We start from the raw sequence: 57,132 nt of genomic DNA, 5'->3' as shown, positions 1-57,132 counted from the left end.
CCTCCTCGATCATCGCCGCGTAGTTCGAGGTCTTGAACTCCCGCGCCGCCACCAACAGCGAGATCCCCGCCTGCCTGAGCACATACTCCAACTCGTGCGTCCGATACGACGGGTTGATGTTCACCAGGATCGCACCGAGCTTCGCCGTCGCGTACTGCAACAACGTCCACTCCGCCATGTTCGGCGCCCAAATCCCCACCCGGTCGCCCTTGACGACCCCTGCGTCGAGCAGGCCCAGGGCCAGCGCGTCGACGTCGGCGCGGAACTCTCCGTAGGTCCACCGGCGGCCGCTCGGCACGTCGACGAGCGCTTCGCGATCGGGGTCCGCCGCGACGGTCCGGTCGAGGTTGTCGCCGATCGTGTCGCCCAGCAGCGGGACGTCCGAGGTCCCGGAGGCGTACGACGGCAGCGCGGGGATGGCGGGGGTCATGTGGGCTCCTCGTGGCAACGGCGCCAGGGCGATGACGCAACTTAACTGACCGCCCGTACGGTCAGCAATAGGGCTCACGGCCCGACCTGTCCCTATAGTGGGCGGATGCCAGGACGGAGCCCGCGGGCGAGCTCCCGGGACGCGATCCTGCGCGTCTTCGCCGAGCACGTCGCCGACCGCGGCTACGCGGACACCAGCCTCGGCGACGTCGCCGCGGAGCTGAACCTGAGCAAGGGCACGATCGTCCACCACTTCGGCAACAAGGAAGCCCTGCTGCGCGAGGTGCACGTCGCCTACTTCTCGCGGCGCTTCGCCGAGGCGGACTTCGTCCATGCCCACCTCGAGGACCCGGTGAGCCGGCTCGTCGCGATGATCTACGCGCTGCTCGCGGCGCACCGGGACGACCGCGCCGCCAGCCTGGCCTGCCTGCGCGAGCTCGTGCGCTACTTCGACGGCGACCTCACCGACTACGTCCGCAAGCAGCGGGTGCGCTACACCGAGATCGTGGTCGACATCCTGCGGGCCGGGGCGGAGCGGGGACTCCTGCACACCCCGGACCCGCAGATGACGGCCCTGCAGGTCTTCGGTATGTGCAACTACGCCTGGACCTGGTACCGGCCGGACGGACCGCGGACCGTCGAGGACATCGCCCGGCTCTTCGCGCACAACGTCCTCGCCGGGCTGGTGCCGCGGTCCGAGGCCGACCGGGAGCTCGACGAGCTGATCACCGCGGCGATCCGGACCGTGCGGGAGGCCCCCGGCCGCAGCGCCGCCGACGGACCGGCCGAGCCCGCCGACGGGGACCTCGCCGAGCCCGTGCCGACCGTGCCCTGACGGGCGCTCCCCGGGGCCGGCACGGGCCCGACGTGGTCAGGCCGTCGCCGCGGCCTGGGTGCCGCCGACCTCGTCCACGTGGCCGAGGTCGCGGCGGCTGGTCTCCCGGAGGGCGTAGGTGCAGGCGAGGCTGAGCACCGCGGTCACCGCCAGCATCACGCCGATCGCGATGCTGCCGAACGACGCCGCGAGCCCCGGCGCCAGCAGCGGAGGCACCGCACCACCCAGCACGCCGGCCAGGTTGTAGCCCAGCCCGGCGCCCGTGTAGCGGTGCCTGGTCACGAACAGTTCGGGCACGAAGGAGCCGGCCGGGCCGTACGACACCGCGAAGACGACCAGCGTGACGGTCAGCCCGATCGCGAACGCCACCGCGGTCCCGGTGTCCAGCAGCGGGAACAGCACCAGCGCCCAGACCACGCCCGCGGCGCACGACGTCATGATCACCCGCCGGCGGCCGAACCGGTCCGACACGATCCCGGACACCGCGATCGCGACGGCGAAGAACACCGACGCCCCGATCCCGATGCCGAGGACCACGGGCCGGCTCAGCCCCGCGCCCTGCGGGTTGGTGCCGTAGCTGGTCAGGTAGGCCGTGCCCATGTAGAAGAACGCGAACAGCATGGTCAGCGACCCGGCCGCCAGGAGTACCTCACGCGGCTGCGCGCGCAGCACCTCGAAGAACGGCACCCGCGAGCTCGACGTCGCCGGGGCGTCCTGCACCGCCCGGAAGGCCGGGGTCTCCTCGATCGTCGACCGGATGTAGAAGCCGATGGCCACCAGGACGATGCTGACCAGGAACGGGATCCGCCAGCCGTAGTTCAGGAACGCCTCGTCGCCGTCGCCCAGGACCAGGCCGGTCACCAGGAAGGTCGCGCTCGACAGCGCGAAGGCGAAGGCCGGGCCGAGCTGCGGGAAGATGCCGTAGAGCCCGCGCTTGTTCGGCGGCGCGTACTCCGCCGTCAACAGCGCCGCGCCCGCCCACTCGCCGCCGACCGCCAGGCCCTGCGCGAACCGCAGCACCACGAGCAGGATCGGCGCGACGACCCCGATGGTCGACGCGTCGGGCAGCAGCCCGATGAGCATGGTCGAGATGCCCATGAGCAGCAGCGTGCTGATCAGGGTGCGCTTGCGGCCGATGCGGTCCCCGTAGTGCCCGAAGAGGACCGCGCCGAGCGGGCGGGCGACGAACGCGACCGCGAAGGTGGCGAAGGACGCGACCGTGCCGGCCGTCGCCCCGAGCGCCGGGAAGAACACCTTCGGAAAGACCAGCGCCGCGGCCGTGCCGTAGATGAAGAAGTCGTAGAACTCGATCGTCGTTCCGACACAGCTCGCGGTCGCGACCCGCCACATGGGGGTCTGCCGGCGAGGGTGCGGTGCGGACGTGGACATCGTCGTCCTCCTGCGGATCCGGTTCGGGAGATTCCGCACAGGGTGTCCGGCTCGAATGTGATCGGCTACTCACGAAAGGGGGTAGCGCGGGACGGACCGCCCGTCAGAACAGGCCCGCCGCGCGTCCCACGTGGACGGCGGCGGTCCGGTTGCGCACCTTCAGCTTCCGCATCGCCGACCGCAGGTAGGCCTTCACCGTCTGCACGCTCAGGGTGAGCTGGTCGGCGATCTCGGAGTTGCTGGCCCCGACCGCCACGAGCCGGAGGACGTCGGTCTCCCGGCGGGTGAGCTTCTCGGGGCCCTCGGCCGTCGGGTCGCCCGCCGGTTCGGGTGCGGCGGGGGCACCGCTGAACTCGCGGTGGATGCGGGCCAGGCGTTCGCGGAGCCGGGCGTCGGAGGTGGCGGCGATGATGTCGGCCAGCTCGACGAGCGCCCGGCGGGTGCCGTCGCCGGCCCCGTCGTCGACGGGCGGGAGGCCGGCCGTCGGCGTGCCCCGGAGATCCACCTGCAGCTGCGAGGCGACGAGGCCGGCCTGCCGCAGCGTGCGGTCGCCGATCGGGTCGCCGGAGCGGACCGCGCCGTAGAGGACGCTGCGGACCTCGCCGTCGACCCGGACGGGGAAGGCGAAGATCGACGTCAGCTTCTCCTCGGCGACCATCGTGTCGTAGTCGTGGGTGATCGCGCGGGCCGCGGCGTAGTCGTCCACCCGGCACGGCACCCCGCGCTCGAGGGCGGTCCCGCCCAGCCCGCGCCCGCGCCGGATGACGAGCCCGGACAGGGCGTCGCTGATCGTCCCGACCTGGGCGGTGATGGCGAACCGCCCGTCGCGCCCGCCGCCGGGGACCGTGCCCCCGAAGACCACGGGGAGCCCGGTGGCGCGCTGCAGTTCGAGCAGGCGCGTGCGGACGGCACGCTCGGCGGAGCGGTGGGCGGTGTCGACGCTGACCACGGCCTGGTCCTCTCGGATCGGGTCGGGCGGCGGAGCCCCGGCCGGGTGGCCGTCGCTCCCCGAACACGACGGAGACGGCGGCGAAGTGTCCACAGATCGTGTCCGGTTCGTCAACTCTGCGTGGCACGACCGACGGCCGGGGGTGCGGCGAACCCCCTGCTCTACCCACTTTCGGCGGTGGCCGACGCGCCGGTTGCCGGGGTTGACCGGAACGAGTGACCACGTCCGGTTCCCCACGGGTGGAGGGGCCTCCCCGTCGCTCGCTGTCGAGCACGGCGTCCACTCGACTGGCCCGGTCGAGTGACACCCGTCCGGATCCGCAGAGGCGAGGTCACGGACCGCACCGGACCCGAGCCGTCCCTCCCCTGCCGGATGCGACCGAAGTCCCCGGTTGGTCGTTGCTGCGGCAAGTCCCCCGGACGGCGTCTTCCCGCGCCCGACGGGGCAGGCCCCCGATGAAGAGGACCACCATGGCCAACCACCGCTTCGCTCCCCCGAAGGCCAAGGAACCGGGTACCGGACTGCGCGCCCCCGTCGGGCGCCGCAAGTTCCTCGGCTACCTCGTCGCCGCGCCGACCCTGGTGGTCGCCGCCGAGTTCACCCGCCAGACCGTGTTCGACGGGCCGTCGGCCTCCGCGGCGCCCATCCCCTCCGTGCCGCAGACCCCCGAGGCCTACGACCTGCTCGACCTGCTGCGCGACGCCTCCCGGCCGACCGCGAACCTCATCCGCATCGAGGTCAACAAGGACGGCACCGTCTCGTTCGCGCTCCCCCGCTCGGACAACGGGCAGGGGATCGTCACCTCGACGCAGATGATCATCGCCGAGGAGATGGGCCTCGAGGTCGACCAGGTCCACGTCACGCTGGCCGACGCCCGCCCGGAGCTGCTGTTCAACCAGATCACCGGCGGCTCGAGCACCACCTTCACGACCTACACGCCGATCCGTGTGGCGGCCGCCCTGGCCCAGATGCGGCTGCTCGACGCGGCCGCGCAGGTGCTGCAGCAGGACGTGCGCACGCTGACCGCGCGCAGCGGCCTCATCACCGGTGCCGCCGGTCGCGTGCTGTCCTACGGCGACCTGACCGAGGCCGCGGCCAGCCCGGTGAACGAGCAGGTCGAGGTGGTCCTGAAGCCCCGCGAGGACTTCCGGATCATCGGGAAGCCGCACAACAAGACCGACGCCCGGGACATCGTCACCGGCAAGAAGTGCTTCGCCACCGACCTGCAGATCCCCGACGCGCTGCCGACGGTCATCTGCCGGGCGCCCGACCTCAACGGCACCCCGGACGACGTCGAGAACATCGACGAGGTCCGGAACATGCCGGGCGTCACGGACGTCGAGGTGGTCTCCACCGGCGTCGCGGTGCGCGCGAAGACCTTCGGGCAGGCCATCGACGGCGTCCGCGCCCTGCGCGTGCAGTGGAACGACGGCACCGTCCACGGCGAGAGCGACGAGACCATCCTCGCGAAGCTGAAGGCCGCCGAGCTGCCGCTGGCCGTGCCGGCCGGGGTCGGCGAGACCGTCGAGCACTCGTTCACGTTCTACTTCAAGTCCAACAGCTCCCTGGAGACCAACTCCGCGATCGCCGACGTCCGCTCGGACAGCGCGGAGATCTGGGGCGCGATGAAGAACCCGGTCACGGCGCAGGCCGCGATCGCGAAGAAGCTGGGGCTGCCGCAGAGCGCGGTGACCGTGCACGTCACCCAGGGCGGCGGGTCCTTCGGCCGCAAGCTGTTCTGGGACGCCGCGCTGGAGGCCGCCGAGGTCTCGCAGACGATGGGCAAGCCCGTCAAGCTGATGTGGACCCGGGCCGACGACTCCCGTCAGGGCCGCGTGCACCCGATGGCGACCTCGCGGATCCGCGCCTCGGTCACCAAGGACTCGGTGCTCAGCTACGAGCAGCGGCACACCAGCGTGTCCACCGACTTCACGCACGGCCTCGGCGACGCGATCACCGCCACCGGCGCCCGGGCCCCGCTCGGCAACCTCACCTTCGCCGAGTCGATCTTCGAGCTGACCCAGGTGACGCCGTACGACTACGGCGTGTCCACCCGGCTGCTCAACGAGGTCGAGATGGGCTTCAACACGTCGTCGATGCGCAACGTGTACTCGCCCGACGTGGCCACCGCCCGTGAGCTCGTCACCGACCAGCTCGCCGCGAAGGTCGGCCAGGACCCCTACGAGTTCCGCCGCCAGTTCCTGCGCAACGACCGGATGCGCGCCGTGCTCGACGCCGTGGCCAAGGAAGGCCGCTGGGGCCGGTCGATGAAGGACGGCACCGCCCAGGGCATCGGCTTCCACACCGAGTACAAGGGCGTGTCCGCGGCCCTCGTCGAGATCGACACCCGCCCCGACACGGTCAACCGGAAGATCCGCGAGGGCGTCACCGGTCCCCGCGTCACCCGGGTGACCTTCGCGGTGGAGATCGGCCTCGTGATCAACCCGCGCGGGCTCGAGGCGCAGATCATGGGCGGGATCAACGACGCCATCGCCCTGATCCTCAGCTCCAGCCTGCACCTGACCGACGGGCACTTCGTCGAGGCCAGTTGGGACAACTACTTCTACACCCGGCAGTGGAACACCCCGCCCGAGATGAACATCATCATCCTGGACTCGCCGGGCGACGAGCCGGGCGGCGCCGGGGAGTTCGGGCTCGCCGCGACCTGCGGCGCCATCGCCTGCGCCTACGCCCGGGCGACCGGGAAGGTGCCGGAGTACTTCCCGATCAACCACAAGGACCCGTTCCCCTTCGAGCCCAAGCCGCTCGTGCCCCCGATCCCCGAGTCGCCGACCGACGGCCTCCGCTACACCTACTGAGGAGACCCGCATGCCCACGCACACGTTCACGCTCAACGGCGAGAAGGTCACCGTGGACGTCGAGGACGACGTCCGCCTGCTCTGGGTGATCCGCGACATGCTCGGCGTCACCGGTCCCAAGTACGGCTGCGGGATCAACGTCTGCAAGGCCTGCACCTGCCACATCAACGGCAAGGCCTTCAACCCCTGCTCGGTCCCGGTCGGCGCGATCGACGAGAAGGACGAGATCACGACGATCGAGGGCCTGGCCAAGGGCGACGAGCTGCACCCGATGCAGCAGGCCTGGATCGACCGCGACGTCCCGCAGTGCGGCTACTGCCAGCCCGGCCAGATCATGGCCGCCGTCGCCAAGGTCCGCCAGTGCCAGCGCGAGGGCCGCGACGTCGACGACGAGGCCATCGAGGAGATCCGCAACATCTGCCGTTGCGGCACCTACAACCGCATCCGCGAGGCCATCAAGGCCGGCGCGGACAACATGTGAGGCCGGTAATGAAGAAGCGCATCATCTGCACCCTCGCCCTCGGCGGCGCCCTCCTGCCGATCGGCACCGCCGGCACCGCCTTCGCGGCCGAGGCCCCGGCCGGTGACCTCGCCCAGGGCGCCAGCGCCACCCAGGCCACCGCCGAGACCGCCGCCACCTCGTTCCTCGACGCCGCGAACGGCAACGGCCCCACCGGCGCCGACGGCCTGGAGACCGAGTTCCCCGACCCCAGCTTCAACTACCTCGACGGCCCCGCCGGCGGCCTGCTCAACGGCCCCTTCGACTGACCCACCCGCGTACGCGTCTGCCCCGAGGCCCTGCCATCCGGCCTCGGGGCACTCGCATGTCGGGGCCCGCCCGTCGCGACTCGACCGTCAGCGCGCCTCGACGGCGCCGGCGAGCTTCTCGAGGGTGCCGGCGAGCTGCTCCGGGCTCACCATCGGGCAGAACGCCTCGAACTTCGGGTCGGTCACGCCGGACCAGTCGTAGGTCTCGGTGACCTCGGTGTCGTCGCCGGCCTCGCGGAGGCGGTAGGTGTACGTGTGTCCGCCGGTCGTGATCCCCGCGAGCTTCTCGGCCACCTCGCCGCAGTCGGGGTCCAGCCGGGGCGCCCAGCCCACGACCGCGTCCGGTTCGAACTCGGTGACCGTGTTGAGGGAGCGGTAGTCGCCGAGGCCGTCGATGTGCATGTTCATCGCGAACACCTGCCCGGTCGCCGTGATCGGGCCGCTCTCGGTGCCGCGCAGCATCCCGGAGCCGTCGATCGCGCTGTGCCGGCCCGGGTCCGCGAGGACCGCGAAGACGCGCGCGGCCGGGGCGTGGACCACCCTCCTGGCCTCCATCTGCGTGACGTCACTCATGCCGCACCTCCCTGTGCCTGCGGGGCCCCGCAAGGTACTCGCGCCGACGGCCGCCGCCCCGGCATCCGGGCTACGTACAAGACGACCCTTGCCAAGCCCGTCAGGCCAGCAGCGGCGCCAGGCGGGCGGCGTGGTCGCGCAGGAGCTTGATGATCTCCTCGTTGGGTTCGGCGATGCGGGCGGTGGGTCCGGCGAGGGCGATCCCCGCGACGAGCCGGCCGTCCCGCGGCCCGCGGATCGGCACGGCGATGCAGCCTCGGTCCTCCCGGAACTCCCCGCACTGCCGGGCCAGGCCGTCCCGCGCCACCGCCTTCAACGTCCGGTCGAGCTCCGACTCCGAGGTCACCGTGCGGGCGGTGAACGGCCGGACGTCCCGGACCAACGCGCGCCAGTCCGCCTGCTCGGCAAGCAGCAACCGGCCCAGCGCGAACGCGTAGGGGAAGCGCGCCAGCTGGCTCGCGTCCGGGGCGGGGTGGTCGGGATCGGGGTCGATCAGCGAGATCTGCCCGGCCGCGAACCAGGCGACGTGCACCGCCCACCGGGTCTGCGCCCGCATGTGGTCGACGACGGCCCGGGCCGCCGTGTTGAGGACGGTCGTCGCGGGCAGCGCGAGCCGGGCCGCGCGACGGCCGAGCGCGAACCCGCTCAGGTCGGGCAACCGGACCAGGTACTCCTCGGCGACCAGCAGGTTGAGGATCCGGTAGGTCGTGGCCTGCGGCATGGCGAGCGACTCGGAGATCTCCTTGGCCGTGACGCCGGGGCCGGCGGCGACGACCTCCTCGAGCACGTGCAACGCGCTCCGGACGGCCTTCGGCTGCCGTCCCGACAGCGGGATGGGTCCGGTCATGCCGCGCCGCGGTCAGGGATGAGGACGTCCGCGGTGGTGGTCTCGTCGTACACCCCGATGCCGGCGAGCGCCGCCGGCCGCTTCAGGCGGACGACCAGGTAGCCGGCCGCGCCGAGCACCGCGAGCCCGGCGAGCAGGAGGCCCGACAGCGGCCGCGTGGCCACGAACGCCACGAGCACGACCAGCAGGATCGGCACGATCACCGCGCTGACCGCGACCGCGGGCCAGGTCAGCTCGCCGATCCGGTGCAGGAACACCGGGGCCGCCGCGCACACCAGCAGGTAGGCGAGCAGGAATCCGCAGGCCGCGAGGGTCAGCACCGTGACCAGCACCGTCGGGAGGGGGACACCGACGGCGAGCAGCACCACCGGTACCCCGGTCGTCACGGGCACGGACGCGAGGACCGCGAGGTGCGGGGTCCGGAACCGGCGATGGGTGCGGCCGAACGCCTGCGGGGCCACCCCGTCCCGGGAGAGCGAGAACAGCACCCGGGCCAGCGCCGTCGCCGTCGCCAGGCCGCAGGCCACGAAGGACATGACCAGCCCGAGGTCGAGCAGCACCGGCAGCCATCCCCAGCCCTTGGCCGCGGCGAGCGCGACGACCGGCTCGGCCTGGCCCGCCAGGCCGCCGGGGGTGGCGGAGAAGCCGAAGACCTGGACCTGGGCGGCGAAGACGTAGAGCACCCCGGCGACCGCGGCGGTCAGCCCGACGGCCCGCGGCACGCTGCGGAAGGGCTTGCGCACCTCCGTGCCGAGCGAGGTCGCGATCTCGAACCCGATGAAGGCGGCCAGGGCCGGCAGCACCCCGGCGACGATCCCGCCGAACCCCGGCGGTGGCATCGCCGTGGCCTCGGCGGGCCCCGCGCCGCCCGCCGCCCCGCCGGCCGGTCCGCCGGCGAGCAGCAGCGAGAACACGATCAGCATCAGGGTGATCGAGATGCTCTCGGCCAGCAGCACGACCCGTGCGGAGAGCCGGGCGCCGCGCAGCACCAGCACTCCGGTGCCGAGCCCGATCACGGCCATCACGACCGCGGCGCCGAGGCGACCGCCGCCCACGCCCCACAGGTCGAGCAGCGCCTGGAGGTAGAGGGTGGCGCCGACGAGGGCGCCGGCGGCCAGCAGCCCGTACCCGAGCAGCGAGGCGAGCGCGCTGGCGTAGGCGGCGGCGGGGGTCAGCCCCTTCGCCGTCAGGCTGTACAGCCCCCCGGACGCGGCCATGCGCCGGGTGAACCGGGCGATGCAGCCCGCGACCAGCAGCGCGAGCACCGTCGCGATGGCGAACGACCACACCGTGCCGTGCCCGGCGGAGACGGCGACGATCGCCGGCGTCGCGGCCATCGCGGCCGACGGCGCGGCCCCCGAGACCGACTGGGCGAACACCTCGAGCGGCCCCAGCCGGCGTCGCTCCAGCCCCTCGACCGGTGACCGGCTGCGCAACCGCAAGCGCGCCTCATCGCGCATCCGACGCCCCTCTCCCACGCACGGCCCCGAGCGTAGGTGGGGAATGTTAGCCACAGCCTGCACCGCCATGACCAGCATCGACCCCTCGAATGAGAACCGCGGCTGCGTCCCCGGGTTCGAATGAGAACGTGCTTTGACTCACGCCGCGCCTCCGCCCACGGTGGTCGACATCACTCTTCCGAGTCACCCTGGAGAGCCGCTGATGAGCGTCACGGGTTCGGATCGACCGCACACCCTCACCGGCAGGCTCGGTGTGGGGTCGATCGTGTTCATGGTCGTCGCCGCCGCCGCGCCGCTGACCGTCATCGCCGGCACCGTCCCGCTCGGCCTGGCCGCGGGCAACGGTGCCGCCTTCCCCACCACCTTCGCCCTGTGCTGCGGGATCCTGCTGCTGTTCGCGGTCGGGTTCTGCGCGATGAGCAAGCACGTGCCGAACGCCGGCGCCTTCTACGCCTACGTGCAGAAGGGGCTCGGCAAGCGGCTGGGTCTCGGCTCCGCCTTTCTCGCGCTGGTCACCTACGCGGCCGTGCAGCTGGCGGTCTTCGGCTACATCGGCGCGGTGATCGACGCCCTGGTCCAGCACTGGGGTGGCCCCGCGCTGCCGTGGTGGGTGTGGTCGCTGGTCGTCGCCGCGGTCGTCGGGGTGCTCGGGTACCGGCACATCGAGCTGTCCGGCAAGGTGCTCGGCGCCCTGCTGATCGCGGAGGTCGCGATCGTCCTCGTGTTCGACGCCGTGGTGATCGGCAGCGGTGAGCACCTCTCGACCGCGTTCGTGAAGCCCCCGGAGTTCGTGTCCGGCTCGCTCGGCATCGCGATCATGTTCGCCATCGCGTCGTTCATCGGGTTCGAGGCCACCGCGGTGTTCCGCGACGAGGCCCGGGACCCGCAGCGCACCATTCCGCGGGCGACCTACACCGCGCTGCTGCTGATCGGCGTCTTCTACACCCTGTCCAGCTGGGCCGTCGTGTCCGCGTGGGGCGACGCCGCCGCGGTCGAGGCCGCGGGCACCGACCCCGGCAACATGATCATCACGACGATCACGAACGTCCTCGGGCCCGTCGGCGGCGACGTCGCCCAGGTCCTGCTGATGACCAGCCTCTTCGCCGCGGCGCTGTCCTTCCACAACGTGCTGGCGCGGTACTACTTCTCGCTCGGCAACGCCGGCGCACTGCACCCGGCGGTGGGGCGCAGCCACCCGCGGCACTCCTCGCCGCACGTCGCCTCGCTGACCCAGACCGTCGTCGCCGTCGCGTTCCTGGTGATCTTCGCGATCGCCGGGATGGACCCGGTGACCCAGGTCTTCGCCTGGATGGCCGGCACCGCGACCCTCGGCGTGCTCGGGCTGATGACCCTGACCTGCGCCGCCGTGCTCGTCTACTTCCGCCGCAGCCGCGTCGACACCCGGGTCTGGCACACCGTCATCGCCCCGGCCCTCGGGCTGATCGGCCTGCTCGCCTGCCTCGTCCTGACCGTCTCGAACTTCCCGACGCTGATCGGCGGCTCGGGCGCGCTGGCCTTCGGCATCGGCGCGATCCTCGTCCTGGCGTTCGTCTTCGGCGTCGTCTGGTCCCGCCTGCGCACCGTGTCCGGCTCCGTCCCGGCCACCACCGTCCCCGCCGCCGACGCGGCCTGAAAGGAGAACCTCCGATGACCACCCTCGAGAACCGCACCCACGCGCTCGCCATGACGAGCGAGGCGGAGGTCCGCGCCGTCCGCGAGGTGCTGCTCGACGCCGGACTGCTGGGCGAGACCGTCCGCTACACCTTCTTCACGCCCGAGGAGCCCGCCAAGGGCGAGGTCCTGAGCGGTGCGGAGACCGACCGCCGCTTCCGCGTGATCCTGCTCGACATCGCCAGCGGCCGCTCCTGGGACGTCGTGGTGTCCACCGACTCCCGCTCGGTCGTGTCCAACCGCGAGCTCGACCCGCCCCGCGACGGCCAGCCGCCGATCATCGACACCGAGTTCGAGATGATCGAGGACATCCTCAACGCGGCCGCCGAGTGGCGCGAGGCCCTCGAGCGCCGCGGCATCGACCCCGCGCAGGTGCGCGCGGTCCCGCTGTCCGCCGGCGCCTTCGACGACTACCCCGAGCACCCGGGCCACCGCGTGGTGCGCGCCTTCGGCTTCCGCCAGGACCACGAGAAGGACCACCCGTGGGCGCACCCGATCGACGGGCTCGTCGCCTACGTCGACCTCACCGCCCGCACCGTGGACCGCGTCGTCGACCACGCCGAGCACCCCGTGCCCGAGACGACCGGCAACTTCGACGACCCCGAGGTCCAGGGCCCGCCGCTCGACCTCAAGCCGATCGAGATCACCCAGCCGCAGGGCCGCTCGTTCACCGTCGAGGACGGGCACGTCCGCTGGGGCAAGTGGGACCTGCGCATCGGGTTCAACGAGCGCGAGGGCCTGACCCTGCACCAGATCGCCTTCGACGGCCGCCCCATCTGCTACCGCGCCTCGGTGGCCGAGATGGTGGTCCCCTACGCCGACCCGTCGCCGGTCCGCTTCTGGCAGAACTACTTCGACTGCGGCGAGTACATGTTCGCCCGCTACGCCGACTCGCTGCAGCTGGGCTGCGACTGCCTCGGCGACATCCTCTACACGGACGCCGTGATCGCCGACGACCTCGGCAACCCGCGCACCATCGAGAACGCGATCTGCATGCACGAGGAGGACTACGGCGTCCTCTGGAAGCACTCGGACATGTTCACCGGGTCCCGCGAGACCCGCCGCCAGCGCCGCCTGGTGATCTCGTTCTTCACGCCGATCGGCAACTACGACTACGGCTTCTACTGGTACCTCTACCTCGACGGCACCATCGAGCTGGAGTGCAAGGCCACCGGCATCGTGTTCACCTCGGGCACGCCCGGCGAGTACGCCACCGAGATCGCGCCCGGCCTCGGCGCCCCGTTCCACCAGCACCTGTTCTCCGCCCGGCTGGACATGACCGTCGACGGCGGGCCCAACGCCGTCGAGGAGATCGAGGCCGCCCGGGTCCCGATGGGCGAGGGCAACCCGTACGGCAACGCGTTCCGCCGCAGCGTGACGCGCCTGTCCCGGGAGTCCGACGCCCAGCGCGACGCCAACGCCTCCACCGGCCGGGTCTGGCACATCATCAACACCGAGAAGACCAACGCCCTGGGCCAGCCCGTCGGGTACACCCTGCACCCGGAGGGCCAGCCGACCCTGCTGGCCGACGACGCGTCCGTGATCCGGTCCCGCGCCACGTTCGCCGCCAAGGCGCTGTGGGTCACGCAGTACGACGCGGACGAGCGCTACCCCGCCGGTGACTTCGTGAACCAGAACCCGGGCGGCGCGGGGCTGCCGGCCTGGGTGCAGGCGGACCGGCCGGTCGACGGCGAGGACATCGTCGTGTGGCACACCTTCGGGCTCACGCACTTCCCGCGCCCGGAGGACTGGCCGATCATGCCGGTCGACTACACCGGCTTCGTGCTCAAGCCGTCGGGCTTCTTCGACCGCAACCCCGCGCTCGACATCCCGGCCTCCACCAACGGCCACTGCCACGGCGGCAAGGAGAACGGCGAGGTGCACGGCCCGGGCAAGGACCGCGGGGCCGAGTGATGCACGGCGCGGGCTGGTGGGAGGCCGTCGTCGGCGTGGCGTGCCTGCTCGCCGCGGCGGTCTTCCTCGCCCGCGCACGCCGTGCCCCGGCGCACCGCTTCACCGCGCTGGGGCACGGCGGCATGGCGCTCGCGATGTGCGCCATGGCGGCCGGCGGGCTCGTCCTGTCGGCCGCCCTCGCCGTGGTGTCCTGCCTGTTCACCCTGGCCGGACGACGGCGGGGCGAGGGCACCGAGAACGGCGCAGTGGTCCACAGCTGTCTGGCCGCGTGCGCGATGGTGGCGATGCCCTTCGTCGCGGGGGACCACGGCGGTCTCACGGTCGCGGCCGTCTGCCTGGCCCTGACCGGCTACTTCGCCGTGCGGAGCGGGCGCTGGCTGGAGGCGCTGCGCGGACGGTTCCGCGCGGAACCCGTCGCCCACCTCGTGATGAGCGGCGCGATGGCCACCACCTTCCTCACGATGATCTGACGTGATCTGACGGCCCGGAGGGGGCTCGGATGTCCGGACCGGTCGACGAGGCGGAGGCCTACCGGGTCGCGTTCGGGCTCGCGGCGGCGGCGCAGCAACCCTCCTGGAGTGCGGCCGCCGCGACGGTGCTCGAGGAGCTGGGCACCCACCTCCCCACCGCGGCCGCGGCGCTGGTGGCCCTGGCCGGTGCGGCCGATCTGTCCCGCCGGTTGCTGACCCTGCTGGAGTGCGGCGGCGTCGAGGGACCCGCCGCCGTCGTCGGGCCCGACGCCACGGTGGTGCCGGTGCCCGGCCGCCCCGGGCCGCCCGGGCTCGACGACGAGCTCGCGGCCCGGATCGTCCGCTGGCGCCGCACCCGTCCGGACCCGCCGCAGGCGCGGTTCCTCGCCCCGGCGCCCGCGGGCTGGGTTCCGCTGCAGCTCGTCGCGGTCGAGGACGGCACGCTCGTCGCCACCCGACCCTCGGACGCCGCCCACGGACTGTCCTACCGGGAGGCCGAGGTGCTGACGCTGCTGGCCGACGGGCTGGCCAACGCGACCATCGCCCGCCGGCTCGGGATCAGCGCCCGCACCACGGCCCACCACGTCGAGCACGTCCTCGGGAAGCTGCAGGTGGACTGCCGGGTGTCCGCAGCCCGGCTCGCCGTCGAGCAGGGGCTGCGGCTGCTTCCCGAGGCGTGACCTCACACGTCGAGCGGCTCCAGCGGCTCGGGGTCGGCGAAGCGCTCCAGCACGTTGCGGGTGAGGCGGGAGACGTCGTTGTCGTAGCCGTTGGTCGCGAGGCTGCCGGCCCAGGCGATGGAGCCGGTGGAGAACACGCCCCCGCCGTTGGCCGTCGTCAGGTAGACGACGTCGGCGCGGACCTGGAAGTTGTCCGTGCCGCCCAGGCCGTCGAAGGGGAAGTAGATGTCCTCCGCGACCAGCGGGTAGTTGTCCGAGTGCCGGCCCGCGCTGGTGGCGAGGAGCAGCGCGTTCGGCGGGGTGCCGAGGGTGAGGTCGTACCGGTCGCACTCGTGCCCGGCGGCGCCGCTGCCGACGAGCCCGTGGTCGCCGAGCACCGTGGTCCCGTCCAGGCCCGCGGTGAGGAAACCGGCCCGCGGGTCGGCGAAGTCCTGCAGGGTGTCGTAGGCCGAGGAGTGGTCCATGCCCTCGGTGGTGAACCCGACGCCGAAGAGCTTCTGCGGGCTGCGGCCGCGATTGCGCCAGATCCCGCCGCGCTCCGGGCTGAAGGCCATGTGCAGCTCGCCCGGCCGGGCCTGCCAGGCGCGGCACCCGGCCTCGCCCTTGCGCACCTCCATCAGGTGCGGCTTGTCCGGGTGGAACGTGCTGACCCAGTAGAACCCGTTGCCGCCCATGTACATCCCGCGGCCGCCGGCGCCGAGGTAGGTCTCCCAGGCGTCGAGCATCCGCGCGGAGTAGTACTCGGGGTGGGTGCCGGTGAGGACCACGGCGTAGCGGCCGAGCAGCTCGGCGCCCTCGCGGTCGAGGTCCTCGTCGGTGGCCACGTCGAACTCCGCTCCCACGCCGTGCAGCCAGTCGACGAGGTGCAGGTCGGCGGGGAACTGCCACAGCGAGCCGGTGCTGTGCCGGTGGCCGGGACGCATCGTGAGGATCGGCCGGAGCCGGCTGGTGTGCCCGACGCCGCTGCCGTCCGAGTGGTGGTCGTAGGTCGACAGGCCGTACTCGGGGTGCTCGAGGAGCTTGAGGTCGGGCGCGGCGAAGACCGAGGTGTGGCCGAGGATCGACTGGGCCACCGGGACCTCGGGGACGATGTGGTCATTGGCGTAGGCCAGGTAGCTCGCGGTCGGGAAGAGCAGCAGGACCTTCGCCGTGGCCGTGCCCCGCGGGGGCAGCACCCAGAACGGGATGTGGTCCACGGTGTCGCCGAGCGTGATCCGCAGCGCATAGACGGCGCTGGGCAGGTCGTCCGGGACCGCGAGGCGGACGTCGGTCTCCCAGCCGGCGTCGTCCAGGGCGTCGTCGGTGAAGTGGACGGCGCCGTACTGCTCGGGCGCGTGCCGGTAGTTCTCCTCCTCGCCGGTCCAGTTCCAGCCGGTCATGGCGCGGTACGGGGCGTTGTGGCCGTGGCCGTGGCCGTGCAGGCCGTGCGGGCCGCGGTCGGTGTAGGTGTCCGAGGGGACGCCCGAGCGGCCGATCTCGGCGGCGAAGTCCCAGTGCGCCAGCAGGTCCGCGCTCGGCCGCTCACCACGGGCCAGGGCCGCGCGGTCCTCGTCGCTGAGGGCGTGCGCGTAGACGGCCGGGGAGTCGAGCTTGCCGTTGTAGTGGTCGGTGAGGCCTGCTGCCCCACTCGACGCGGCCAGCACCGTGTCGGCGTCGGGCTGCGCGGGGACCGGGGCGCCCGCGTCGGCGCCGGTGGTCGGGGCGGCCAGCCCGACCGCCGGGCTCCACAGGCTGTTCGCCGAGGTCAGCGTGGGGGTGGCGGTGACGACGGTGGCGCCGTCGCTCCAGCTCGCCGTGACCGAGTACCAGATCCAGGGGGCGAGCGGGGCGTCCGCGACGGTCTCGTGGACGGTCGTCCCGTCGCCGAGGCGCAGGGTCACCCGGCCGTCGACGAGCCCGAGCCACCATCCGCCCGTCCCGTCCCAGCGGGAGACGAAGGCCTGCGGCCCCTTCGCGGGCGTGGTCGGCTGGACGAACACGTGCACGGCGCCGGTGCCGCCGAGCGCCAGCCGCCCGCCGTCCGGCACGACGACCGCGGAGCCCGTCCGGATCTCCTGATGGCGGGCGGGGTAGCTGCCCGTGGCGGGCGTGTCGACCACCGACTCCCGGAAGCCCGGGCCGGCCGGGTTGGTGTCGCCGTTGCGCAGCCGCACGACCTCGGCACGGAACTCGCCGGGCTCGTCGCAGCTGACCTTGAACTCGATCGTCTCGCCGGGCGCGACCGAGAAGCGGTCGGCGTAGCCGGTCACGGTGGGCCGGGGCACGTGCACCATCACGCCACCTCCGCCCGCAGGTCGGCGACCCGCCGCAGGAACACGGCGTGCATCGCCTCCTCCTCGGTGGCGTAGGGCCCGTCGTCGAGCACCTCGGGGGCCTCGCCGGGCACGCCGGTGAGCGCCGCCAGCCGGTACTCCTCCCACGGCCGCACCGCGACGATGACGAGCTTCCCGGGGATCGGCGCCCGCCGCATGTGCCGCAGCACCCGCTGCAGCGCGTCGCTGTGCGGCCCCGCGGGGTTCGCCTCGTGCTCGGCGATCACCTCGTCGCTGAGCAGCGACAACGTCCGCTCGGTCGCCCGCCGTTCGAAGAGGCCGTAGACCTCCAGCTGCCTGTCCCGCATCCGGATCCGCCTTCCCGTGGTGGTGGTGGGTCAGCGAACCGGAGCCCGGCTGCGGGGCTCAATGGGCAGAAGTGCCCATTGAGCCGACCGTCCGGAACCAGCGGCAGGCGTACGGCTCGAGCAGGACGGACGCCCGCCCCTCGTCGTCGAGCCGGAGTGGCTTCGCCCCCGGGTCCAGCACATCAACCAGCTCGGCACCGGGCAGGCCGGTCAGCACCGGTTCGGCCCGGACCTCCGCGTCCGCGAAGTTGTGCAGGGCCACGACCGTGGTGCCGTCGGCGTCGCAGCGGTGCGCGAACACCGGGCGCGCCTCCGGCCCGGGGTCGAGCACGGTGTAGCTCCCCCAGGCCAGCTCCGGGCAGGCACGGTAGCTGTCGACGAGCAGCCGCATCCAGGACAGCAGCGACCCCGGGTCCCGCGTCTGCTCCCGGGCCGCGGCCCAGTCCATGTCGGAGCGCACGGCGAACCGGCCGGGCAGGCTCAGGTCCTCGACCATGCCGATCTCCTCGCCGTAGAACAGCACCGGGGTGCCGGGCAGGGAGAACAGCAGGCTGTAGACCATCCGGATCCGGCGCTCGTCGCCGCCGAGCATGGAGGGCAGCCGCCGCCGCAGCCCGCGGCCGTAGAGCTGCATGTCCTCGTCCGGGCCGAACGCGGCGAAGACCTCCGCGCGCTGGGCGTCGGTGAGCTTGTCCAGGGTGAGCTCGTCGTGGTTGCGCACGAACGTCGCCCAGTGCCCGTCCTCGGGCGGGTCCGGCCGTTGCCGCAGCGCGTTCGCCAGCGGCTCGGCGTCGGCGCGGGCCAGGGACAGGTACATCTGCTGCATGCCGACGAAGTCGAAGCACATCGTCAGCTCGTCGGTAGTGCCCGCGCCGTCCCGGGCGCCGAAGAAGGGCATCGTGTCCGGGTACGGGAGGTTCACCTCGCCCAGCAGGACCGCCTCGCCGTTGCGCCGGCGCAGGAAGGCGGCGAGGTCGGCGAGGTAGTCGTGCGGGTCGGGCAGGGCGCCGGCGTCGTCCTGGCCGGCGGTCTCCAGCAGGAACGGCACCGCGTCGACGCGGAACCCGGACAGCCCCACCTGCATCCAGAAGCCCATGATGCGGGCGATCTCGTCGCGGACCTCGGGGTTCGCGACGTCGAGGTCAGGTTGGTGCTTGTAGAAGCGGTGCAGGTAGTACTGCCCGGCCTTCTCGTCGTACTGCCACAGGGAGGTCTCCTGGTCGGGGAACACCACCCCCTGCGGGCCGTCGGCCGGCGGCTCGTCCTGCCAGACGTACCAGTCGCGGTACGGGGAGTCCGGCGAGCTCCGCGCGTCCTGGAACCAGGGGTGCTGCGCGGAGGTGTGGTTGACGACGAGGTCGGCGATCACCCGCATGCCGCGGTCGTTCGCCGTGCGGATCAGCTCCACGAGGTCGCCGTGCGTCCCGAGCCGCGGATCGACGCCGTAGAAGTCGACGATGTCGTAGCCGTCGTCGCGGTCCGGGGTCGGGTAGAAGGGCATCAGCCACAGGCACGTGTCGCCGAGCCGGTCCAGGTGGTCGATGTTCTGGATCAGGCCGCGGAAGTCCCCGCAGCCGTCGCCGTTCCCGTCGGCGAAGGTCTCGACGTCCAGGCAGTAGACGACGGCGTTCTTCCACCACAGGTCCGAGGTCCGGGTGAGCTTCACGCCGCGCCCCTCAGCTGGGGCAGGACCTTGTCGCCGAACGCGTCGAGGAACGCGTCCTGCTCCTGTCCGACGTGGTGGATCGCGATCTCGTCGAAGCCCAGGTCGGCGAACTCCGCGAGAAGCGCGGCGTGCCGGGCGAGGTCGCCGGACACCTGAACCGTCTGTCGGACCTGCTCGATCGGCACGTGCGTGGACACGGCGTCGAAGGTCTCCGCGGTGTCGATGTCCCAGCAGGCCGGCGGCGGGAAGACGTTGCCGCGCCACTGGTCGAGCGCGATCGCCTCGGCCGTCTCCTCGTCCGGGGCCCAGCTGACGTGCACCTGCAGGTGCAGCTTCCCGCGCCCGCCGGCCTCCCGGTAGGCGTCGATCATCTCGCGCAGGTGCGGGATCGGGGCGTTGACGGTGATCAGGCCGTCCGCCCACTCCGCGCACCAGCGCGCGGTCGCCACGCTCACCGCGGCGCCGACGAGCGGGGGCGGCTCGGGCGGGCGGGTCCACACCCGCGCCCGGTCGACGCGGACGAGCCCGTCGTGGCTGACCTCCTCGCCGCGCAGCAGCGCCCGGATGACGTCGACGCACTCCCGCAGCCGGGCGTTGCGAACCTCCTTACGAGGCCAGTCGTCCCCGGTGATGTGCTCGTTGCTCGCCTCGCCGGTGCCCAGGGCGGCCCAGAACCGCCCCGGGAACATGGCCCCGAGCGTGCCGATGGCCTGCGCGACGATCGCGGGGTGGTAGCGCTGGCCGGGGGCGTTGACCACGCCGAACGGCAGCGACGTCGCCTGCATCGCCGCCCCCAGCCACGCCCAGGCGAACGCGGACTGGCCCTGGCGCTCGCTCCACGGGGAGAAGTGGTCCGACGACATCGCGGCGTCGAACCCGACCTGCTCCGCGCGGACGGCGGCGTCCAGGAGTGCGGTCGGGGCGATCTGCTCGTGCGACGCGTGCCAGCCGAAAGCGGTCATTCCCGCCAGTACCCGGCAGGGTTCCGGCCGACACGCCGGACTCCGCGGGCCCGGGCCGCTGGTGGCCGCGTCCCGGGCCGGTCATCCTGGTCGCGTGGCCTACCGCTTCCTCGCCGACGCGGTGATGCTGGTCCACTTCGCGTTCCTGGCCTTCGTCGCGCTCGGCGGCTTCCTCGCCTGGCGCTGGCCGCGGGTCCTCGTGCTGCACGCCGTCGCGGTCGGGTGGGGCCTGGTCAGCGTGCTCGCCCACGTCGAGTGCCCGTTGACGGCGTGGGAGGACCGGTTCCGCCGGCTCGCCGGGGAGCAGGGGCTGGCGCGGGGCTTCATCGACACCTACCTGACCGGTGTGCTCTACCCCCGCGAGTACCTGCTGGCCATCCAGCTCGCGATCGGCTGCCTCGTCGTCGTGTCGTGGGTGGGGTTCGCGCTCCGCCGGCGCCGCGTGGTCCGGCGCTGACGCCGCACGTCGATCAGGCGCGCGCCCCGTCGTCGTGCCATTCTGTCGCCCGGGCGGGACGACCGGAGCCGGGAGCACGCATGAACCTCGAGAAGGTCGTGTTCGGCTTCTTCGTGCTGCTCGCCGCGACCCTCAACTTCGGCTTCTTCATCGGCGACATCTCGAACCCGGCGCTGCACAACATCTACGAGCTGTTCGCCGCCATCGTCGTCAGCCTCATCGCGACCGTGCTGAAGTTCGGCGACCGCACCCAGATCGGCGCGGTGCACCTCGCCACCAGCCTGGTCGCCGACCTGCAGCTCGTGGCGGCGGCGCTGGCCTGGACCTACTCGGCCCACATCGCCGACACCGGCCTGACCCCGGCGGCGATGGCGAGCGTCGTGTCGCTGTCCGGCGGCGCGCTGTTCGCCAACGTGGTCTCGGTGGTGCTGCTCGTGGTCGAGACCGTGTCGTACCACCGCCGGTAGGCGCTCATGGGCAACCCGCTGCTCTCCTTCTGGATGCGGCTGCTGGGGCAGGACGAGGAGCCGGGCCCCCGCGGTCCCTCCCGGCGGCTGCGCCGGCGGATCCCGATGGCGTCCGCCGTCGAGGCCGAGGCCACGATCTTCCTGATCCTGCGCCGTATGCGCGCCCCGTTGATCGTGCTGATCACGATCTTCGCGGTGAGCGTGCTCGGCCTGACCCTCGTCCCCGGCCAGGACGCCACCGGCGCGCCCTACCGGATGAGCTTCTTCGACGCCTTCTACTTCATGAGCTACACGGCGTCGACGATCGGCTTCGGCGAGCTGCCGAACACCTTCACCCCCGCCCAACGGCTGTGGGTCACCGCGACGATCTACCTCACGGTCATCGGCTGGGCCTACGCGGTCGGCACGCTGCTGGCGCTGCTGCAGGACCGCGCGTTCCGCCGGGCAATCGCCCTGCAGCACTTCACCCGCAAGGTCAAGCGGCTGCGCGAGCCGTTCCTGCTGATCGTCGGCCACGGCCGCACCGGGGAGCTGCTGTGCCGCGCGTTCGACGCGCTCGGCAAGCGGGTCGTCGTGATCGACGTCGCCGAGGACCGCATCGACGCCCTCGAGCTCGGCTCGTACCACGGGGACGTCCCCGGGCTGGTCGCCGACGCCCGCGACCCGGGGCACCTCGGCGTGGCCGGGCTGCGCAACCTGCGGTGCGAGGCCGTCGTCGCGCTGACCAACGACGACGAGGCCAACCTCGCCGTCGCGATGACCGCCGCCCTGCTGCGGCCGGACCTGCCGGTGGTCGCGCGCACCGTCTCCCCCGCGATCGCCGAGCGCATGCAGGCCTTCGGCAGCCCGACCGTCGTCAACCCCTTCAACCGCTTCGGCGACCACCTGCGGATCGCCATGCGCTCGCCCGCCTCTTACCAGCTCATGACGTGGTTGGAGAGCGGCCCGGGCGCCGAGCTGCCCAAGCGGGGTCGGCCGCCCGCCGAGGGGCACTGGGTGGTGTGCGGCTACGGCCGCTTCGGCCGGGAGGTCACCGCGGACCTGCGCGCCGAGGGGCTCGACGTGACCGTGGTCGAGCCGCGCGCCACGGCCCCCGAGGCGGGCGACGGCATCACGACCGTCGAGGGCTCCGGCGTGGACCCGGCGGTCCTGGTGCGCGCCGGCGTCGCCGGCGCCGTGGGGTTCGTGGCCGGCACGGACAACGACACCACCAACCTCTCGATGGTCTCCGACGCCCGCCGGCTGAACCGCTCGATCTTCGTGGCGGCCCGGCAGAACCGGGCCGCGAGCGCGCCGCTGTTCGCCGCCATGGAGATCAACTCGCTGCTCGTGCCGGCCGAGGTCGTGGCGCACGAGGTGTTCGCGCAGCTCAGCACCCCGTTGCTCTGGCGCTTCCTGCAGGGGGTGCCGCAGCAGGGCGACGCCTGGGCGGCGGACCTGATCCGGCGCGTGACCTCGGACTGCGGGCGGCGGATGCCGGCCCTGTGGAAGATCCGGCTCAACCGCAGCGAGACGCCGACCCTGCTCGGGTGGCTCGCGTCCGGCGAGGCCCGGCTCGGCGACGTCCTGCGCGACCCGGAGCGCCGCGAGAACCGGCTCGGCATCACCGTGCTGATGGTCCTGCGACGGGATGCGGACGGCACCGAGGAGTGCGTGATGGGGCCGGACGACGGGTTCGTCCTCGCCCCGGACGACGAGCTGCTCCTGCTCGGCGCCACCCCCGCCCGCCGCGGCCTCGACGTCACGCTGCTGGTCGACGCCGCCCGCGAGTACGTGCAGACGGGGCGGCGGGTGCCGGCGGGCTGGGTCTGGCGCAAGCTCACCCGGGCGGGCCGGGACTGACGCCGACCCCGCACCGTGGCCTTGGTCCCTTCCCGGACTGCGGCAGGTGCCGCAGGGTGCAGGCCGTGGTGACGAGGTTGCGGCTCGACGAGCTGATGTCCGCGTGGGTCGCCGGTCCCGACACCCCGATGCAGATCGGGCTGCTGGGCGTGTTCGACGCCGGACCGTTCCGGCAGGCCGACGGCGTCGTCGACCTCGCCCGGGTCCGCGCCGAACTCGCGCAGCGCGCCACCCGGGTCGCGGGGCTGCGCACCCGGGTGGTGTGGACCCGGCTCGGCGAGGGCCGGCCGTTCTGGGCCGAGGACCCGGCCTTCGTCCCGCTGGACCACGTCGACGTGACGACCCTGCCGACCGGGGCGGACCTGGCGAGCTGGGCGGTGACCCGGTCGGCGACACCCCTGCCACCTGACCGCCCCCTGTGGCGTGCCGACGTCGTCGGCGGACTGCCCGGGGAGCGGTTCGCGGTGCTCCTGGTGGTGTCGCACGTCCTGGCGGACGGGGCCGCCGGCATCGCGCTGCTCGGCTCGCTGCTCGATCACCGGCCCGAGACGGCGGCCCCGGTCGTCCCGCCGAGGACCGTGGCGCCGCTGCCGTCGCACCGTCAGTTGCGGCGGGTACGGCGGCACGAGATCGCCGAGGCCGTACGACGACGCCGTCGGCGAGGCGCCGCAGGAGTCCGCCGTCGGCGAGGCGGTGGCAGGCAGGGACTCGCGCAGGTCCGGGCCGCTCTCGCGGAGTTCGCCGGACCGGAGCCGGTCACCTCGCTCCCCCGGCACATCGGGCCGGGCCGCAGTCTGGGGGTCGTCCCCGTCCCGCTGCCGGAGCTGCTGCGCACCGGGCACGCGCTCGGCGTCACGGTGAACGACCTGCTCCTCGCCGCCGTCGCCACGGGGCTGCGCGAGTACCTGACCGCGCGCGGCGAGGCCGTCACGGGGCTGGTGCTGCGCGCGACCGTGCCCGCGACGACCGGGCACACGGACCGGCAGGTGGGCAGCATGCTCGTCGTCGGCCTGCCGGTGGGCGAGCCGGACGCGGCGCGGCGGCTCGCCCTGATCCACGAGGTGACGACCCGGGACAAGGCCCGGCTGCGGGCAGCCAGCACGGACGTCGCGGATCTCCGCCTGCCCGCTCCGGTCGCGCGCCCGTTCCTGCGGTGGGCGCGACGGTTCGGCAGCCGGCGGCTCACCCTCGCCGTGACCGACGTGACCGGACCCCCGACGCCGCTGTGGCTGGCCGGCGCCCGGCTGCTGGCGGCGGCACCGATCGCGCCCATGAGCGCCGGTGTGCCGCTGTCCGTCGCGGCGCTGTCCTATGCGGGCGAGCTGCTGGTGACGCTCAACGCCGACGCCGGCCTCACCGACCTCGACGTGCTGACCGAGGGGACGGCCCGCGGCTTCACCGCCCTGCGGGAGCAGGCGGGCCTCGCCACCGGGCCGACCACCGGGCCGACCGCCGGGCCGACCAGCGAGCCGACCCCGGCCTGGTGACCGCGCCGGCAGCCCGGGCCGGCGTGCGGCCGGCCCGGGCCCCGGGCGTCACGGTCGGGCGAGGTCGAAGCGGTCCAGGTTCATGACCTTGTCCCACGCCGCCACGAAGTCCTGCACGAACTTCTCCTGCGCGTCCTGGCACGAGTAGAACTCGGCGACGGCGCGCAGCTGCGCGTTCGCGCCGAAGACGAGGTCCACGGGGGTGGCGGTCCACCTGACCTCGCCCGTGGCGCGGTCCCGGCCCTCGTAGACGTTCTCCGTCGACTCGGACGTCCGCCACTCCGTGCCCATGTCGAGCAGGTTGACGAAGAAGTCGTTGGTCAACGTCCCCGGGCGGCCGGTGAGGACGCCGTGCGGGGCGTGCCCGGCGTTGGCGTCGAGGGCCCGCATGCCGCCGACCAGCGCCGTCATCTCCGGGACGGTCAGGTTCAGCATGTACGCCCGGTCCACCAGCCGTTGCTCCGGCGGCACCTTGTCGCCGGGCCGGACGTGGTTGCGGAACCCGTCCGCGGCCGGCTCGAGCACGGCGAACGAGTCCACGTCGGTCTGCTCCTGCGAGGCGTCCGTGCGCCCCGGCGCGAAGGGGACCGTGACCTCGTGGCCGCCGTCGCGCGCCGCCTTCTCGACGGCCGCGCAGCCGCCCAGCACGATCAGGTCGGCGAGCGAGATCCTCTTCCCCTCGGACTCGAACTCCTGCTGGAGCCGTTCGAGGGTCTCCAGCACCCGCGCCAGCTCCGCCGGCTCGTTGATCTCCCAGCTGCGCTGCGGTTCGAGCCGGATCCGCGCCCCGTTCGCCCCGCCGCGCTTGTCCGTGCCGCGGAAGGAGGCGGCCGAGGCCCACGCGGTCGCCACCAGCTGCGGGACGGACAGGCCCGAGTCGAGGATCCGCGCCTTCAGAGCGGTGACGTCGTCGTCGCTCACCAGCTCGTGGTCGACGGCGGGGACGGGATCCTGCCACAGCTGCGGCTGGGGCACCCACGGGCCGAGGAACCGCGAGACCGGGCCCATGTCGCGGTGCAGCAGCTTGTACCAGGCCTTGGCGAACGCGTCGGCGAGCTCGTCCGGGTTCTCGTGGAACCGCTTCGTGATCGGCCCGTAGACCGGGTCGAACCGCAGGGCGAGGTCCGAGGTCAGCATCATCGGCGCGTGGCGCTTCGACGGGTCGTGGGCGTCGGGCACGGTGTCCTGCGCCTCGGGGTTCTTCGGCGTCCACTGCTTCGCGCCGGCCGGGCTCTCGGTGAGCTCCCAGTCGTAGCGGTACAGGTTGTCGAGGTAGCCGTTGTCCCAGCGCGTCGGCTCGTTGGTCCAGGCGCCCTCGAGTCCGCTGGTGAGCGCGTCGGCGCCCACCCCGCTGCCGCAGGTGTTCCGCCAGCCCAGGCCCTGCTGCTCGATCGGGGCGCCCTCGGGTTCGGGCCCGAGGCAGTCGGGGCTGACCGCGCCGTGGCACTTGCCGACGGTGTGGCCGCCGACGATGAGGGCGACCGTCTCCTCGTCGTTCATCGCCATCCGGCTGAACGTCTCGCGGATGTCCCGGGCGGACGCCAACGGGTCCGGGTTGCCGTTGGGTCCCTCCGGGTTCACGTAGATCAGGCCCATCTGCACCGCGGCGAACGGTCCGGCGAGCTCCCGGTCACCGCTGTAGCGCTCGTCGCCGAGCCAGGTGTCCTCCGGTCCCCAGAAGATCTCCTCGGGCTCCCAGATGTCCTCCCGTCCGAAGGCGAAACCGAAGGTCGTGAGCCCGAAGGACTCGTAGGCGCAGTTGCCGGCGAAGATGATCAGGTCGGCCCAGGAGATCTTCCGGCCGTACTTCTGCTTGACGGGCAGGAGCAGCCGGCGCGCCTTGTCCAGGCTGACGTTGTCCGGCCAGCTGTTCAGCGGCGCGAAGCGCTGGGCGCCGCTGCCGCCGCCGCCGCGGCCGTCGGCGATGCGGTAGGTGCCCGCGGCGTGCCAGCTCATCCGGATGAAGAGCCCGCCGTAGTGGCCGTAGTCGGCCGGCCACCAGTCCTGCGAGGTCGTCATCACCTCCATGACGTCGCGCTTCAGCGCTTCGACGTCGAGCGCCGCGAACTCCTTCGCGTAGTCGGAGGCCCCGCCCATCGGGTCGGCCTGGGGCGCGTGCGCGCGCAGCACCGACAGGTCCGGCTGGTTGGGCCACCAGTCCCGGTTCGTGAGGGGCCGGTGGGGCTCGGGGGTCGGGGACGGGATCCGCGGGTTCTCGCTCTCGCTGACGCTCTCGGTCACGTCGATCCTTCTTCCTGTCTCGCTCTCGTCCTTTCAGCCGAGATCGCCGCGTACCGCGGTGAGGACCGGGCCCGGATCAGCGAGCGTCGTCGTGCACCGCGGCGGGCACCGCCCATCCCGGGGCGTGTGCTCGAGGTCCGACGTCGTCGGCGCGCCGGCAAGTCTGGTCCCGTTCCTTGAACCACTCAACGCACAGGTGCAAGGTCGGTCAGGTCGGGTTCGGCGCCCGCTGCCCGGTGTCGTCGGCGCCCTCCTCCTGCTCCTCGGGGGTCTCCGAGCCCACGATGCCGGCGACGTCCTCCTCCTCGTCCTCCTCCTCGTCGGCCTCGGCCTCGGGCCGGGGTCGCTTCGAGGCGGCGAACTGCTCGAGCCGCTGGGCGAGCCGCTCGAGGCCCTGGAGCGCCAGCAGGGCGAGCCGCTTGATCAGCTGCAGCAGGATCGCGGCCTTGGCCATCAGGAAGCTGAAGCTCGCCCCCAGGACCGGCTTGACCACCGAGCCCACGGTCCCGACCACACCCTTCAGCGTGCCGGTCGCCGTCGACGCCACCCCGCTGACGGCGGTCTCACCGGTCTTCGCCACGCCCGACGCGACGTCGCCGCCGGCCTTCGCCAACCCGGATGCGGCCGCTCCGCCGGTGCTTGCGGCGGTGCGGCCCGTGCTGCCGACGGCCTGCGCGGCGCCGGACGCCGCGGCCCGTCCGGTCTGGGCGACGGTTCGTGCGGTCTTCCCGGCACCCGGCGCCGCCGCCTGACCCGCGGCGCCCGCCGTCCGACCGGCTCGACCCGCGGCCCGGCCCGCCTGGTCCACGGTCCGACGGGCCGCCGACCGGCCGGCCTCGGACGCGGCCCGGCCGGCCGCCGTCACCCGGCGGACACCACCGGTGACGTTCCTGGCGGGCGGCTTCGTCCCTCCGTCGGGCGCGCTCATCCCGGGCGCACGACGCCGGACCTTCCGCGTGGCGTCGGACGCGTCCTGCTCACCTGCGCGGGCCTCCCCGCGCTTCTCCTGGGGCTGGTCGGATTCCGTCATCGGTCCGCTCCTCTGCTCGGCTCGCAGTGCTACCACTTCTCGAGGGACGGCTACCCGAATCCGAGCCATGACCAGGCAATTTGCGCTGAATGGACGCGTGCCCAGGCCCGCGTCCCGCATCGCCCGGAGGGCCAGATGCGCGCTAGGAGTCCCTGCGTCCGCCGAGCAGCCGCACGGCTTCGGCGACCAGGGCGGGGCGTCGGGCGGCGCCCGTCTTCGCCAGCAGCCGTTCGACGTGCTTCTCCACGGTCCGCACGGACAGCACGAGCCGCGCCGCGATCTCCCGGTTGTCCAGGCCCTCGGCGACCAGCACGAGGACCTCGCTCTCCCTCGAGGTCAGACCCTTCTCGCGCAGAACCGCGGGAACGACGGTGGTGGTCCGCCGCGGCACGGCCACTCCGGCCCTGCGCAACTGCCCGCGCAGGGCCGCGGCCCAGCGCTCGCGGCCCCGCGCCTCGACCTTGGGAAGATCCGCGGCCAGCCAGCGGGCGGGCTCGCCCCAGCCGTCAACGAGCGCCGCCCCGGCCACCAGTCGTCGGGCCTGCAGGCGGTGCCAGCCGATGTCCACGGGACTGCGCAAGGTGTCCTCGGCCTCGTCGAACGCCGTGAGCGCACCGGCCCGGTCGCCGCGGCGGCCCCGTGCGATGGCCTCCGCGAACCGTGCCATGCCCCGGTTCCACCGGTTGGTGAGCGGATCGGGCGGCTCGGGAGGGGCGATCCGCCCTGCATCGCAGGCCACGGTGGTCATGAGCCAGAGTCCGACGCCAGGTGAGCCGGTGACCTCGTCCGGCCTGCGCGCGAACTGCGTCATCGCCTCCTCGAGGTGCGCGTGGGCGGCGGTGTCGTCGCCCCGGTCGAGGGCCCACATCGCCCGCACCTGCGCGATCTCCCCGCGCAGGTGGGTGTCGTCCGGCGCGAGGGCCTGCGCCTCGGCGAGCTGCGCCTCGGCCTGCTCACCGAGGTAGGCCCGAGCCGCGGCGTCGAGGACGAGGGCCTTGGGCAGCGTCGCGAGGTGCAACCGGCGAGAGGCCGTGATGCAGCGGGTCGCCGCCGCGACCGCCTCCTCGGCTTCCCACCGGGCGTTGCGGATGGCGGTCTCCTGCAGGTCGAGCACGGCGACCCCGGCGAGATCGCCGAGCGCGGCCACCCGCGCCCGGGCCTCGGCGAGCAGGTCGACGCGGAGGGTCTCCTGCACCCCGGCGATGGCCCGCTCGTAGGCGGCACGCGCCGCCGCGTGCGCCAACCCGTGCTGCTCGGCGAGGGTCCGGGCACGCAGCGCCAGCGCCTCGGCCTCGTCGAGGTCGGAGCGGCGGGCGAGGCGGCTCAGCAGCAGGAGGGCCTCGACCCGCACGTCGACCGGGCCGCGCTCGTGTGCCGCGGCCGCCAGGTGAGCGGCGTCGTCCGGGCGGGCGTCCTCCAGCGCGACGGTCGCGCGCACCACCATCGCCCGCAGCCCGTCGGCGCCGTCGGTGGGAACTTGCCGAAGCTCTGCCTCGGCGGCGGCCCACCGGCCGGCGCGGACGTGGACGCGGGCGAGCCGGACACGGGCCGCGGCCGCGTGCGGCGCGGCGTCGAGCAGGCGACGGCTGATCGCGGCGGCCTCCTCGGTCTTGCCAGCGGACGTCAGGACCTCGGCGAGGAGCTCGTCGACGGCGGTGGGGTCGTCCGACACCTCACGGGCCCGGCGGAGGGTCGTCTCGGCGGACAGCAGGGCGCCGCGGGCGAGGTTGCGCCGACCCGCCTCGAGCAGCACCTCGGCCGCCGCGGCCCGGTCTCCCGCGGTCAGGGCGAGGTCGGCGGCGACGTCGCACCACGGCCCGTCGAGTTCGGGCTGCCGGTGCCGGACGGCGGCGAGCGCCCTCGCGGCCCAGGCCGCGCGCTCGGGCGGGAGGAGGTCGGCGAGGACCGCGTCGCGGACGAGGGCGTGGCGGAACCGGAACTCGTCCTGCTCCGCGGGTTCGATCATCCCGGACCGGATGGTCTCGCGGAGGACGGCGAGCGCCGCGGTCTCGTCGAGGCCGACGGTGTCCGCCAGGACGCGCCAGTCGAACCGCTCGCCGAGCACGGCGGCGGCCTGGAGGGCCGCGCGGCCGTCGTCGGGGAACGCGGCGAGCCGCGTCCGGACGGACTCGGCCACGGACCGGGGGACGACGCCGGGCTCGGCGCCGAGCAGTTCCTCGACCAGGAGCGGGAGACCGGCGCTACGACGGCGCAGCGCCTGTCGGTCCGCCGTGTCGACCAGGGTGTCGATCCCGCAGGCGTCGATCATGGCGTCGATCTCGGGTGCGGTGAGCGGTGCGAGTATGCGGACGGTGCAGGCGCCGCGCCGGGCCAGGGCGTCGGTCAGCTGGGCCACGGCGTCCGGCTCGTCGCGGGCGGTGAGGAGCAGGGCGACGCGCTCGGTGTTGTCGGCGAGGAACTCGACCACGGACAGTGTCTCGGGATCGGCCCAGTGCAGGTCTTCGAGGACGAGCAGCAGCCCGTCGGGCGCGAGGTCCTGGAGGAGGCGGAGGACGGCTTCGGCGAGGACGAGTACGGAGCCTTCCGGCCGGTCGTCGACACGCCAGCGGGGAACGAGCCGACCGAGCTCGGGTCGGGCGTCGAACCCCTCATGCCGACGCAGCCCGGCGAGCAGGGCCTCGGCGATGGGTCGGAACGCGGTCGCGTCCCCGTGCGGCACCGCCCGTCCGGTCAGCGCGGGGATGCCCCATGCCTCCGCCGCCACGACCGCCTCCCGCGCGAGACGCGACTTGCCGATCCCGGCGGGGCCGAGGAGCGCCGTCGTCGAGCCCCGTCCGAGCCGGGTGGCGGCCAGCGCGGACCGCACCGCGGCCAGCTCCCCCGTCCGTCCGACGACGACGGGGCAGCGCGGCGCGGGCACCCACCGGACAGTAGGCGACCGCACAGACGTACGTGCAGCGTTTGCGCCGGATACGTACACACCCCGATGTCGGTGGGCGCGCGACGCGTCAGTGTCGAGGTCATGACGATCCCCACCACTCGCCCGTACCACCTCGCCGCCGGTGAGGGCCCCGCTCTGTGGCACCTCGGCGCCCTGCTGACCTTCAAGGCGACCAGCGACAACACGAACGAGCGCCTCTGGGTGCAGGAGGCGTACGGCGCCCGTGGCTACGCCAGCCCGCTGCACCGCCACACCCGCGAGGACGAGGCCTTCTACGTGCTCGACGGCCGCCTCGCGGTCTGCGTCGGCGACGACGTGATCACCGCCGAGACCGGCAGCTTCGTGTGGGCCCCGCGGGACCTCGCCCACGCCTTCTGCGTGGAGTCCGACGAGGCCCGCTTCCTCGCCTTCTCCACCGGCGGCCGGATGGACCACTTCTTCTTCGCGACCGGCGAGCCCGCGCCGTCGGCGACCCTGCCCCCACCGCCGGACGGTCCCCCGGACGTCGAGGCACTGGTCCGGGCGATGACGGAGTACGGCGTGGAGATGGTCGGCCCGCCGCCGCAGCCACGGGGGTGAGCGAGGCCCTGGCCGGAGGGGTGCCAGGGCCTCACGAACGCCGCGGCAGCGCCACGAGGTCGTCCAGGCTCACCTGCTCGACGGGTCGGCTGGGCGCGGGGACCCGACCGAGGAGGTCCGGACGATGGACGACGTTGCGGCCCGGTGGCCCGCCCGTCCACCACGGCGGATGGAACGAGGGGATCCCCCGGTCGACCGTGACCGTCCACTCGCCTCGGTGGATCAGCCGGTGGTGGCGCGCGCACAGCAGCACCGTGTTGCCCAGCGAGGTCTCCCCGCCGTCGACCCAGTGCCGCACGTGATGGCCCTCGCACCACTGCGCGGGCATTCCACAGCCGGGGAACGCGCATCCACCGTCGCGGACCGCCAGGGCCCGCCGCAGTGCGTGCGGTACGACCCGGTGCTTGCGCCCGACGTCGAACGGCTGCCCGTCCGACCCCAGGAGCACGGGGACCACCCCGGCGTCGCACGCCAGGCGCCGCGCGTCCTCGGCGCGGATCACCCCACGCGCGAGCCCGTCCCCAAACTCCAGCAGTCCCGCCCCGTCGTGGCGGAGGTCCTGCAGCGAGATCGTGACGGTGATGTGCGGCCGGGTCCCGCCCTCGACGGGCAACGCCCCGGAGTTCAGCATCCGCCGGCACAGCTCGACCAGCGCGTCCCCGTCCCGCTCGGCCATCGACCGGGGATCCGGTCGCGGCTCACCCGGGCCGTGCTCGCACCCGGACTCCGTGCACTGCCCGGCCTCGTGCTCACCGGTCGGCGCGGCCAACGGGGACAACGCGGTCCGGATGATCGCCGCCGACTCCCGGTCGAACCAGCCCCGCGCCTCGAACCCCTCACCGCGGGGCAGGAACCGCAGCCGCGTCCGCGTGGGGTCGTTGTGCCGAGGCCGCGGCCCGTCCGGATCGAGCATCGCCAGCGCGTGCTTGCCCACCCTCCGCAACGCGTCGGGGTCGAGGAGCCGGGCCTGCTCGGCCAGATCCTGTTCGAGGGGTTCCCGGTGCTCGGCGACCAGGTGTGGCGGGAGCGCGGCGAGCGTCCGCTCGATCACCACCACGTGGTCCAGCGAGATCTCTGCGGCTGCCACCGCCTGCGCGGTCTCCGGCAGGGCTGCGGGAAGCGACTCGCCTTGCAGGGAGCGCCGCGGAGCGGCGGCCCGCGCCGCCCGCACCCGCGCCTTCGCCGCGCCCGCCCCGACCTTCTGCACCGTGCGCAACAGGTCCGCGGCGTCCTTGAACCCACGCTCGGCGGCGATCCCCCGCGCCTCCAGCTCCCCGACGACGGCGAGCATCCGGGCCTCGACGGCATTGCGCGCGCGCTGGACGTCGGCGACCGCGGCGAGGAGGTCCTCGTCCGCCACGTCGCCCCAGCCGGCCATACGTGAACTGTATCGAACATATGGTCGAGTAAAGCCTTCTGAACTGCGTTGATGCGGCGAGCGGGCGCCTCACGCGGACGACTGGTTCAGCACTTCTCCACGAGGCCAGCCGTCTCGATAGCAGTGGTGCCGCCCAACGGCAGATGTGGGCTTCTCGGCGCAACCGACAGAGGGATGCTGATGGGTGCGCGAGATCCTCGTCCGCTCCCGCCCCGCACCCCGGTGCTCGACCAGCGCCAGCTTGGCGCCCTCTCCCGCAATTGGAGTCGGGTTGGAGCCGGCGGGTGGACGGTTCCCGCGACCGGGCCGATGAGGCGGCCCGTGCTCGGGAGGGAGCGCCATGTCCGACGGATTCGCTGCACTCGACCGCGCCCTCGCCGGCCGGGTCCACCGGCCCGACACGCCCGGCTTCGACGCGGCGTGCGCCGGCTTCGACCTGGCGGCGATCCCGACGCCCGACGTCGCAGTCTCCGTGACCTCCGAGTCCGACGTGACGGCCGCGGTGCGCTTCGCGGCGGAGCACGGGCTCCCCGTCGCGGTCCGGGCGACCGGGCACGGGCCGATCCCCGGCGTCGACCACGGTTTGTTGATCGACACCCGCACGCTCTCGAGCGTCTCCGTCGACTCCTCAGGCGGCATGGCGACGATCGGCGCCGGCGCCACGTGGGCCCCCGTGCTGGCGGCGTGCGCTCCGCTGGGGTTGGCGCCGCCGTGCGGGTCCGCGCCCGACGTCGGCGCCGTCGCCTACACCCTCGGCGGCGGCCTCGGCCCGTTCGGCCGCAGCCACGGCTGGGCCGCCGACCGGGTCCGCCGGCTCCGGCTGGTCACCGCCACCGGTTCACTCCGCGAGGTCACTGCGGAGTCGGATCCCGAGCTGTTCTGGGCCTGCCGGGGCGGCGGCGGCAACTTCGGGGTCGTGACGGAGCTGGAGATCGACCTCGTGCCTGTCGCGGGCCTGTACGGCGGTGGACTGTTCCTGCCCGGCGAGGCCGCACCCGAGCTGCTCGCCGCCTTCGGCCGGTGCACGGCAGACGCCCCCGACGAGCTCACCCTCTCGGTCGCCTTCGTGACCTTCCCCGACGTCGAGCCGGTCCCGCCGGCGGTCCGCGGCCGGTTCGTCGGGCACGTCCGCGTCGCCTACCTCGGTGCACCGACCGAGGCGGAGGACCTGATCAAGCCACTCCGCGCGGTGGCGACGCCGCTGCTGGACACCGTGCGGCCCCTGACCGTGACCGAGATCGGCACGATCCACGCCGACCCGGTCCTCCCTCAACCCGTCGCCTGCGGCGGCGCGATCCTGCCCCGCTGGGACGACGCCGCGATCGACGTCCTCCTCGACGAGGTCAGTGTCTCGACGCCGCACATGCTGGAGCTGCGGCACCTGGGCGGCGCCCTCGCCCGTCCCCCCGCCGTCGCGAACGCGGTCGGCCATCGCGACGTCCACTACAACCTCTTCACCTCGGCCTACCCCGGCCCGGCCTTCGCCGACGCCGTCGGCCTCCAGACCGCGCTGTACGAGCAATTGCTGCCCTGGACCGGCGGCCGGGCGCTCTACAACTTCGCCGCCTCCCCCGGCGGGCGTCCGGTCGATGCCCGGACCGCCTTCGACGAGCCCACCTACTCGCGGCTACGAGGCGTCAAGACGGCGTGGGACCCGGACAACCTGTTCCGCTTCTGCATCGACATCCCACCCTTCGCGCCCTCTGGCGGCGGCTCGCTCCGGGAGCGGATGCAGGAGATGTTCACGCGGATGGTCGAGGCGAAGGACGCCTCCCTCGTCGACACCTACTACGACCCGGAGTTCGTCCTCACCACGAACGGCCAGACCCAGGACCTCGCCGCCTTCCGCGCCGGCCACGAGCGCGTCTACGCCACCCCCATCACGTACCGGGTGGAGTACGACGACGACTCCTGGGTCGAGTCCGGCCCCCGCCTCGCCGCGAGGGTGTGGATCACGACCCAGCGGCCGGGCGAGGAGGCGCACCGCATCGAGGTGGTGCTCGTCGCGGAGTACCGAGAGGGCCGCCTCCTCCGGGTCCACGAACTCACCTGGCCGGACTGGTCGCAGCTGGGGGCGTTCGAGAGATATGGGGGGACGGGCGAAAAAGTTGCCGCTTCTGCAGATCCTCGCGATGACCGTGCCGCAGGCCGTATGGACGGCGAACCGCCTACTACTGCCTGCTGAGATCGGCAATCTTCTAGGTTTCAGTGACAGCGCACAAACAGCCCACAGGCCATGTCCTGATACCCAACCTGTCTGGGCGATTGCGACCGAGACGTTGCTCCGTCACAGGTCGGAATCAGCCGCCACTCCAATTCCCTCATCCCCTGCGCGGCTGGCGCAGGCCCCCAAGCCCTGCGGCGCAGCAGGCCTGCCAGTTGCACTCTCCAAAGTTCCGTCAAAGCCTCGAAGCCACCACTGATTTGCAGAGTCCCGGAATCGCGAGGCGCAACGAAGCTGTGCGCCGTTCAGCAGACCCGCCCAGTCTGGACCATAATCAACTCTCTCTGCGATCGATCGCAGCTCGGCCGTGCCCTGGCGCATACGGCGCGGTTCCGACGACGGACCCGCTACCGCTCGATGGACGCGGAAGCGGTGAGCCGGGGTGTCAATCCAGATTGTCAAGTCATATATAGGCTTGCCGCTTTGGTTGATGTAGCGAACGAGCGGCAACTTATCTTCAGTGCCAACGCGAACCCAAAGCGCGACGCCTGCGGCGTCGGCCTGTCTCTCCAGTCGCTGACGATCAGCATTCTCGTTCTCTAGGAGCTTCAGCTGGCCGTAAGCTGCCCGCCCCGCGAAAACTGCAGCACCCAGAGCCCCCACAGTGGCGATCGCCGAGAACCAATCAGGCACAGAACCCCAGTCCATTCGCGAATGATGTCACAGCGCTTGTCAGCCCAGGCACACGGCCTACACCTCGGATGGCTGAAGGTTGCTGTGAGGCCGAGTCCGGCGCTTCAGCGACCAGCCTCGTCAAGGGCGTTATCCAACTATTCACCAGATCGAGTTGCCCGCCCGCGTGCCTTTCCCGGCAGAGCTCTACCGCATACCTCACTAGCTCCGGCCAAGGTCGTCCATCACAGCAGCTCATTAGAGAGGGCTACGACCTTCCCGGGGTTCGGCCCTCCTCGCTCGATCACCACGACCGCGTCGTCGAAGCCGGCCTCTGCGTAGCGGTGGAGCTGCTCGCCGACCGGGCCGAGGGTGGCGGGGCTGGAGAGTGGGATGGCGCAGACGACGGCTCGTTTGCCGCCCGCCGCTCGGAAGCGGGAGTGGGCCTCGAGGATCTGGTCGGGGGTGCGGCGGTAGGCGGAGGCGATCCAGCCGTCGAAGTGTCGGGCGGCCTTCTCGACGTTGGCGCCCCAGGAGCCCAGCAGAAGGGGCGGCGGAGCAGGTAGCAGGTCCCGCAGCTGCGCCACGTTCTCGTCGAGGGTTCGGAAGCGGCTCCGGAAGTCCCGGTCGAGCAGCGCGTAGTCCGTATCAGTCGAGCCGGGGCTCACCCCCAGCGTGAGGCGGTCGCCGCACACCAGCTGCAGGGACTGGATCCGGTGGGCGAGGTCGGCGGGGTGGTGGAGCGGGACCTGGACCGTGGCCGTCCCCAGCTCCACCCCATCCACCGCAGAAGCAGCCGCCGCCAAGGCGACGAAGGGGTCGGGGACGAAGCCGGAACGCCCGATGATCTGCGGCATCCACAGGCTCTCGAAGCCGGCGTCCACCAGGCGTCGGGCCCAGGAGGCGACGTCGTAGGGCGGGCCCGAGCCCAGGTGAGCCAGATAGGCGCCGAGCTTCACAACCGGGAAGCCGCGAAGCGTGCGTACCAGCGCAGCGCGTCAGGGTCGTCGACCGAGGCGATGTTCGCGGCCTTCTCCAGCGGTCTGCCGCTCATCAGCTTCTTGATCGGGACCTCGAGCCGCTTGCCGCTCAACGTGTGGGGAACGGCGGGCGCTTCGAGGATCTCGTCCGGAACGTGGCGGGGCGTCAGGCGGGTCCGCAACGTCTGCACGATCTTCTGCCTGAGCGAGTCGTCCAGCACGTGCCCCGAAGCCGGGACGACGAACAGACCCAGCCAGTAGCCGTCGTCGGGCTGGTCGACCCCGACCACCAGGGTCTCGCTGATCTCCGGCATGGTCTCGAGCACGTCGTAGAAGTCGCTGCTGCCCAGCCGGACACCCTGCCTGTTCAGGGTCGAGTCCGAGCGGCCGTGGATGGCGAGGCTGCCGTCGGCGTAGAACGTGACCCAGTCCCCGTGCCGCCAGACGCCGGGCCAGGTCTCGAAGTACGACTCCGTGTACCGCTCCGCGTCCGGGTCGTTCCACAGGCACACCGGCATCGACGGGATCGGCTGAGTGACGACGAGGTCCCCCACCGAGTCGACGACCGGCTCACCGTCCTCGTCCCACGCCGCGCAGTCGACGCCGGCGAGGCGGCCGCCGATGCGCCCCACCCGGACCGGGGCGTACTCGTTGGCGCCGACGAACGCGCCGGAGATGTCGGTGCCGCCGCTGGTCGAGTCGATCCGCACGTCCGGGCCGACGTGCTCCATGATCCAGTGGTAGCCGGCCGAGGGCAGCGCCGAGCCGCTGACCATCACGTGCCGCAGCCGGCTCAGGTCGTGCTCCTGCCGGGGCGACGCCCCGGTGTTCGCCGTCGCGGTGACCACGGCGGCGCCGAGCAGCATGACGTCCGCCCGCGTGCGGGCCGCGACCTCGAAGACCGCGCCCGCCGGGTGGCCGGGGCTGCCCTCGTACAGCACGATGCTCGCGCCCCCGGTGAGCGCGCCCAGCTGCATGTTCCACAGCGCCCAGCCAGTCGAGGTGAAGGTGAACATCCGCTCGCCCTCACGCAGACCGCCGTACAACCCGGACCACATCAGGCCCTGCAGCGTCATCCCGCCGTGGCCGTGGACCAGACCCTTGGGCAGCCCGGTGGTGCCGGAGGTGAACAGCACCCACAGCGGGTGGGAGAACTCGACCTGCTCGAACTCGAGCGGCGCGTCCTCGCCGACGAACGAGTCCCACGGGACTGCACCCGAAGGAGCGAGCCGGTCGAACACGTACGGCACATGGACGAAGTGCCGCACCGTCGGCAGCTTCTCGCGCAGTGTGGCAACGACGTCGGCGCGGTCGATCTCCTTGCCGTTCCAGTGGTAGCCGTCCGCGGCAATGAGGACGGTGGGCTCGAGCTGTGCGAGACGACCGATGGTGCCCTCGGCGCCGAAGTCCGGGGAGCAGCACGACCACACCGCCCCGACCGCGGCGGCGGCGAGGACGCCGATCACCGCGTGCTCGGTGTTCGGCAGGTACGCGCAGACCCGGTCGCCGGGGCGCACGCCCGCCCGCCGCAGCCAGCTGGCCGCCGCCGCGACCGACCGGCGCAACTCGCCCCACGTGATCTCGCGCGCGGGTGCGCCGCCCTCTCGGACGCACACCATCGCCACCGAGGAGTCGGCGCCGCGGCGCAACGCGTGCTGCGCCCAGTTCAGCCGCGCGCCAGTGAACCAGCGGGTGTGCGGCATCGGGTCGGGGGTGCGCACCTGCGTCCACGGCGCGGAGAACTCGACCCCGTAGTAGTCGACGACGGACAACCAGAACCGGCCGATGTCCTCCACCGACCAGGCCCAGAGGGCGTCGTGGTCCGCGAACGGCCGCCCCTCACGCTCCTCCAGCCAGTCCAGGTACCCGCGCAGCGCGGAGCCCTCGATGCGGGCCGCCGTCGGGCTCCAGAGCGTGTCGGTCATCCGTACCGCCTCACTGTGCGACGGGCCCGGTCGCGCCGGGCCCGTCGCACATGCTCACACGAGGGACGCGGTCAGCCCACCGTCGAGGACGTAGTGGCTGCCGGTGATCCACGACGCCCGGTCGGACGCGAGGAAGGCCGCCACCTCGGCGATGTCCTCCGGGGTGCCCAGCCTGCCCTGCTTCATCGCGACGAGGTCGCCGAAGGGGACCTGGGTCGCCGCCTCGAAGTCTGGGACGAGCCGCTCGACCATGGCGGTGTCGGCGAAGCCCGGGCAGACCGCGTTGACCCGCACGCCCGTCGGGCGCATCTCCACCGCGGCGACCCGGGTGAGCTGGATCAGCGCCGCCTTCGTCGCGCAGTAGGAGCCGAGGAGCGGGCTGCCGCCGATGCCGGCGATCGAGGCGATGTTGACGACGTTGCCCTTCGACTCGATCAGGTGCCCGATGGCCGCCTTCATCGCCACGAACGGACCGCGCACGTTGACCGCGTAGATCTTGTCGAAGCTCTCCGTCGACTGCTGCAGCAGCGGCGAGGAGACCTCGATCCCGGCGTTGTTGACCAGCACGTCGAGACCGCCGAGCAGGTCCACCGCCTGCTGCACCGCGCCCTGGACCTGGCCCTCGTCCGTGACGTCGCAGTTGGCCACGCCCGCGGCGCCGATCTCGTCCGCCGTCTTCTTGGCCGCGTCGGCGTCGATGTCGCTGATCACGACCCGGGCGCCGCGCTGCGTGAACAGCGTCGCGATCGCCTTGCCGATCCCGGCAGCGGACCCGGTGACGAAGACCCGCTTACCGTCGAGTTCGGGCATCTCTTTCCTCTCACTTCGTTGTGGGGAGTGCGGAACCGGAGGTCAGGAGGCCTCGACCTTCGGCATGATGTCGTTCTTGATCCGCTTGAGGTCGTCGAGGGTCTTGGACACGGGGACGTCCGCGAACGGCGGCCAGAACATCGGCATCGTCATCCCGGCCTCCTTGTACGCCTTGAGCTTGTCGGTGATCTGCCGCTCGCTGCCCGCCAGCAGGTTCGTGACCTTCCCCGCGGGGGAGTCGTCCAGGTCGACGTCCGTGATGACCGTCCAGATCATGCTGCTGATCTCGAGGTCGCCGATCTTGCGCTGGCTGCCGATCGCCTCGAGCTCGCGCTCGATCCCCCCGCGCCACGTCGCGATGTCCTCGGGCGAGTCCTGGATCCCGATCCAGCCCTTGAGGTCGTACTTGCTGACGCGCTTGGCCGCCCGCGCCGGGTCCTTGAGGCCGGAGAAGAAGATCGGCAGCGGGTCCTGCAGCGGCTTGATCCCGAACCCGCAGCTGTCGAAGTCCGCGAACTCGCCGTGGTACTCGAACAGCTCGTTGTTCCAGATGCCCTGCATGACCTCGATCGTCTCGCGCACGTGCTTGTGCCGTTTCGGGAAGATGTGCGCGGCGCTCGCGGCCGCGAACTCCTCCGGCATCCACCCGGATCCGACGCCGACGTTGAGCCGACCGTTCGAGAGGTGGTCGATGGTGGCCATCTCCGTGGCCAGGACGCCGGGGGCGCGGAACGGCGTGTCGATGATGCTCATGCCGATCCGGACCTTCGAGGTCTTGGCCGCGAGCCACGGGATCAGCGGATAGCCCTGGAACCACTGGCCGCGCGAGGACACCGGCAGCGCCTTGGGCAGACCGTCCATCATCCCGAAGGGGTACTGCAGCTCCTGCCGGTCCGACGCCTCCGGGACGACGATCCGGTCGAGCGTCCACACCGAGTCGAAGTCGAGCTCCTCGGCGAGCGCGGTGAGGTCCTCCAGCTCCTTGACGGTCACCTTGTCGCGGAAGTTGGGCAGGTAGAGGGCGAGCTTCATCGGGTTCCGCCTCCTTGCGGTACTGCGGTGAGTGTCGTGCGGATCTCTGTCTTGAGGACCTTGCCGATGGTGGAGCGCGGGAGGTCGGGCCAGATCTCGATCTGCTTGGGCGCCTTGACGCTGCCGATGCGCTGCTTGACGAACGCGATCAGCTCGTCGACGTCCACCTCGGTGGCGGGCTGGAGCTGGACCACGGCGGTGACCCGTTCGCCCCACTTCTCGTCCGGCAGGCCGACCACCGCGCAGTCGCGGACGGCGTCGTGGGCCATCAGCGCCTGCTCCACCTCGGCGGAGTAGACGTTGAACCCGCCGGTGATCACCATGTCCTTGGCGCGGTCGACGATGTACAGGAACCCGTCCGCGTCGAGGTAGCCGACGTCGCCGGTGTGGTGCCAGCCGTGGGCGGACGCCTCGGCCGTGGCCTCGGGGTTGCGGTAGTAGCCGGCCATCACCAGCGAGCCGCGGACGCAGATCTCGCCCCGCTCCCCGCGCGGCACCGGCCGGCCCTCCTGATCGAGGATCGCCACCGTGACCAGCGGCGAGGGTCGGCCGGCGGACGACAGCCGATCGGTGGCGATCGTCCCGTCCGGCAGGCGGTGCTCGGCCGGGGACATCGTCGAGATCATCATCGGCGCCTCGGACTGCCCGAAGAGCTGCGCCATCGGCCCGATGCGGTCGAGCGCCTCGGCCAGCCTGGCCACCGACATCGGCGCCGCGCCGTACCAGAAGCACTGCAGCGACGACAGGTCCGTGCTGTCGAGCGCCGCGTGGCCGAGAACCATGTAGATCAGCGTCGGCGGCAGGAAGGTGTGGGTGACCCGGTGCCGCTCGATCAGCTCCAGGAACCGGCCGACGTCCGGCTTCGCCATGATCACGACCTCGCCACCGCGGGCGAGGATCGGGAAGCACAGCACGCCGGCCGCGTGGGTCAGCGGGGCCTGGGCCAGGTACACCGGGCGGCCCTCGAAGGGGTAGCTCATCAGCGTGATCGCCGACATCGCCTCGAGGTTGCGACCGGTGAGCATGACCCCCTTGGGGCGCCCCGTGGTGCCACCGGTGCCGACCAGGGCGACCACGTCGTCGGGCTGGGCGGCCTCGGCGTCCGGGTCCTCGCGCGCGGCGTCGAGCCAGGGGTGGAAGGCCTGCGCGCGGCCGTCGCCGTCGCCGAGGCGGACGAGCGTGGTCAGCTTCGGGAGGTCCGGGGCGATCGCGGCGACCAGGTCGTCGAAGGCCGGTTGGAAGATCAACGCGGAGCAGTCGAACAGGTCGAGCAGCTCCGCGTTCTCCGCGGCCGCATTGCGCGGGTTGATCGGGCACCACACCGCACCCGCCCGGGCGATGCCGAAGACGCAGGAGAACGCGGTCGGGTCGTTGGCCGAGAGGATGCCGACCTTGTCGCCCGGCCGGACGCCCGAGCGCCGCAGTGCCCTGGCGACGGCGTGGGAGAGCTCGACGACCTCGCCGTACGACAGCGACACCCCGTCGAGGGTCAGGCAGGGAGCCTCGGGATCGAGGGAGGCGCCCTTGTCGAGATAGAAGGTCAGCGACATCGTCGTCCCTCGATCGTCGTCGGCATCGTTGCTGACAGGGACGACCGTGGCCCGATCTTGGACGGTTGTCAAGATTTTCCTGGACGAGTGGTCAGGAAATCCCCTCGATGGGTATCGTCACCTCATGCCCAGCTCCGCTGCGGTGCGGTCGCGGTCCCGTGCCGACAAGTTCGAGGACCGCCGTCGCGAGCTCGCCGACGCGGCGTTGCTGACCCTGGCAGAACTCGGCTACGCGCGCACCAGCCTGCGCACGATCGCGGACAACACGGAGTTCTCCCACGGGCTCCTGCACTACTACTTCGCCGACAAGATCGACCTGATCACCTACTGCGTGCAGCGCTACAAGGACGCCTGCGTGCAGCGCTACGAGGGCTTCGTCGCGGAGGCGCGCACGCCCGCGGAGCTCGCCGCGGCCTGCGGGAACGGGCTGGCCGCCACCCTCGCCGACGCCCCGCTCATGCACCGGCTCTGGTACGACCTGCGCGCGCAGTCCCTGTACGAGGAGGCCTTCCGGGACGACGTCGCCGAGATCGACGGCCGCCTGCAGGACATGATCTGGCGCCTGGTCCGCGGCTACGCCCAGCTGTCGGGAGCGGAGCCCACCTGCTCCCCCTCCGCCGCCTACGCGATGTTCGACGGGCTGTTCCAGCAGGCACTACAGCGGTACGTCGCGGGCTCGGGGACGGCACTCGACGAGCTGCGGGACAACTGCCGGGACCTGCTGCCGCGGCTCTTCGTCTGATCTCTCGGTGGCGACGGCCCCGGGGGCACGCACGGTGAGGGTCAGCCCGTCGACGGCGGCTCCAGCTGCCGCACCGACAGCAGCGGCACACCGAGATCACGGATCCTGGCCAGCGCGCCGTGCAACGCGGCCTGGTCGGCCAGTGGCCCGGTGAGCACGGTCTGCCCCGCCGGACCTTCGGTGGCGACGAGCCCGGCGAGCCATTCCGACCACTCGTCGTCGAGCACGGCGCCCACCCGGATCTCGTACACCGGTCCCCTGTCGGCCCCGCTCATCCCGAGTACGCCAACGCGGACCGCGGCGGGCGCCCCGGGCCCCGCTTGCGCGCGATCACCGTGCCGCGGTCGATGATCTCGCCGCCCCAGACCCCCCACGGCTCCCCGCGCCGCACCGCCCCGGCCAGGCACTCCGCGCGGACCGGGCAGGGCCGGCACAACCGCTTCGCCCGTTCCAGGTCGAGGGGCGAGACGGCGAACCACAGGTCGGGGTTCGCGTGCTGGCACGGCAGGGCGAGGTCGGCCGCCGGAGCGGCGCGCCGTCGACTCCGGATGTCCACGGCGCTCCGTGAGCTGACGGTCGCTGACGTGGGCATCGCCCACCTCCTTCCGGACCCCGGCGACGGTAGGCGGACCGGCCGGCGCCGGGATCACGCGAAGGTGGGAGGCACGGTGGCATCTCGCGCCCACCACCACCGCCGCGTCAGGGCAGCAGCCCGAGAGCGCGTGCCCTTGCGACCGCCTCCGTGCGGTTGGTGGCGGCGAGCTTGTCGAGCACGTGGGTGACGTGGCGCTTGACGGTGTCGACGGAGATCACCAGCTCCTCGGCGATGGCGCGGTTGGGTCGGCCGTCGGCCAGCAGGGACAGGATCTCCTTCTCCCGGGCGGTGAGCGGCTCGACCAGACCGGGGGCGGCGACCGCGCCGCGCCGGGCGGCGGGCAGCAGCGGGTGGCCACCGCGGTCGAACGCCGCGCTCAGGGCGGACAGGAAGGCCTGGGGGACGGCCCGGCCGCCGTCGAGCCGCTCCAGGCGCCGGCCGACGAGCAGCTCGCGCAGCAGCGCGGCCGCGGCGGCACCCTCGTCGACGAACACCTGCAGCTGACGGTGCGGCGCGGCCAGGGCGAGGGCCTCGACCAGGAGCGTCGCCGCGCCGGCCCGGTCGCCGAGCTCCGCGTGGGCCAGCGTCTGGAGGACGCGGATCTCGACGACGCTGCCCGTGCGGTGCTGGACGACGGCCAGGTCGTGCCACCCTTCGAGCAGCTCGACGGCCTGCTGCGGCTGTCGCCGGACGAGGACGCGGGCCAGGAGGAGGTACTCCGGCTCGCGCGGGTAGTGCGGTTCGTCGGCCGTGCCGAGGCCACGGGTCCGCACCCAGTCCGCGACCTCGTCGACCCGTCCGTGAGCGAGCGCGATCCGGGCCGCCTGCACACCCACCGACGCCGCGATGGGCGCGGCGACACCGGCCCCGGCCGCGAGCCTGCCCGCCTCGTCCAGCGCCTCGGTCGCCCGGTCGTGCTCACCGCGGGCGTGCCGGACCCGGGCCGCGACGACCAGCGCGGTGACCTGCCAACGGGGCCGGCCGAGCCTGCGGCACAGCTCGACGGCGGCCTCGGCCTGCTCGGCGGCCGCGTCCAGCCCGCCCCGCAGGAAGAGGATCTGGGCCAGACGCGCGTGGGCGACGCCCGCGTCCGGCAGGTGCGTCCGGTCGGCCGGCCGGGCCCACGTGTCGAGGGCGCTGCGGTAGATCCGCAGGGCCTCGTCGAGGCGGCCCTGGACCACCCGCATCCAGCCGGTCAGGGAGAGCGTGCGGGCGGCGAAGAACGGGTCGGCGCGCGCGGCCCACGGGTGCACGACGAGCTCGTCGAGGAGCGGTTCGGCGGCGTCGGCCGCACCCTCGAGCAGGAACCCGGCCGCCAGGTCGTAGCGCAGGAAGTACTCGAGGTAGCCGTCGGCGCGGTCGACGAGGGCGAGACCGTCGCGGGCGTGCCGGACCGCTGCCCCGCCGCTGCCGGTCCGCAGGGCGAGCTCGGCGTGGACCAGCGCGACGACGGCGGGCAGCGGACCCAGGCCGGGCTCCGCCCCGGCGTCGGGGCCGCCCTCCGCATCGGCGAGCAGCGGCTCGACCTCCTCGACGCGCCCGCTGACCAGCGCCGCGAGAGCCTTCGTCGCGCACAGGTGGGGGCGCAGGCGCAGCAGCTCGTCCGGCAGCGCGGCCAGCCACCGGTACAGGGTCGCCGCTTCCCGTCGTCGGAACCGGGTCTCCGCGTGCTCGCCGACGATGTCGGCGGCCCGCTCGTGGTCGCCGATCGCCAGGAGATGGTGCACCGCCTGATCGGCGAGCCGGTGCCGGGCGTACCAGTCACCGGCGGCACGGTGCAGGACCTCGACGCGGCCGGGCTGCTCGCGGGCCAGCCGGGCGCGGAGCAGGTCGGCGAACAGGTGGTGGTACCGCCACCACCGGCGGACGTCGTCGAGCGGGTGGAGGAACAGGTTGGCCTGCTCGATCTGCTCGAGCAGCTGCTGGCTGTCGTCGCGTCCGCGGACCGCGTCGCACAACGGCCCCGACAGCCGTTCCAGCACCGACGTCTCCAGCAGGAACCGACGCACGTCGGCCGGTTGGCCGTCGAGCACCTCCTCCGTCAGGTAGTCGAGCACGAAACGGTTACTGCCGGAGAACTCGGCGACGAAGCGCTCCACGTCCGCCCGGCGCGCCAACGACAACGCGGCCAGCTGGAGCCCCGCCGCCCAGCCCTCGGTACGGGCCGCGAGCGCCGCGGTGGCCTCCGGCGGCAGCGAACGGGCGGTGGCGGCGCCGAGCAGCGCTCCCGACTCCGCGACGGTGAACCGCAGGTCCTCGGCGCGCAGCTCGGCGAGCCGACCGCGCGCCCGCATCCGTGCCAGCGGTAGCGGAGGATCGGCGCGGGTGGCCACCAGCAGTCGCAACGCAGCCGGGAGGTGCTCGAGCAGGTCGGTCAGCGAGGCGTGGACCGCCGCCGAGTCGACGACGTGGTAGTCGTCCAGCACCAGCACGACCGTCTCGGCGCTCTCGGCGAACTCGTTGACCAGAGCCGCCACGGCCGCGTGGTACGACGGCGTGGACAGCGCGCCCGAGCGTGCGGAGACGGCCTCCGCGAGGCCCGGCCGCGCGACGTCCAGCGCGGCCGCGACGTGGCGCCAGAAGCGGACCGGGTCGTTGTCGGCGTCGTCCAGCGACAACCACGCGACCGGTGTCCCGCAGCGGGCGGCCCACTCGGAGATCGCGCTGGACTTGCCGAACCCGGCCGGCGCGGAGACCACCACCAGCTCGCGGCTCACCGCATCGGCCAACGACGCGAAGACCCGGGGCCGGGTGACGAAACCGTCCCGCAGGGGAGGCGGCCGGAGCTTCGTGGCCAGCAACACGTCGCGGTCCGCGCCCGTGCCCGACGTGCCCACCGTGCCGACGCCACGGGATCCGGTCACCGGGACTGCACCACCATGAGCGGTCTCTCCCCTCACCGTGACCGTGCGCCGATCCCGTCGACCGTGTCAAGGGCCCGCCGGAGAGCGTCTCGATGTACGGCGCTACCAGCCGCGGGCGGTGAGCAGGGCCATGAGATTCCGCTTGGCTCGGTGCGCGCGACGCACCCACCGGACACGAGCAGCGGAAGCCGAGCCGTCGCTCATGCGCTGGACCTCGCCGGCGTCGAGGCGCATCAGTGGCCCGCGGCCCGACACCCGATGTCGGCCAGCCAGGCCCGGGCCCGACCCCGCTTGCGCTCGTCCGTGAACTCGAACCATCGGCTCAGCTCGTCCTCCCGCGCACGCCGGAGCGTGTCGGCGAAGCGGCGGAAGGCGCCACGGCCGCGGATGGCGCCATCGAGCCGGTCTGCGAGGCCCTCGTCGGGCACGGTGTCGATGAACTCGACCATGTCCCGATAGCCGTCGCGGGAATTACCGTCGACCCAACGGAAGCGTTCGGCGTCGTCGAAATCCGGGGCCTCGACGTCCGCGCCCTCCTCCTAGGCGTACTCCACCGCGGATCGGGGCCACACCTCACCGGTGTGCAGGTCGAGCGCACCGCCGGTGGTCAGCGGGTCGCCCTCGAGGATCGCGCTCAACTGTTCGAGGTCCACGGCGAGCGGTCGCAGGAGAGGAACCGGGCCGGTGCCCGCCAGCCCGTCGAGCTGATCGGCCAACTCGTCGTCGCCGATCCAGTCCCGCTCTCGCAGCGCTGCCGCGCAGTCGGCGGCGAGCTGCGCAGCACCGGGGGCCTGCTGTGCCAGCGCGATCGCCACACCGTCCCCGATGAGCTGCCACAGCGGGAGCGGTGCGGACTCCGCGCGGAGGAGCTCGACGACGGCAGCTCCGTCCCCGCGGTAGACGGCGCCTCTGAGCTGCCGTGTCCACTCCCGCCGTTCCAGCCGTCTCACCACGCCGCCCGGTGCGTCCACAGATCCGCCAGCCCGGTCGCCCGCGGCAACAGGGTCCGTGCCGACGGGCCCGCCTCCCAGGTCTTCCAGTCCCCAGCGACGAGGTCGAGGGCCCGCAGTTCGGCGTCCATCCCGCCGAGCAGCGTGTCGAAGTCGGCGGTGACCAACGGACGCCCCTCGACGGCCCACCCGTCGCCCATCATCGGCTCGATCCGGCGGACCAGCTCGGCCCTCGGGAGCGGACCGGACGCCGCAAGGATCGCGACGGCAACGACGCCGAGCCTGCCGCGGAATCCGTCCGGATCGAACCACGTCCGCAACCGACGGACGATCTCCCGATCGTCACCGGCAGCGCGGGTCGGGCTCAGCACGCCGCGCGCCAACCGGGCCAGCCCGACTCCGCGCAGGATGTCGTGCAGGACGGGGAGCGGGAACAGGTCCTCCTCGACGGACGCGGGTCGGTCCAGGGGGTACCACTCGCGGCGGTGCTCCTGCACCGCCCGCACGACCGAGCGCGGCAGGCGCCCGCCAGGTGTGAGCCGGACCCCACCCTCCAGCAGGTCGAGCAGCAACCGGACGCTCTCCGGGACCGCACCGACCGTCTGTCGCAGCAGCAGGCTCGTCGCCTCGAGGTCGAACGTCGGCAGCTCACCCGCCCACCTCCGGAGCTCGCCGTACTCCTCGTGGTGGGGGTCGGCGAGGACCTTCCGCAGGTGCTCGTAGCCCGGCGGGCCGCCGCAGTCCTCCGGCGGGCAGGGCCCGGTTCCCTCCACACATCCGGGGGACTCCCCACCACGTCCGAGGACCTCGACGTCGTGCTCCCAGCCGTCGCCGAAGTCGTAGAGGTACTCGAACCGAGGGGGCAGATCCCGCAGCCGGGTCGCCGCCTCGTCCTGCACCGCGAGGTCGTCCCAGTCCGGGTCCGGGAGCCCGTAGCGCACCCCGTCGGCCGTGAACTGGTGCAGATGGCTGTCCGTCCAGCCGAGCGCCGCCTGGAGCAGCTCGTGCAGTTCCGCGAGCGACACCACCGCGGGGACGTCGATCACGCGGACGACGGCCGGTTCGACGTCGCGCATGCTGATCCGCAGCCGGGTGGTCCGCATGAGCGGACCGTACCGCCGTCGCGTCGCTGCCGAGCTCCCTCGGCGCCCGTCGGCCGTGAGGCGACTCCCGGGACGGGGCCACCCACGGCGAGCGTCAGGAGAAGCGGGCCGGGTCGAGGAACGCCGCGTCGAGCACCTGGTTCTCGTCCGCGACGATGCGCGCCACCACATCACCGACGCCGGACGCGTGCTTGAACCCGTGTCCCGAGCAGCCGCCCGCGACCACCACCCGCTCCCGTCCGGGCAGCCTGCCGACGACGAACTGCCCGTCGGCCGACATGGTGATCATGCACGGTCGTGCCTTCGCCGGCGTCGGGTCCAGGCCCGGAAGGGTGCGCTTCAGCACGGTGCCGAGCCGGGCCCAGTCCGTCGCCGCGTCGACGCTCCGGTCGATCGTGTCCGGGTGCACGGCGGGCTGCTGGTCCGGGTCGGGGGACAGGCCGACCTTCGCCGGCTCGCCGAGAGCGGCGCCGTGACCCCAGATCGTGCGCTCGTCGTCGTAGTGCCGGATGAACACCGGGAACGCCTTCAGGTCGAAGGCGGCCGGGTCGTAGCCCGGCCGCGTCCCGAACCAGGTCAGTGGGACGCGCCGGACAGTCGTGGCGACCTGCGGCACCAGGTCCGACAGCCACGGTCCCGCCGTCACGACGACCTGCTCGGCGTGGACGGTGCCGAGCGCCGTCGCGACCCCGCCGTCCGTGAGACCGGTGACCCGGACACCCTCCAGCACCGTGGCGCCGAGTGCCCGCGCCGCGTCGAGGGCCGCTCCGATCGCGGCCTCGGGCCTCAGTACGCCGGCGCCGGGGTCCCACACGCCCTCGTAGTGGTCAGGCAGCCCGGCGTGCTGCGGAAATCGGTCGCGCAGCTGCTCGACCGTGAGGTCCTCGATGTCGAGGTGGTGCGCGGCGGCGGCCCGCCGGGTGCCGCCGACCGCGCGCCCGGACGGCGGCCCGGCCATCAGCCCGCCGGTCTGGTCGAGCAGGGGGGTGCAGGCGGTGTCCTCCAGCTCCCGCCACAACGCGAGCGACCGCTGTGCGAGCGGGACCAGACCGGGGTGCTCCAGGCAGGCCACGCGGAACAGTCGGGTGACACCGTGGCTGGAGCCCAGCGCGTGACCGAGCGGGAACTGCTCGATCCCGGCGACCCGCAGGCCCCGGCGGGCGAGCGCCCACAGGGCCTGCGAGCCGAACGCGCCGAGCCCGACCACCACGGCGTCGTAGCGGGTGCTCACGCCACGAGCTCCTTGCCCTTCGTCTCCGGCATCAGCCACAGCATGACGGTGGCCAGCACGGCGAGGCCGCAGCCGACGACGAGGATCGAGTTGCCCAGGCCGAATCCGGCGGCCATGAAGCCGATGACCATCGGGCCGAATGCGGCCACACCGCGGCCGACGTTGTAGGAGAAGCCCAGCCCCGATCCGCGCACGGACGTCGGGAACTGCTCGGACAGGATCGCTCCCAGTCCGCCGGCGCACGACGACACGCACATGCCGACGAGGAACACCAGCACCAGCCCGAGGACCACCGACGACACCGGTGTGAGGATGAACAGCAGCATGCTCGCGACCGCCAGGGTGTAGGCGACGGTCTGGGTGGGCCTGCGGCCGAACCGGTCATGGAAGAACCCGCTGCTCACGTACCCGACGAAGCCGCCGACGATCTGGACGAGGAGGTACGCGGTCGTCCCCGAGACCTGCAGCCCGCGTTCCGTGGACAGGTACAGCGGCAGGAAGCTCACCACGGCGTAGTAGTTGCCGTGCCCGCCGACCATGAACAGGGTGGCGACGATCGTCCGCGAGCGCAGCCCCGGCCGGAAGATCTCGCGGATGCCCGCGAGCGGGTTGGCCTTCTCCTTCGCGCCGGCGGGGAGCCGGTCGACGCGGTCGGAGACGTTCCGCCGGATCCACAGCACGAACAGCGCGGGGACGAGGCCGACGCAGAACAGGACGCGCCAGGCGATCTCAGGCGGCAGCAGCGAGAAGATCGCGAAGTAGGACAGGGTCGACGCCGCCCAGCCGATCGAGTAGGCGCTCTGCATGAACGCCATCACGCGGCCACGGCGCTCGGGCTTCGCGTACTCCGCGAGCAGTGCGACGCCGACGGGCCACTCGGCGCCGAAGAAGAGGCCCTCGAGCACCCGCCAGACGATCAGCTGCTCGACGTTCTGCGCCGTGGCCGACAGCGCGGTGAAAACGCTGAAACCGATGATCACCCAGATCAGCACGCGGGCACGGCCGAACCGGTCGGCGAGCGCGCCGCCCAGCAGTCCACCGACCGCCGAGGCGACGAGGCTGATCGTCGAGATCGTGCCGCCCGTCGCCACGTTCGCCCCGAGCGTCGCGAGGATCGCGCCGAGGGCGAGCGGGAACATGGTGTGGTCGAACCCGTCCAGGCCCCAGCCCAGCGCCGACGCCGTGACCGCACGGCGGTAGCGCGTCCGGTACTCCGCCGGCTCCTGCGTCGCGTCCGCGGCCGGAGCGGCGGGAGGGATCTCGGGTGCGCTCATGCCAGTGCTCCTTCGGGTGCCGGGGTGGAGGACGGCAGGCGGCCGTCGCGCTCGTCGGCGGCCACGGCGCCGGGGGCCCGCTCGGCGGCCGGACCGTAGCCCCCGGCGCCCGCGGTGTGCACGTCGATCGCCTCGCCCGCGTGCAACGTCACGGCGCTGGACGACCGGCCGGTGTCGCGGCCCGCGGCGTCGAGCACGTCGATGTGCGTGGACGCACCCGGCTCCCCGCCGAACAGGCCCCACGGGCGGGACAGCAGCCGGCTGGTCGAGACCTCGGCGCGACAGTCGTCGTGCTCGATGCGCAGGGTGCGGCGGATGCCCATGCCGCCGCGGGAGCGCCCGGCGCCGCCCGAGCCGTCGATCAGCTCGTAGCGCTCCACCGTCAGCGGGTACTCGGACTCCAGGCACTCGATGGGCAGGTTCGACGTGTTGGTCATGTGCACCTGCACGCCGTCGAGGCCGTCGTGGTGCGCGCCGGCGCCCATGCCGCCGCCGATCGTCTCCAGGTAGACGTAGAACTCGCCGGTGCGCGGGTCGGTCCCGGAGAACGTGCACGCCGTGACAGCCCCGTTGCCCGCGGCGATCACGCGGTCCGGCACGGCCTGGGCGAGGGCGCCGTGGACGAGGTCGACCACGCGCTGGCAGGCGAGGATCCGGTTGTTCACTGCGGCGGGCGGCGTGCAGTTCAGCAGCGACCCCCGGGGCGCGCGCACGGTCAGTGGCCGGAACATCCCGTCGTTGGCCGGGACGTCCGGACCCACCACCGTCTTGACCGCGTAGAACACGGTGACCTGCAGCGCCGTGAACACCATGTTCAGGCTGTTGGGCTGTTGCGGCGGCGCGTCGAAGTCCAGCACCATCTCGTCGCCGCGGACCTCGAGCCGCACGCCCAGCTCGAGCTCGCCCTCGTGCTCGTCGGAGTCGAAGAGGTCGCGGAACGAGTACACGCCGTCCGGGATCTCCGCGATGCCGGCGCGGATCATGCGCTCGGTGTAGTCCATCAGCTCGGCGCCGGCGGCAGCGATCGTGTCCGCGCCGTAGCGGGCGCACAGCTCCCGCACCCGCCGCACCCCGAGCCGGTTGGCGGCCAGCTGGGCGCGGAAGTCGGCCACCCGCTCCCGCGGCACCTGGCAGTTGAGCAGTATGAGGTCGAGGACGTCCCGCTCGATCTCCCAGTTCCGCGCGAAGCGCACGGCGGGGATGCGGATGCCCTCCTGGAAGATGTGCGCGTGGGTGCGGTCGACGAAGTCGGCGTGGTGCGCGAGGTTCGTCACCCACGCCACCAGCTCGCCGTCGACGAAGACCGGCGTCGCCAGCACGATGTCGGGCAGGTGCGTGCCACCGCCCGTGTGCGGGTCGTTGCCGACGAACGTGTCGCCGTCGTGGATGTCCTCCGGGCCGTACCGCTCGGTGATCGCCGCGACGATCCCCATCAGTGAGCCCAGGTGCAGCGGGATGTGCTCGGCCTGCGCCAGCGCCCGGCCCTGCGCGTCGAAGACGCAGGTGGTGCAGTCGCGGCGTTCCTTGATGTTGGGGGAGTACGAGGCCTTGACCAGCATCTCGCCCATCTCCTCGGAGATGGAGGCGAGCGCCGATCCGATGACCTCGACCTGGACCGGGTCGAGCGTGCTCACTTGTGGCTCCCGAGGGTCGTGAGGATGGATCCGGTGGGGTCGACGTGTGCGTGCTCGCCGGGCAACACCAGCGTCGTGGTGTCGAACTGCTCGACCAGGGCCGGCCCGGCGATCTCGTTGCCCGCGCGCAGGCGGTCGCGGTCGTACACGGGCGCGTCCACGTAGTCGCCGCGCTCAGGCAGGAAGAGCCTGCGGACGCCGGCGAGCGCGCCCGACGGATCGGCCCCCACCGGCTCGGACCGGGCGAACTCCAGCTGCGGCGTCGCTCCGGTGGCCTCGACGCGGAACGTGACGGCCTCCACCGGCTCGTCGGCGGTGGCGTAGCCGTAGCGCTTGGCGTGCAGGTCGTCGAACGCGGTACGGGCGGCCTTGAGCGCGACCTCGTCCATCGGTCCGACCGGCACCTCGACGGGCAGCTCGTAGTTCTGGCCGACGTACCGCATGTCGATCACGGTCCGGAGCGCGCGGTCCGCGTCGGCGACGCCCTCGGCCGCGAACCAGGCCTCCGCGCGGGCGCGCAGGTCGGCGAACACGGCATCGAACTCGCTCGCGGCCTCGGGCACCGCGCGGGTGATGCGGGTGCGGGAGTAGTCGCTGCGCAGGTCTGTCATCAGCATGCCCAGCGCGGACAGCGCGCCCGGACGCTGCGGCAGGAGGGTGGAGCGCATGCCCAGCTCGGCGGCCAACCGCGCGGAGTGCAGCGGACCGGCACCGCCGAACGACACCAACGTGTAGTCGCGGGGGTCGTAGCCGCGCTGTACGGAGATCACGCGAATCGCGCGGGCCATATTGGCCGTGACCACGCTGATGATCCCCTGCGCAGCCGCGGTCCGGCTCATGCCCAGCCGCGCGGCGAGCCGGTCGACGGCCCGGAAGGACAGGTCGGCGTCGATCGGCATCCGCCCCGCCAGCAGGTGGGTCTGGTTGAGCACGCCCAGCACGACGTTGGCGTCGGTCACCGTCGGCTCGTGGTTGCCGCGCCCGTAGCAGGCCGGGCCGGGGTCGGCGCCCGCGCTCTGCGGCCCGACCTTGAGGTGCCCGCCCGCGTCGATCCACGCGATGGAGCCGCCACCCGCGCCCACCGTGTGGATGTCGACCATCGGCGCCTGGATCGGGCGGCCGTCCATCTCCATGCCCGGGGCGGTGCTCGGTGTTCCGTCGTTGACCAGCGAGACGTCCGAGCTGGTGCCGCCCATGTCGAACGTGATCAGGTCGGCGATCCCGCTCTGCGCAGCCACCTTCGCCGCGCCGACCACGCCGGTGCTCGGCCCGGACAGCACGGTGCGCACCGGCAGCGCCTCGGCGGCCGGGAACGACATCATGCCGCCGTTGCTCTGGGTCACCTGTGGCGTGCAGGGCAGGCCCAGCTCCGCCAGCGCCAGGCGCAGCTTCGACAGGTACCGCTGCATCACCGGGCCGATGAACGAGTTGGTGGTGACGGTGGAGAGCCGCTCGTACTCGCGGAACTCCGGCAGCACCTCGCTGGAGATCGACACGAACGCGTCCGGCATCTCCTCCGCCAGCACGTCCTTGATCAGCTGCTCGTGCCCGGGAGCGAGGTAGCTGTAGAGCAGGCAGACCGCGACGGCCTCGACGCCCTCGTCCCGCAGCGCGCGCACCTGCCGGCGCACCTGCTCGACGTCCAGCGGGACCGCAACCGTGCCGTCGTAACGCATCCGCTCGGTGACCTCCTTGCGCAGGTGCCGCGGGGCGAGCAGCTCGCCCTTCTGCGCCGCGAGGTCGTAGAGCTTCGGGCGGCGCTGGCGGCCCAGCTCCAGCAGGTCACGGAAGCCTTCCGTGGTCAGGACGCCGGTGCGCGCGCCCTTGCCCTGCAGGAGGGCGTTCGTCGCGACGGTCGTCCCGTGGGCGAAGTAGCCGATCCGCTCGACGCCCGCCTCCGGCTCGCCGGACAGGGCCGCACCCTCGCGCTCGATGATGTCCCGGACGCCGGCCAGCACCGCCTCGCCCGGGTCGTGCGGCGTGCTCGCGACCTTCGTGATCGCGAACACCCGTCGCTCCTCGTCGAACAGGCACACGTCGGTGAACGTGCCCCCGGTGTCGACGCCCAGCCGCCAGCCCATCGCTTGCTCCCTCGCGGTTCGCCTGCTGTCGACCGTGAGTTCAGCAACGGCACCACCATCGGGTCCAATACTGATGCTGTGCATGATCACATGAACTGCTTATAGTTCACAGATGGAAACACGGCGGCTCGAGTACTTCCGGGCCGTCGCGGAGGACGGCAACTTCAGCCGCGCCGCGGCGCGGCTGAACATGACGCAGCCGGCGCTCTCCCAGCAGATCCAGCGCCTGGAGCAGGAGATCGGTGCCGACCTGTTCGACCGGACCTCACGACCGGTGGTGCTCACGGACGTCGGAGAACGGCTGCTGGTCCACTCCGCGGAGCTGCTCGACCACGTCCGTTCCATCGAGCGGCTGCGCACGGCGGCCGGGCGTGGCGAAACAGGGACGTTACGGATCGGCGTGATCCCGGCCATGCTCTTCGGCGGGCTCCCCGCCCGACTCCGGGCGTTCCGGCGTCGCTACCCGGACGTGCACGTCTCGCTCCACCGCACGGACACGGCCCCGTTGCTGGACATGCTGGAGGCGGGCCGCCTCGACGTCGGGTTTGTGCACGCCAGACCAGAGCCGCCGGTGCTGCGGTTCAGCGCGCTCGCACGCAGTCCGCTCGCCGTCGCCCTGCCCGCCGACCATCCGCTCGCCTCCGCCACCGAGCTGCGGCTCGCCGACCTGCGGGCCGAGCCCCTCGTGCTCTTCCCCCGGCAGTCAGCCCCCGAGAACGTCGACACGGTGCTGTCGGCGTGCATGGCCGAGGGCTTCTCGCCCCGGGTTGTCACCACCAGCGGCGGCTACGCGGACCAGGCCGGGTACGTCGCCGCGGGACTCGGATGGGCGCTGCTGCCCGCCGATGTCGACGGCGTGCACGCCGAGGACGTGGTGCGCGTGCCGCTGACCCCGGGCATCGCGTTCACCGAGCGGGTGGTGTGGCGCTCGCCGAGGCCGCACAGTCGGGTACGGGCACTGCTGGCGCACCTGGAGGAGGCGTACTCCGGACTCGACGACGGACGTGCGTAACGGTCCGTGCCGAGTGCGCGAGTTCGGTGCGTTGAGCCTCTCACCACCGACCGGAGGTGTCGACCGTGATCCGCATGGGACGCGCCGCCCGGGGACGACGGTGAACGACGTGGCCGGGCACGGTGACGGGCGACGCGAGGTCGTCGACGCCCACCACCACCTCCTCGACGTCGCCGGGATCGGCTACTCGTGGATCCGCGACCGGAGTCGGGTGCTGGAGGCGTTGCTGTCCAACTACTACGACTGCGCCCGTGACTACGGCGGCGACGACTACGCCGACGACATGTCCACGGTGCCACTGGCCGGCTCGGTCGCCTGTGAGTTCGGCGCGGTCGACCCGGTGGCCGAGGCCACCTGGATCCAGCAGCTCGCCGACGCCGGCAGTGGACCGAGCGCCTTCATCGCCGGCGTCGACCTCGCGAGCCCGACGCTGACCGAGACGCTGCGGCGCTACCGCGACCTGCCGAGGGTGCACGCCGTCCGCCAGCCGCTCTACTGGGCCGAGGACCCGTTGCGCCGGCTCGGCGCGCGCCCCGACTACCTCACCGATCCGCGATGGCTCGCAGGGTTCGAACAGGTCGCCGCCGACGGCCTCACCTGGGACCTGCTCGTCTACGACGCACAGATCCCCGACACCGCCGTGCTCCTCCGGTCCTTCCCGGACACGCCGATCGTGCTGGAAGCCGCGGGCTGGCCGCTCGACCGCTCCCCGGACGGGTTCGCCCGCTGGACCGAGCGGCTCGAGTTCGCCGCCGCACACCCCAACGTGGCGCTCAAGCTCCAGGGCCTCGCGCTGATCTTCGGCCCCTCCCGGCAGGAGATCGAGCCCTGGGTACGCCGCGCGGTCGACACCTTCGGCCCCGAGCGCTGCATGTTCGCCACCCACCTGCCCGTGGACGGTCTGCTGTGGAGCGTCGAGGCCCTGCTCGACGCCCTCTCCGGGATCCTGGCCGACCTGGCCGACCACGAGAAGGACGAGTTCTTCGGAGGCTGTGCACGCCGCCAGTACCGCGTTCCCTGACACGCTGCCGCGGCGCTCCCCTTCCCGGATCGGGCCGGAGCGCCGGCGCCCTCCGCCTCAGTCGAGGAACCAGACCTCTGCCAGCTCGCTCGCCAGAAGTCCTTGTTCGGTGGCGATCCGCTCCAGCGCGGAGGCGAGCCGCGATGCCAGCTCGACGGCGGCATCCGTCACCCCATCGGCTCCGGACTCGGCGACGACCGCCTCGAAGACCGCCCTTGCGGCTGCGAGGCCCTGGTCCGCGTTGTGGTCGTCGGAGAGGAACGCGAGCACGGCGTCGCGTGGAGCGGCCAGTGCAGACTGGTCGTCGAGCTTGTCGCGGGGGCTTCCGTGCGCGTTCATACTGCCCTTCCGACGGCGACGCGCGAACACGGCGGTTCGTCGAAAGCTGTGTACCCGGCATTTGCATCTGCAACCGCTCTGGCTCGCGGCCCGGGCCGAAGACCCGTCCGGCTCACGAGGCAATTCCTTCATCACCGCTCGCCTGCCAGCCCGGCAGAGCCGCGGCCGATGATGCTCACTGCGCAGATCAGCAGGTAGATCAGCCCAGCTGTACCGCACCGGCCCAAGACTTTGGTCCATGCGGGAAGCTCGACACCTCCGGCGTCCGGCGCAGCCGCCCGGGGCCCCCGCGGCCACCGCACCGCTGCCCGCTGGACCCCGATCCTGGCGGACCGCCGTCACGAGGCCTGTGCTCGAGCAAGTGCGGATCAGATGCCCGACGACCTCGCCTGAAGAGCGCTTGGCCGGAGGTCGACATGCCGTAGCGGGGACCCGCTCATGGCCGAGCCGACGAGGTGGTCGGCGGTCCGGTCGGCGCCCCGGAGTCCGGCACCCCTGCGTAGTCGGGCAGCTCGATCCCGTCGATCGCGCGCTCGACGAGCGCCATGAGCGCCTCCATGTCGGGCTCCGGGGCCGGCTCCACATCCGGTGCGGGGGCCTCGAGGCTCTGCACGTGCATCCGGCCGATCTCCTGGTTCGCCTCGACGAACGGGCGCATCCGCTCCTCGTAGCCGGCGAACCCGGCCACCGGGTCCCAGCCGGCGGCGGCCAGCTCCCC

47 protein-coding genes and 1 pseudogene (1 of these 48 cut by a window edge) are annotated in these 57,132 nt (G+C 72.7%); 17 read left to right on the top strand and 31 right to left on the bottom strand.

Annotation, left to right across the window (positions count from 1 at the left end):
• Positions 1-430: AMP-binding protein (locus PKE99_RS23990; protein WP_271214916.1), on the bottom strand; the 430-nt coding region annotated here is incomplete at its 3' end.
• A gap of 105 nt (positions 431-535) precedes the next feature.
• Here PKE99_RS23990 and PKE99_RS23985 point away from each other — a divergent pair.
• Complete coding sequence (locus tag PKE99_RS23985) at positions 536-1,264, top strand: TetR/AcrR family transcriptional regulator (protein ID WP_051737872.1); 729 nt, start codon at positions 536-538, stop codon at positions 1,262-1,264.
• Positions 1,265-1,300: 36 nt separating this feature from the next.
• On the opposite strand, the gene PKE99_RS23980 is transcribed toward PKE99_RS23985, so the two are convergent.
• A complete protein-coding gene (locus PKE99_RS23980) occupies positions 1,301-2,653 on the bottom strand; it encodes an MFS transporter (RefSeq protein WP_051737873.1) in 1,353 nt (450 codons plus the stop codon).
• 103 nt (positions 2,654-2,756) lie between these two features.
• Positions 2,757-3,602 (bottom strand): LuxR C-terminal-related transcriptional regulator, encoded by an 846-nt coding sequence (locus tag PKE99_RS23975; RefSeq protein WP_051737874.1) that lies wholly within the window; start codon positions 3,600-3,602, stop codon positions 2,757-2,759.
• A 470-nt stretch (positions 3,603-4,072) separates the two neighbouring features.
• On the opposite strand from PKE99_RS23975, the gene PKE99_RS23970 reads away from it, so the two are divergent.
• Genes PKE99_RS23970 through PKE99_RS23960 form a run of 3 tightly spaced genes read left to right on the top strand, consistent with a single transcriptional unit; the run spans position 4,073 to position 7,189 of the window.
• Entirely contained in the window at positions 4,073-6,421 is a 2,349-nt protein-coding gene (locus PKE99_RS23970; protein ID WP_037049654.1) for a molybdopterin cofactor-binding domain-containing protein, read from the top strand.
• A gap of 10 nt (positions 6,422-6,431) precedes the next feature.
• A complete protein-coding gene (locus PKE99_RS23965) occupies positions 6,432-6,902 on the top strand; it encodes a (2Fe-2S)-binding protein (protein ID WP_037049656.1) in 471 nt (156 codons plus the stop codon).
• Positions 6,903-6,910: 8 nt separating this feature from the next.
• Positions 6,911-7,189 carry a hypothetical protein gene (locus PKE99_RS23960; RefSeq protein WP_037049658.1) on the top strand — a complete coding sequence of 93 codons (279 nt, stop codon included), beginning with the start codon at positions 6,911-6,913 and terminating at the stop codon, positions 7,187-7,189.
• Between the two features lie 87 nt (positions 7,190-7,276).
• On the opposite strand, the gene PKE99_RS23955 is transcribed toward PKE99_RS23960, so the two are convergent.
• The 3 genes from PKE99_RS23955 to PKE99_RS23945 form a co-directional block, all read right to left on the bottom strand.
• Positions 7,277-7,762, bottom strand: a complete 486-nt coding sequence (locus PKE99_RS23955) for an SRPBCC family protein (protein WP_037049659.1) — start codon at positions 7,760-7,762, stop codon at positions 7,277-7,279.
• A 100-nt stretch (positions 7,763-7,862) separates the two neighbouring features.
• Positions 7,863-8,609, bottom strand: coding sequence for an IclR family transcriptional regulator (locus PKE99_RS23950; RefSeq protein ID WP_037049661.1), 747 nt, complete (start codon positions 8,607-8,609; stop codon positions 7,863-7,865).
• Positions 8,606-10,069, bottom strand: coding sequence for an APC family permease (locus tag PKE99_RS23945; RefSeq protein ID WP_037049663.1), 1,464 nt, complete (start codon positions 10,067-10,069; stop codon positions 8,606-8,608). Before PKE99_RS23945 ends, PKE99_RS23950 begins: the two co-directional genes overlap by 4 nt.
• Positions 10,070-10,271: 202 nt before the next feature.
• Here PKE99_RS23945 and PKE99_RS23940 point away from each other — a divergent pair, with 202 nt between their 5' ends.
• Genes PKE99_RS23940 through PKE99_RS23925 form a run of 4 tightly spaced genes read left to right on the top strand, consistent with a single transcriptional unit; the run spans position 10,272 to position 14,804 of the window.
• Entirely contained in the window at positions 10,272-11,702 is a 1,431-nt protein-coding gene (locus tag PKE99_RS23940; protein WP_037049666.1) for an APC family permease, read from the top strand.
• A 14-nt stretch (positions 11,703-11,716) separates the two neighbouring features.
• The gene (locus PKE99_RS23935; RefSeq protein WP_051737876.1) at positions 11,717-13,654 is read left to right on the top strand and encodes a primary-amine oxidase; all 1,938 of its coding nucleotides are present in this window, start codon (positions 11,717-11,719) and stop codon (positions 13,652-13,654) included.
• The gene (locus PKE99_RS23930; RefSeq protein WP_037049668.1) at positions 13,651-14,124 is read left to right on the top strand and encodes a hypothetical protein; all 474 of its coding nucleotides are present in this window, start codon (positions 13,651-13,653) and stop codon (positions 14,122-14,124) included. The genes PKE99_RS23935 and PKE99_RS23930 overlap by 4 nt, the downstream gene beginning before the upstream one ends.
• A 29-nt stretch (positions 14,125-14,153) precedes the next feature.
• Complete coding sequence (locus tag PKE99_RS23925; RefSeq protein WP_051737877.1) at positions 14,154-14,804, top strand: LuxR C-terminal-related transcriptional regulator; 651 nt, start codon at positions 14,154-14,156, stop codon at positions 14,802-14,804.
• Between the two features lie 2 nt (positions 14,805-14,806).
• Here PKE99_RS23925 and PKE99_RS23920 read toward each other — a convergent pair whose 3' ends face one another.
• The 4 genes from PKE99_RS23920 to PKE99_RS23905 are packed head-to-tail and all read right to left on the bottom strand — an operon-like array spanning position 14,807 to position 20,052.
• Positions 14,807-17,077, bottom strand: a complete 2,271-nt coding sequence (locus tag PKE99_RS23920; RefSeq protein WP_037049670.1) for a N,N-dimethylformamidase beta subunit family domain-containing protein — start codon at positions 17,075-17,077, stop codon at positions 14,807-14,809.
• Entirely contained in the window at positions 17,077-17,424 is a 348-nt protein-coding gene (locus tag PKE99_RS23915) for a N,N-dimethylformamidase alpha subunit family protein (protein WP_051737878.1), read from the bottom strand. The genes PKE99_RS23920 and PKE99_RS23915 overlap by 1 nt, the downstream gene beginning before the upstream one ends.
• 58 nt (positions 17,425-17,482) lie before the next feature.
• On the bottom strand, positions 17,483-19,090 hold the full coding sequence (locus tag PKE99_RS23910; RefSeq protein WP_037049671.1) for an alpha-amylase family protein: 1,608 nt from the start codon (positions 19,088-19,090) through the stop codon (positions 17,483-17,485).
• Complete coding sequence (locus PKE99_RS23905; protein ID WP_037049673.1) at positions 19,087-20,052, bottom strand: TIGR03885 family FMN-dependent LLM class oxidoreductase; 966 nt, start codon at positions 20,050-20,052, stop codon at positions 19,087-19,089. The genes PKE99_RS23910 and PKE99_RS23905 overlap by 4 nt, the downstream gene beginning before the upstream one ends.
• A 94-nt stretch (positions 20,053-20,146) precedes the next feature.
• On the opposite strand from PKE99_RS23905, the gene PKE99_RS23900 reads away from it, so the two are divergent.
• The 4 genes from PKE99_RS23900 (at position 20,147) to PKE99_RS23885 (ending at position 24,305) form a co-directional block, all read left to right on the top strand.
• Positions 20,147-20,509: a DUF2784 domain-containing protein gene (locus PKE99_RS23900; RefSeq protein ID WP_037049675.1), complete on the top strand. Its 363-nt coding sequence runs from the start codon at positions 20,147-20,149 to the stop codon at positions 20,507-20,509.
• An 80-nt stretch (positions 20,510-20,589) separates the two neighbouring features.
• Entirely contained in the window at positions 20,590-20,976 is a 387-nt protein-coding gene (locus tag PKE99_RS23895) for a DUF6394 family protein (protein WP_037049677.1), read from the top strand.
• A 6-nt stretch (positions 20,977-20,982) separates the two neighbouring features.
• The gene (locus tag PKE99_RS23890; protein WP_037049680.1) at positions 20,983-22,818 is read left to right on the top strand and encodes a potassium channel family protein; all 1,836 of its coding nucleotides are present in this window, start codon (positions 20,983-20,985) and stop codon (positions 22,816-22,818) included.
• Positions 22,819-22,874: 56 nt separating this feature from the next.
• On the top strand, positions 22,875-24,305 hold the full coding sequence (locus PKE99_RS23885) for a wax ester/triacylglycerol synthase domain-containing protein (protein ID WP_037049683.1): 1,431 nt from the start codon (positions 22,875-22,877) through the stop codon (positions 24,303-24,305).
• A gap of 48 nt (positions 24,306-24,353) precedes the next feature.
• On the opposite strand, the gene katG is transcribed toward PKE99_RS23885, so the two are convergent.
• From katG to PKE99_RS23870, 3 genes are all read right to left on the bottom strand, one after another.
• Positions 24,354-26,546, bottom strand: coding sequence for a catalase/peroxidase HPI (katG, locus tag PKE99_RS23880; protein WP_037049685.1), 2,193 nt, complete (start codon positions 26,544-26,546; stop codon positions 24,354-24,356).
• A gap of 208 nt (positions 26,547-26,754) precedes the next feature.
• Positions 26,755-27,576 carry a hypothetical protein gene (locus PKE99_RS23875; protein ID WP_037049686.1) on the bottom strand — a complete coding sequence of 274 codons (822 nt, stop codon included), beginning with the start codon at positions 27,574-27,576 and terminating at the stop codon, positions 26,755-26,757.
• A 142-nt stretch (positions 27,577-27,718) separates the two neighbouring features.
• Positions 27,719-30,457 carry an ATP-binding protein gene (locus PKE99_RS23870; protein ID WP_037049688.1) on the bottom strand — a complete coding sequence of 913 codons (2,739 nt, stop codon included), beginning with the start codon at positions 30,455-30,457 and terminating at the stop codon, positions 27,719-27,721.
• 102 nt (positions 30,458-30,559) lie between these two features.
• Between PKE99_RS23870 and PKE99_RS23865 the strand changes: the two genes are divergently transcribed.
• Complete coding sequence (locus PKE99_RS23865) at positions 30,560-31,057, top strand: quercetin 2,3-dioxygenase (RefSeq protein WP_037049769.1); 498 nt, start codon at positions 30,560-30,562, stop codon at positions 31,055-31,057.
• 31 nt (positions 31,058-31,088) lie between these two features.
• Here PKE99_RS23865 and PKE99_RS23860 read toward each other — a convergent pair whose 3' ends face one another.
• Positions 31,089-32,435 (bottom strand): HNH endonuclease signature motif containing protein, encoded by a 1,347-nt coding sequence (locus PKE99_RS23860; RefSeq protein WP_051737879.1) that lies wholly within the window; start codon positions 32,433-32,435, stop codon positions 31,089-31,091.
• Positions 32,436-32,775: 340 nt separating this feature from the next.
• Between PKE99_RS23860 and PKE99_RS23855 the strand changes: the two genes are divergently transcribed.
• Complete coding sequence (locus tag PKE99_RS23855; RefSeq protein ID WP_051737880.1) at positions 32,776-34,620, top strand: FAD-binding protein; 1,845 nt, start codon at positions 32,776-32,778, stop codon at positions 34,618-34,620.
• Positions 34,621-35,516: 896 nt separating this feature from the next.
• On the opposite strand, the gene PKE99_RS23850 is transcribed toward PKE99_RS23855, so the two are convergent.
• From PKE99_RS23850 to PKE99_RS23830, 5 genes are read right to left on the bottom strand one after another with little or no spacing between them, the layout of a single operon-like run.
• Entirely contained in the window at positions 35,517-36,230 is a 714-nt protein-coding gene (locus tag PKE99_RS23850) for an LLM class flavin-dependent oxidoreductase (RefSeq protein WP_037049691.1), read from the bottom strand.
• Positions 36,227-38,176 (bottom strand): acetoacetate--CoA ligase, encoded by a 1,950-nt coding sequence (locus tag PKE99_RS23845; RefSeq protein WP_037049692.1) that lies wholly within the window; start codon positions 38,174-38,176, stop codon positions 36,227-36,229. The genes PKE99_RS23850 and PKE99_RS23845 overlap by 4 nt, the downstream gene beginning before the upstream one ends.
• A 54-nt stretch (positions 38,177-38,230) precedes the next feature.
• Positions 38,231-38,986: an SDR family NAD(P)-dependent oxidoreductase gene (locus tag PKE99_RS23840; protein ID WP_037049694.1), complete on the bottom strand. Its 756-nt coding sequence runs from the start codon at positions 38,984-38,986 to the stop codon at positions 38,231-38,233.
• 42 nt (positions 38,987-39,028) lie between these two features.
• Positions 39,029-40,018, bottom strand: a complete 990-nt coding sequence (locus PKE99_RS23835) for an LLM class flavin-dependent oxidoreductase (RefSeq protein ID WP_037049697.1) — start codon at positions 40,016-40,018, stop codon at positions 39,029-39,031.
• Positions 40,015-41,568 carry an acyl-CoA synthetase gene (locus tag PKE99_RS23830; protein ID WP_037049699.1) on the bottom strand — a complete coding sequence of 518 codons (1,554 nt, stop codon included), beginning with the start codon at positions 41,566-41,568 and terminating at the stop codon, positions 40,015-40,017. The genes PKE99_RS23835 and PKE99_RS23830 overlap by 4 nt, the downstream gene beginning before the upstream one ends.
• A 124-nt stretch (positions 41,569-41,692) precedes the next feature.
• Here PKE99_RS23830 and PKE99_RS23825 point away from each other — a divergent pair, with 124 nt between their 5' ends.
• On the top strand, positions 41,693-42,310 hold the full coding sequence (locus PKE99_RS23825; RefSeq protein WP_037049701.1) for a TetR family transcriptional regulator C-terminal domain-containing protein: 618 nt from the start codon (positions 41,693-41,695) through the stop codon (positions 42,308-42,310).
• Between the two features lie 41 nt (positions 42,311-42,351).
• Here PKE99_RS23825 and PKE99_RS23820 read toward each other — a convergent pair whose 3' ends face one another.
• The 10 genes and pseudogenes from PKE99_RS23820 to PKE99_RS23775 form a co-directional block, all read right to left on the bottom strand.
• A complete protein-coding gene (locus tag PKE99_RS23820; protein WP_037049702.1) occupies positions 42,352-42,585 on the bottom strand; it encodes a DUF8691 family protein in 234 nt (77 codons plus the stop codon).
• Positions 42,582-42,902, bottom strand: coding sequence for a WhiB family transcriptional regulator (locus tag PKE99_RS23815; protein WP_081924508.1), 321 nt, complete (start codon positions 42,900-42,902; stop codon positions 42,582-42,584). The genes PKE99_RS23820 and PKE99_RS23815 overlap by 4 nt, the downstream gene beginning before the upstream one ends.
• Positions 42,903-43,009: 107 nt before the next feature.
• Complete coding sequence (locus tag PKE99_RS23810) at positions 43,010-45,769, bottom strand: winged helix-turn-helix domain-containing protein (RefSeq protein ID WP_081924509.1); 2,760 nt, start codon at positions 45,767-45,769, stop codon at positions 43,010-43,012.
• Between the two features lie 233 nt (positions 45,770-46,002).
• Positions 46,003-46,254, bottom strand: a pseudogene (locus PKE99_RS23805) (UPF0158 family protein); the annotation flags it as partial.
• A gap of 54 nt (positions 46,255-46,308) precedes the next feature.
• Positions 46,309-46,719, bottom strand: a complete 411-nt coding sequence (locus PKE99_RS23800) for a hypothetical protein (protein WP_156067823.1) — start codon at positions 46,717-46,719, stop codon at positions 46,309-46,311.
• Positions 46,716-47,822: a plasmid pRiA4b ORF-3 family protein gene (locus PKE99_RS23795; RefSeq protein WP_037049707.1), complete on the bottom strand. Its 1,107-nt coding sequence runs from the start codon at positions 47,820-47,822 to the stop codon at positions 46,716-46,718. The genes PKE99_RS23800 and PKE99_RS23795 overlap by 4 nt, the downstream gene beginning before the upstream one ends.
• A 94-nt stretch (positions 47,823-47,916) precedes the next feature.
• Positions 47,917-49,053 carry an N-methyl-L-tryptophan oxidase gene (solA, locus tag PKE99_RS23790; protein WP_037049708.1) on the bottom strand — a complete coding sequence of 379 codons (1,137 nt, stop codon included), beginning with the start codon at positions 49,051-49,053 and terminating at the stop codon, positions 47,917-47,919.
• A complete protein-coding gene (locus PKE99_RS23785) occupies positions 49,050-50,327 on the bottom strand; it encodes an MFS transporter (protein WP_051737882.1) in 1,278 nt (425 codons plus the stop codon). Before PKE99_RS23785 ends, solA begins: the two co-directional genes overlap by 4 nt.
• A complete protein-coding gene (locus tag PKE99_RS23780; RefSeq protein ID WP_037049710.1) occupies positions 50,324-51,961 on the bottom strand; it encodes a hydantoinase B/oxoprolinase family protein in 1,638 nt (545 codons plus the stop codon). Before PKE99_RS23780 ends, PKE99_RS23785 begins: the two co-directional genes overlap by 4 nt.
• A complete protein-coding gene (locus tag PKE99_RS23775) occupies positions 51,958-54,042 on the bottom strand; it encodes a hydantoinase/oxoprolinase family protein (protein ID WP_037049711.1) in 2,085 nt (694 codons plus the stop codon). The genes PKE99_RS23780 and PKE99_RS23775 overlap by 4 nt, the downstream gene beginning before the upstream one ends.
• A gap of 112 nt (positions 54,043-54,154) precedes the next feature.
• Between PKE99_RS23775 and PKE99_RS23770 the strand changes: the two genes are divergently transcribed.
• Both PKE99_RS23770 and PKE99_RS23765 read left to right on the top strand, forming a co-directional pair.
• A complete protein-coding gene (locus PKE99_RS23770; RefSeq protein WP_051737884.1) occupies positions 54,155-55,054 on the top strand; it encodes a LysR family transcriptional regulator in 900 nt (299 codons plus the stop codon).
• A gap of 109 nt (positions 55,055-55,163) precedes the next feature.
• The gene (locus PKE99_RS23765; RefSeq protein WP_037049788.1) at positions 55,164-56,075 is read left to right on the top strand and encodes an amidohydrolase family protein; all 912 of its coding nucleotides are present in this window, start codon (positions 55,164-55,166) and stop codon (positions 56,073-56,075) included.
• Positions 56,076-56,132: 57 nt separating this feature from the next.
• Here PKE99_RS23765 and PKE99_RS23760 read toward each other — a convergent pair whose 3' ends face one another.
• Both PKE99_RS23760 and PKE99_RS23755 read right to left on the bottom strand, forming a co-directional pair.
• Positions 56,133-56,444: a hypothetical protein gene (locus PKE99_RS23760; RefSeq protein WP_271214915.1), complete on the bottom strand. Its 312-nt coding sequence runs from the start codon at positions 56,442-56,444 to the stop codon at positions 56,133-56,135.
• 406 nt (positions 56,445-56,850) lie between these two features.
• Positions 56,851-57,132: the final stretch of an FAD-dependent monooxygenase gene (locus PKE99_RS23755; RefSeq protein ID WP_037049715.1), read on the bottom strand. 942 nt of this gene lie beyond the right edge of the window; only the last 282 of its 1,224 coding nucleotides appear in the window; the start codon falls outside the window, past its right edge; the stop codon is at positions 56,851-56,853.

It is taken from the genome of Pseudonocardia halophobica, from assembly GCF_027922425.1.
Classification (GTDB): domain Bacteria; phylum Actinomycetota; class Actinomycetes; order Mycobacteriales; family Pseudonocardiaceae; genus Pseudonocardia; species Pseudonocardia halophobica.
Note: the sequence above shows the minus strand (reverse complement) of the source record. Positions and strands in the feature narration are given on the sequence as shown.

What these genes read in the sequence shown, in the direction of transcription:
- PKE99_RS23985 (WP_051737872.1), top strand. Translation starts at nt 536, where the DNA reads ATGCCAGGACGGAGCCCGCGGGCGAGCTCCCGGGACGCGATCCTGCGC.
- PKE99_RS23980 (WP_051737873.1), bottom strand. Translation starts at nt 2,653, where the DNA reads ATGTCCACGTCCGCACCGCACCCTCGCCGGCAGACCCCCATGTGGCGG.
- PKE99_RS23970 (WP_037049654.1), top strand. Translation starts at nt 4,073, where the DNA reads ATGGCCAACCACCGCTTCGCTCCCCCGAAGGCCAAGGAACCGGGTACC.
- PKE99_RS23965 (WP_037049656.1), top strand. Translation starts at nt 6,432, where the DNA reads ATGCCCACGCACACGTTCACGCTCAACGGCGAGAAGGTCACCGTGGAC.
- PKE99_RS23960 (WP_037049658.1), top strand. Translation starts at nt 6,911, where the DNA reads ATGAAGAAGCGCATCATCTGCACCCTCGCCCTCGGCGGCGCCCTCCTG.
- PKE99_RS23955 (WP_037049659.1), bottom strand. Translation starts at nt 7,762, where the DNA reads ATGAGTGACGTCACGCAGATGGAGGCCAGGAGGGTGGTCCACGCCCCG.
- PKE99_RS23950 (WP_037049661.1), bottom strand. Translation starts at nt 8,609, where the DNA reads ATGACCGGACCCATCCCGCTGTCGGGACGGCAGCCGAAGGCCGTCCGG.
- PKE99_RS23945 (WP_037049663.1), bottom strand. Translation starts at nt 10,069, where the DNA reads ATGCGCGATGAGGCGCGCTTGCGGTTGCGCAGCCGGTCACCGGTCGAG.
- PKE99_RS23940 (WP_037049666.1), top strand. Translation starts at nt 10,272, where the DNA reads ATGAGCGTCACGGGTTCGGATCGACCGCACACCCTCACCGGCAGGCTC.
- PKE99_RS23935 (WP_051737876.1), top strand. Translation starts at nt 11,717, where the DNA reads ATGACCACCCTCGAGAACCGCACCCACGCGCTCGCCATGACGAGCGAG.
- PKE99_RS23925 (WP_051737877.1), top strand. Translation starts at nt 14,154, where the DNA reads ATGTCCGGACCGGTCGACGAGGCGGAGGCCTACCGGGTCGCGTTCGGG.
- PKE99_RS23920 (WP_037049670.1), bottom strand. Translation starts at nt 17,077, where the DNA reads ATGGTGCACGTGCCCCGGCCCACCGTGACCGGCTACGCCGACCGCTTC.
- PKE99_RS23915 (WP_051737878.1), bottom strand. Translation starts at nt 17,424, where the DNA reads ATGCGGGACAGGCAGCTGGAGGTCTACGGCCTCTTCGAACGGCGGGCG.
- PKE99_RS23905 (WP_037049673.1), bottom strand. Translation starts at nt 20,052, where the DNA reads ATGACCGCTTTCGGCTGGCACGCGTCGCACGAGCAGATCGCCCCGACC.
- PKE99_RS23895 (WP_037049677.1), top strand. Translation starts at nt 20,590, where the DNA reads ATGAACCTCGAGAAGGTCGTGTTCGGCTTCTTCGTGCTGCTCGCCGCG.
- PKE99_RS23890 (WP_037049680.1), top strand. Translation starts at nt 20,983, where the DNA reads ATGGGCAACCCGCTGCTCTCCTTCTGGATGCGGCTGCTGGGGCAGGAC.
- PKE99_RS23875 (WP_037049686.1), bottom strand. Translation starts at nt 27,576, where the DNA reads ATGACGGAATCCGACCAGCCCCAGGAGAAGCGCGGGGAGGCCCGCGCA.
- PKE99_RS23865 (WP_037049769.1), top strand. Translation starts at nt 30,560, where the DNA reads ATGACGATCCCCACCACTCGCCCGTACCACCTCGCCGCCGGTGAGGGC.
- PKE99_RS23860 (WP_051737879.1), bottom strand. Translation starts at nt 32,435, where the DNA reads ATGGCCGGCTGGGGCGACGTGGCGGACGAGGACCTCCTCGCCGCGGTC.
- PKE99_RS23855 (WP_051737880.1), top strand. Translation starts at nt 32,776, where the DNA reads ATGTCCGACGGATTCGCTGCACTCGACCGCGCCCTCGCCGGCCGGGTC.
- PKE99_RS23845 (WP_037049692.1), bottom strand. Translation starts at nt 38,176, where the DNA reads ATGACCGACACGCTCTGGAGCCCGACGGCGGCCCGCATCGAGGGCTCC.
- PKE99_RS23840 (WP_037049694.1), bottom strand. Translation starts at nt 38,986, where the DNA reads ATGCCCGAACTCGACGGTAAGCGGGTCTTCGTCACCGGGTCCGCTGCC.
- PKE99_RS23835 (WP_037049697.1), bottom strand. Translation starts at nt 40,018, where the DNA reads ATGAAGCTCGCCCTCTACCTGCCCAACTTCCGCGACAAGGTGACCGTC.
- PKE99_RS23830 (WP_037049699.1), bottom strand. Translation starts at nt 41,568, where the DNA reads ATGTCGCTGACCTTCTATCTCGACAAGGGCGCCTCCCTCGATCCCGAG.
- PKE99_RS23825 (WP_037049701.1), top strand. Translation starts at nt 41,693, where the DNA reads ATGCCCAGCTCCGCTGCGGTGCGGTCGCGGTCCCGTGCCGACAAGTTC.
- PKE99_RS23820 (WP_037049702.1), bottom strand. Translation starts at nt 42,585, where the DNA reads ATGAGCGGGGCCGACAGGGGACCGGTGTACGAGATCCGGGTGGGCGCC.
- PKE99_RS23815 (WP_081924508.1), bottom strand. Translation starts at nt 42,902, where the DNA reads ATGCCCACGTCAGCGACCGTCAGCTCACGGAGCGCCGTGGACATCCGG.
- PKE99_RS23795 (WP_037049707.1), bottom strand. Translation starts at nt 47,822, where the DNA reads ATGCGGACCACCCGGCTGCGGATCAGCATGCGCGACGTCGAACCGGCC.
- PKE99_RS23785 (WP_051737882.1), bottom strand. Translation starts at nt 50,327, where the DNA reads ATGAGCGCACCCGAGATCCCTCCCGCCGCTCCGGCCGCGGACGCGACG.
- PKE99_RS23775 (WP_037049711.1), bottom strand. Translation starts at nt 54,042, where the DNA reads ATGGGCTGGCGGCTGGGCGTCGACACCGGGGGCACGTTCACCGACGTG.
- PKE99_RS23770 (WP_051737884.1), top strand. Translation starts at nt 54,155, where the DNA reads ATGGAAACACGGCGGCTCGAGTACTTCCGGGCCGTCGCGGAGGACGGC.